The organism is Corallococcus sp. CA041A (assembly GCF_003612075.1).
GTDB lineage: Bacteria > Myxococcota > Myxococcia > Myxococcales > Myxococcaceae > Corallococcus > Corallococcus exiguus.
Genome location: NZ_RAWF01000002.1, coordinates 57,280 through 106,890 on the forward strand (window position 1 = coordinate 57,280; position 49,611 = coordinate 106,890).

Annotated in this window: 45 protein-coding genes (1 of these 45 only partly in view); 13 read left to right on the forward strand and 32 right to left on the reverse strand. The window is 70.0% G+C overall.

Going from position 1 to position 49,611, the window contains the following annotated elements:
* The 5 genes from D7V77_RS00685 to D7V77_RS00705 form a co-directional block, all read right to left on the reverse strand.
* Window positions 1-583 carry the 5' portion of a nucleotide exchange factor GrpE gene (locus D7V77_RS00685; protein WP_120574328.1) on the reverse strand. It extends 8 nt beyond the left edge of the window, so only the first 583 of its 591 coding nucleotides appear in the window; it begins with the start codon at window positions 581-583; the stop codon falls past the left edge of the window.
* Window positions 584-667: 84 nt separating this feature from the next.
* Complete coding sequence (locus D7V77_RS00690; RefSeq protein ID WP_120574329.1) at window positions 668-916, reverse strand: RNA polymerase sigma factor region1.1 domain-containing protein; 249 nt, start codon at window positions 914-916, stop codon at window positions 668-670.
* A 105-nt stretch (window positions 917-1,021) separates the two neighbouring features.
* Window positions 1,022-3,040 carry an ATP-dependent zinc metalloprotease FtsH gene (gene ftsH, locus D7V77_RS00695; protein ID WP_120574330.1) on the reverse strand — a complete coding sequence of 673 codons (2,019 nt, stop codon included), beginning with the start codon at window positions 3,038-3,040 and terminating at the stop codon, window positions 1,022-1,024.
* Between the two features lie 176 nt (window positions 3,041-3,216).
* Window positions 3,217-4,050 carry a hypothetical protein gene (locus D7V77_RS00700; RefSeq protein WP_233596552.1) on the reverse strand — a complete coding sequence of 278 codons (834 nt, stop codon included), beginning with the start codon at window positions 4,048-4,050 and terminating at the stop codon, window positions 3,217-3,219.
* A 110-nt stretch (window positions 4,051-4,160) separates the two neighbouring features.
* Window positions 4,161-4,568, reverse strand: a complete 408-nt coding sequence (locus tag D7V77_RS00705) for a (deoxy)nucleoside triphosphate pyrophosphohydrolase (protein ID WP_120574332.1) — start codon at window positions 4,566-4,568, stop codon at window positions 4,161-4,163.
* Window positions 4,569-4,911: 343 nt separating this feature from the next.
* Here D7V77_RS00705 and D7V77_RS00710 point away from each other — a divergent pair, with 343 nt between their 5' ends.
* Window positions 4,912-5,148: a helix-turn-helix domain-containing protein gene (locus D7V77_RS00710; protein ID WP_043321491.1), complete on the forward strand. Its 237-nt coding sequence runs from the start codon at window positions 4,912-4,914 to the stop codon at window positions 5,146-5,148.
* A gap of 48 nt (window positions 5,149-5,196) precedes the next feature.
* Here D7V77_RS00710 and D7V77_RS00715 read toward each other — a convergent pair whose 3' ends face one another.
* From D7V77_RS00715 to D7V77_RS00735, 5 genes are all read right to left on the reverse strand, one after another.
* Window positions 5,197-6,069, reverse strand: a complete 873-nt coding sequence (locus D7V77_RS00715; protein ID WP_120574333.1) for a MaoC family dehydratase — start codon at window positions 6,067-6,069, stop codon at window positions 5,197-5,199.
* A 59-nt stretch (window positions 6,070-6,128) separates the two neighbouring features.
* Window positions 6,129-7,412: a sigma-54-dependent Fis family transcriptional regulator gene (locus tag D7V77_RS00720; RefSeq protein WP_120574334.1), complete on the reverse strand. Its 1,284-nt coding sequence runs from the start codon at window positions 7,410-7,412 to the stop codon at window positions 6,129-6,131.
* Between the two features lie 47 nt (window positions 7,413-7,459).
* Window positions 7,460-9,214: a hypothetical protein gene (locus D7V77_RS00725; protein WP_147451940.1), complete on the reverse strand. Its 1,755-nt coding sequence runs from the start codon at window positions 9,212-9,214 to the stop codon at window positions 7,460-7,462.
* Window positions 9,215-9,401: 187 nt separating this feature from the next.
* A complete protein-coding gene (locus D7V77_RS00730) occupies window positions 9,402-11,627 on the reverse strand; it encodes a hypothetical protein (protein ID WP_120574367.1) in 2,226 nt (741 codons plus the stop codon).
* 5 nt (window positions 11,628-11,632) lie between these two features.
* The gene (locus D7V77_RS00735) at window positions 11,633-13,993 is read right to left on the reverse strand and encodes an FdhF/YdeP family oxidoreductase (protein WP_120574336.1); all 2,361 of its coding nucleotides are present in this window, start codon (window positions 13,991-13,993) and stop codon (window positions 11,633-11,635) included.
* Between the two features lie 190 nt (window positions 13,994-14,183).
* On the opposite strand from D7V77_RS00735, the gene D7V77_RS00740 reads away from it, so the two are divergent.
* From D7V77_RS00740 to D7V77_RS00760, 5 genes are all read left to right on the forward strand, one after another.
* Entirely contained in the window at window positions 14,184-14,606 is a 423-nt protein-coding gene (locus D7V77_RS00740) for a hypothetical protein (protein ID WP_120574337.1), read from the forward strand.
* Window positions 14,607-14,714: 108 nt separating this feature from the next.
* Window positions 14,715-16,370: a urocanate hydratase gene (gene hutU / locus D7V77_RS00745; protein ID WP_120574338.1), complete on the forward strand. Its 1,656-nt coding sequence runs from the start codon at window positions 14,715-14,717 to the stop codon at window positions 16,368-16,370.
* Between the two features lie 10 nt (window positions 16,371-16,380).
* A complete protein-coding gene (locus D7V77_RS00750; protein ID WP_120574339.1) occupies window positions 16,381-17,100 on the forward strand; it encodes a hypothetical protein in 720 nt (239 codons plus the stop codon).
* Window positions 17,101-17,102: 2 nt separating this feature from the next.
* Window positions 17,103-18,368, forward strand: coding sequence for an imidazolonepropionase (gene hutI / locus D7V77_RS00755; protein ID WP_120574340.1), 1,266 nt, complete (start codon window positions 17,103-17,105; stop codon window positions 18,366-18,368).
* Window positions 18,369-18,455: 87 nt separating this feature from the next.
* Window positions 18,456-19,325 carry a class II glutamine amidotransferase gene (locus tag D7V77_RS00760; protein ID WP_120574341.1) on the forward strand — a complete coding sequence of 290 codons (870 nt, stop codon included), beginning with the start codon at window positions 18,456-18,458 and terminating at the stop codon, window positions 19,323-19,325.
* A 1-nt stretch (window position 19,326) separates the two neighbouring features.
* On the opposite strand, the gene tsaE is transcribed toward D7V77_RS00760, so the two are convergent.
* The 8 genes from tsaE to tilS all read right to left on the reverse strand — a co-directional run bounded on the left by tsaE (window position 19,327) and on the right by tilS (window position 28,988).
* Window positions 19,327-19,812 carry a tRNA (adenosine(37)-N6)-threonylcarbamoyltransferase complex ATPase subunit type 1 TsaE gene (gene tsaE / locus D7V77_RS00765; protein ID WP_120574342.1) on the reverse strand — a complete coding sequence of 162 codons (486 nt, stop codon included), beginning with the start codon at window positions 19,810-19,812 and terminating at the stop codon, window positions 19,327-19,329.
* Entirely contained in the window at window positions 19,809-21,341 is a 1,533-nt protein-coding gene (locus D7V77_RS00770; RefSeq protein WP_120574343.1) for an NAD(P)H-hydrate dehydratase, read from the reverse strand. The genes tsaE and D7V77_RS00770 overlap by 4 nt, the downstream gene beginning before the upstream one ends.
* Before the next feature lie 14 nt (window positions 21,342-21,355).
* Window positions 21,356-21,730 (reverse strand): holo-ACP synthase, encoded by a 375-nt coding sequence (locus tag D7V77_RS00775; protein WP_120574344.1) that lies wholly within the window; start codon window positions 21,728-21,730, stop codon window positions 21,356-21,358.
* Between the two features lie 6 nt (window positions 21,731-21,736).
* The gene (locus D7V77_RS00780; protein ID WP_120550607.1) at window positions 21,737-22,462 is read right to left on the reverse strand and encodes a pyridoxine 5'-phosphate synthase; all 726 of its coding nucleotides are present in this window, start codon (window positions 22,460-22,462) and stop codon (window positions 21,737-21,739) included.
* 101 nt (window positions 22,463-22,563) lie between these two features.
* Entirely contained in the window at window positions 22,564-23,958 is a 1,395-nt protein-coding gene (glmM, locus tag D7V77_RS00785; protein WP_120574345.1) for a phosphoglucosamine mutase, read from the reverse strand.
* Window positions 23,959-24,122: 164 nt separating this feature from the next.
* A complete protein-coding gene (gene folP / locus D7V77_RS00790; RefSeq protein WP_120574346.1) occupies window positions 24,123-25,346 on the reverse strand; it encodes a dihydropteroate synthase in 1,224 nt (407 codons plus the stop codon).
* A gap of 172 nt (window positions 25,347-25,518) precedes the next feature.
* Window positions 25,519-27,435, reverse strand: a complete 1,917-nt coding sequence (ftsH, locus tag D7V77_RS00795) for an ATP-dependent zinc metalloprotease FtsH (RefSeq protein WP_120574347.1) — start codon at window positions 27,433-27,435, stop codon at window positions 25,519-25,521.
* Between the two features lie 182 nt (window positions 27,436-27,617).
* On the reverse strand, window positions 27,618-28,988 hold the full coding sequence (gene tilS / locus D7V77_RS00800; RefSeq protein WP_120574348.1) for a tRNA lysidine(34) synthetase TilS: 1,371 nt from the start codon (window positions 28,986-28,988) through the stop codon (window positions 27,618-27,620).
* A 435-nt stretch (window positions 28,989-29,423) separates the two neighbouring features.
* Here tilS and D7V77_RS00805 point away from each other — a divergent pair, with 435 nt between their 5' ends.
* Window positions 29,424-29,633, forward strand: coding sequence for a TIGR04563 family protein (locus D7V77_RS00805; RefSeq protein ID WP_014396356.1), 210 nt, complete (start codon window positions 29,424-29,426; stop codon window positions 29,631-29,633).
* 9 nt (window positions 29,634-29,642) lie between these two features.
* Window positions 29,643-29,924: a TIGR04563 family protein gene (locus D7V77_RS00810; protein WP_014396355.1), complete on the forward strand. Its 282-nt coding sequence runs from the start codon at window positions 29,643-29,645 to the stop codon at window positions 29,922-29,924.
* Between the two features lie 46 nt (window positions 29,925-29,970).
* Here the strand turns inward: D7V77_RS00810 and D7V77_RS00815 are convergent, their stop codons facing one another.
* Both D7V77_RS00815 and D7V77_RS00820 read right to left on the reverse strand, forming a co-directional pair.
* Complete coding sequence (locus D7V77_RS00815) at window positions 29,971-30,801, reverse strand: 5'-nucleotidase C-terminal domain-containing protein (protein WP_120574349.1); 831 nt, start codon at window positions 30,799-30,801, stop codon at window positions 29,971-29,973.
* Window positions 30,801-33,911 (reverse strand): TonB-dependent siderophore receptor, encoded by a 3,111-nt coding sequence (locus tag D7V77_RS00820; protein ID WP_120574350.1) that lies wholly within the window; start codon window positions 33,909-33,911, stop codon window positions 30,801-30,803. The genes D7V77_RS00815 and D7V77_RS00820 overlap by 1 nt, the downstream gene beginning before the upstream one ends.
* Before the next feature lie 112 nt (window positions 33,912-34,023).
* On the opposite strand from D7V77_RS00820, the gene D7V77_RS00825 reads away from it, so the two are divergent.
* Entirely contained in the window at window positions 34,024-35,583 is a 1,560-nt protein-coding gene (locus D7V77_RS00825; protein WP_120574351.1) for a ChaN family lipoprotein, read from the forward strand.
* Between the two features lie 60 nt (window positions 35,584-35,643).
* Entirely contained in the window at window positions 35,644-36,324 is a 681-nt protein-coding gene (locus tag D7V77_RS00830) for a hypothetical protein (protein ID WP_126933596.1), read from the forward strand.
* 58 nt (window positions 36,325-36,382) lie between these two features.
* Here the strand turns inward: D7V77_RS00830 and D7V77_RS00835 are convergent, their stop codons facing one another.
* The 7 genes from D7V77_RS00835 to D7V77_RS00865 all read right to left on the reverse strand — a co-directional run bounded on the left by D7V77_RS00835 (window position 36,383) and on the right by D7V77_RS00865 (window position 41,419).
* Window positions 36,383-36,778 carry a LysM peptidoglycan-binding domain-containing protein gene (locus D7V77_RS00835; RefSeq protein WP_120574353.1) on the reverse strand — a complete coding sequence of 132 codons (396 nt, stop codon included), beginning with the start codon at window positions 36,776-36,778 and terminating at the stop codon, window positions 36,383-36,385.
* 109 nt (window positions 36,779-36,887) lie between these two features.
* Window positions 36,888-37,832: a hypothetical protein gene (locus D7V77_RS00840; RefSeq protein ID WP_120574354.1), complete on the reverse strand. Its 945-nt coding sequence runs from the start codon at window positions 37,830-37,832 to the stop codon at window positions 36,888-36,890.
* 82 nt (window positions 37,833-37,914) lie between these two features.
* Window positions 37,915-38,295 carry a hypothetical protein gene (locus tag D7V77_RS00845; protein ID WP_120574355.1) on the reverse strand — a complete coding sequence of 127 codons (381 nt, stop codon included), beginning with the start codon at window positions 38,293-38,295 and terminating at the stop codon, window positions 37,915-37,917.
* A 127-nt stretch (window positions 38,296-38,422) separates the two neighbouring features.
* A complete protein-coding gene (locus D7V77_RS00850; RefSeq protein WP_120574356.1) occupies window positions 38,423-38,974 on the reverse strand; it encodes a hypothetical protein in 552 nt (183 codons plus the stop codon).
* Between the two features lie 91 nt (window positions 38,975-39,065).
* On the reverse strand, window positions 39,066-39,863 hold the full coding sequence (locus D7V77_RS00855; RefSeq protein ID WP_120574357.1) for a class I SAM-dependent methyltransferase: 798 nt from the start codon (window positions 39,861-39,863) through the stop codon (window positions 39,066-39,068).
* Complete coding sequence (locus D7V77_RS00860; RefSeq protein ID WP_120574358.1) at window positions 39,853-40,629, reverse strand: SDR family NAD(P)-dependent oxidoreductase; 777 nt, start codon at window positions 40,627-40,629, stop codon at window positions 39,853-39,855. Before D7V77_RS00860 ends, D7V77_RS00855 begins: the two co-directional genes overlap by 11 nt.
* Window positions 40,630-40,792: 163 nt before the next feature.
* The gene (locus tag D7V77_RS00865; RefSeq protein ID WP_120574359.1) at window positions 40,793-41,419 is read right to left on the reverse strand and encodes a TetR/AcrR family transcriptional regulator C-terminal domain-containing protein; all 627 of its coding nucleotides are present in this window, start codon (window positions 41,417-41,419) and stop codon (window positions 40,793-40,795) included.
* Between the two features lie 91 nt (window positions 41,420-41,510).
* Between D7V77_RS00865 and D7V77_RS00870 the strand changes: the two genes are divergently transcribed.
* A complete protein-coding gene (locus D7V77_RS00870; RefSeq protein ID WP_120574360.1) occupies window positions 41,511-42,959 on the forward strand; it encodes an FAD-dependent monooxygenase in 1,449 nt (482 codons plus the stop codon).
* Window positions 42,960-43,063: 104 nt separating this feature from the next.
* Here D7V77_RS00870 and D7V77_RS00875 read toward each other — a convergent pair whose 3' ends face one another.
* Genes D7V77_RS00875 through D7V77_RS00895 form a run of 5 tightly spaced genes read right to left on the reverse strand, consistent with a single transcriptional unit; the run spans window position 43,064 to window position 47,105 of the window.
* Window positions 43,064-43,891: a 3-keto-5-aminohexanoate cleavage protein gene (locus D7V77_RS00875; protein WP_120574361.1), complete on the reverse strand. Its 828-nt coding sequence runs from the start codon at window positions 43,889-43,891 to the stop codon at window positions 43,064-43,066.
* Window positions 43,888-44,286, reverse strand: a complete 399-nt coding sequence (locus tag D7V77_RS00880) for a hotdog fold domain-containing protein (RefSeq protein WP_199733715.1) — start codon at window positions 44,284-44,286, stop codon at window positions 43,888-43,890. Before D7V77_RS00880 ends, D7V77_RS00875 begins: the two co-directional genes overlap by 4 nt.
* Window positions 44,283-45,068: an OAM dimerization domain-containing protein gene (locus tag D7V77_RS00885; protein WP_120574362.1), complete on the reverse strand. Its 786-nt coding sequence runs from the start codon at window positions 45,066-45,068 to the stop codon at window positions 44,283-44,285. Before D7V77_RS00885 ends, D7V77_RS00880 begins: the two co-directional genes overlap by 4 nt.
* Window positions 45,069-45,072: 4 nt before the next feature.
* Window positions 45,073-45,558 carry a hypothetical protein gene (locus tag D7V77_RS00890; protein WP_120574363.1) on the reverse strand — a complete coding sequence of 162 codons (486 nt, stop codon included), beginning with the start codon at window positions 45,556-45,558 and terminating at the stop codon, window positions 45,073-45,075.
* Window positions 45,555-47,105, reverse strand: coding sequence for a lysine 5,6-aminomutase subunit alpha (locus tag D7V77_RS00895; RefSeq protein ID WP_120574364.1), 1,551 nt, complete (start codon window positions 47,103-47,105; stop codon window positions 45,555-45,557). Before D7V77_RS00895 ends, D7V77_RS00890 begins: the two co-directional genes overlap by 4 nt.
* Window positions 47,106-47,436: 331 nt before the next feature.
* On the opposite strand from D7V77_RS00895, the gene D7V77_RS00900 reads away from it, so the two are divergent.
* Entirely contained in the window at window positions 47,437-48,963 is a 1,527-nt protein-coding gene (locus D7V77_RS00900; RefSeq protein ID WP_120574365.1) for a catalase, read from the forward strand.
* Between the two features lie 77 nt (window positions 48,964-49,040).
* Window positions 49,041-49,611, forward strand: a 571-nt coding sequence (locus D7V77_RS00905) for an ankyrin repeat domain-containing protein (protein WP_147451941.1), incomplete at its 3' end; no start/stop codon positions are given.

The window sequence follows — 49,611 nt, forward strand, 5'->3', positions numbered from 1 at the left end:
GGGCTGGGGCCACGTACCGGGCCACCTTCACCCGGGCGGGGCGGATGATGCGGTCCTTCAGGCGGTAGCCCGCGCGGAACTCGGCGACCACCTTCTGGTCGTCCGCGGGGATGGGCGTCACTTCCATGTCCGCCGCCTCGGCGACGTTCGGATCATAGGGGCGCCCCACCACCTGGATGCGCTCGATGCCGGTGGCCTGGGCCTTGGACAGCAGGCTGTCGCGGATCATCCGCACGCCCTGCACCACGGGGGACGTGTCCTGCTGGCTGGAGTTGAGCACCAGGTCCAGCTCGTCAATGGCCTCCAGCAGCGTGTGGGCCACGTTGCCGCGCTCCACGTCCAGCATGCGCTCCCGCTCGCGGGTGATGCGCTGCTTGAACTCCTCGCGGTCCTTGGTGAGGTCCTGGAGCCCCCGGGCCAGCTCGTTCACCCGGCGGCGCGCCGCCTCCAGCTCCGCCTGGAGCCGCGCCACCTCGCCATCCTGGGCGGCCTCGGCCTGCGTGTCGGAGCCAGCCGCCTCCACCTGGGTGTCGGAGGGGGCCTGCGTCTCCGGGGTCTCGTCGCTGCGGGGATTGCCGTCCATTGTCGAACCTGCGCCAGGGGTTGGAAGAAACGAACCTCGATGAGCGGCGCGAACCTAACCGCGAGGACGGTCCTGTCAACGCGCCTAGTGGTTGGACGGGGCCGCTGGCGGCGCTTCCGCCATGAAGCCGTGATCCACCTGCCCGGTCACCTCGTCGATGATCTCCACCTGCGCGGCGCGAAGGGAGTAGTAGAGGAGCCACCGCTCGGCGGCCGTCAGAGTCCCCGCGGGCAGCGCCTCCTCTATCTCCTGCACCGTGAGCCGGCCGTCCTTCAGGCCCTTGGCGAACAACGCTTTCCGCGCGACGTAGCTCTTTCCGATCCGGTTCTCCACGGCGACGCCTCCTTGTCGTTGGAAAGTAATTTCGCCCACCGGTCACCGCAGGCTGGCGGTGGATCCGGTGGGCGAAGGGCTGCCCGGAGGGCAGGCAGGCACACGCTACGAGTCGAGCTTGCCCGCGGCGTGCTGCGTGGGCGGCACCGGCGGCTCGGACTCCGTGCCCCCCACGGGGTGGGCGGAGATGACCGAGCGCGCTTCCGGGTGGAGCAGGCCGCGCTGCGCCTGCACCTTGGGCCCCAGGATGAGGATCATCGCCTCCTCCTCGATGACCTCCGTCGCCAGGAGCCGCGCCGCCAGCGCCTCCACCTTCTCGCGGTTCGTGTTGAGCACGTCCCGGGCGCGGTCCAACGCCTCGGAGACCATCTTGCGGACCTCCTCGTCGATCATCCGCGCCGTCTGCTCGGAGTAGCTGCGCGACTCCGGCAGGCCCGCGGACCGCAAGAAGCCCGGCCCCTGCTCACCGCTCAGCGCCACCGGACCCAGCGTGCTCATGCCGTAGTCGCGGACCATCATCTTGGCGATCTCCGTCGCCTGCTTGATGTCGTTGGATGCGCCGGTGGACACCTCGCCGATGAAGATCTCCTCCGCCGCGCGGCCGCCCATCATGCCCGCCATCTTGTCGCGCAGTTCGTCCAGCGACATGAGGTAGCGGTCCTCCAGCGGCAGCGACATGGTGTAGCCCAGCGCCGCCAGGCCGCGCGGGATGATGGACACCTTGGTCACCCGCTCCGCGTACGGCAGCATCCAGCCCACCACCGCGTGGCCCGCCTCGTGGTGCGCGACAATTTCCTTCTCGCGCTCATTCATGCGGCGGTTCTTCTTCTCCAGACCCGCCACCACGCGCTCGATGGCCTCCTCGAAGTCCGCCCGCATCACCGCGTCGCGGTTCTTACGCGCGGCGAGCAGCGCCGCCTCGTTCACCACGTTGGCCAGGTCCGCGCCGGCGAAGCCCGGCGTGCGGGAGGCAATCACCTTGAGGTCCACGTCCGTGGCCAGCTTCACGCCCTTGGCGTGGATCTCCAACACCCGCTCACGGCCGCGCTTGTCCGGGCGATCCACCAGCACCTGCCGGTCGAAGCGGCCCGGGCGCATCAGCGCGCTGTCCAGGATCTCCGGACGGTTCGTCGCCGCCAGGATGATGAGGCCCGCGCGGCTGTCGAAGCCGTCCATCTCCGCGAGCAGCTGATTGAGCGTCTGCTCGCGCTCGTCATGGCCGCCGGCCACTCCCGAGTTGCGGCTCTTGCCGATGGCGTCCAGCTCGTCGATGAAGATGATGCACGGCGCCTTCGCGGTGGCCTGGGCGAAGAGGTCCCGGACGCGGGCCGCGCCCACGCCGACGAACATCTCCACGAACTCCGAACCGGAGAGGTTGAAGAAGGGCACGCCCGCCTCACCCGCCACGGCCCGTGCGAGCAGCGTCTTGCCCGTGCCAGGAGGGCCCACGAGCAGCACGCCCTTGGGGATGCGGCCACCCAGGCGGCGGAACTTCTCCGGCGTCTTGAGGAACTCGACGATTTCGCTGAGCTCCTCCACGGCCTCGTCCACGCCGGCCACGTCCTTGAAGCCCACGCCGGTGTCGGACTCCGCCTGCACCTTCGCGCGCGTCTTGCCAAAGGACATGACGCTCTGCGGGCCCTGGCCCATGCCGCCGGACATCCGGCGCATCATGAAGCTCCAGAAGAGGATGAGCAGGCCCATCGGGATGAGCCAGATCCACAGCACCTCGCTGAAGCTGGACTGCGGCACGGCCTCGAACTGGATGCCCTTCTGCTCAAGCAGGGGCACCAGGCCCTCGTCACCGGGGACGCGGTAGGCCATCCACGGCAGGGCGCTGGGCTCGCTGCGCAGCGTGCCGCGCTCACCCGGAGGAGGCTGGGCGTTGTCCTTGAGGAAGCCCTTCACCCACTCGTTTGAAATCTGCACGCGGCTGAACTGATTGTTCTCCACCGCGTCGCGAAGTTGGCTGTACGACACCCGGCGCACGCCCGCGTCCTGAAACACGTTCCGGAACAGCAGGAACCCCAGCACGAGCAGGAGGATGTAGCCCAGTGGTGAGCCGAACTTGAACCCACCTTTCGTGGGTGTTGGCTTGTCGCTCTTCTTTCCGCGCGGGCCCATCCCCGGCGGCAGGTCCTGTGGCTTCATCGTCGGCACGCTCGCCCTCCCCCTCCCCCGTACACACAGACACCATGTCGTGTGACGGTTCCCTTAGCCGGCCAAAGATGGTCACCCCCGCCAAGCCGTCAACCGCAGGGCGTGACAGGACGATGACGAACGCGGGCCCGACTGTCCGATCAGCGGCAGTCGACGCGGACCAGGGGCTCCCCTGCGAACTCACTGCCCAACAGGTAGCCGCGGCCGTCCTGGAGGAACGTCACGGCCTCTGACTGGGCCTGGCTGGCGCCCGGCACCTCCACCACCTGCGCCTGGACGAAGTCCTCCAGCCGCTTCGCGTCCGGGCGGCGCAGCTCCCACACGCGGGTGTACGTGCGCACCAGCAGGCGCTCGCCGGAGGGGTGCAAGGCGGCGGCGGTGGACAGGCGGTCCACGTCATCCGGCACGCGCAGGGTGCCCAGCTTGCGCGCCTTGCCCGTGGCGCCGGGCTTCAGGCCCTCCACTGCGTACAGGTCGCCCAGGGACGCGCGCGTCTTGGTGAGGATCCCCACCTGGCCGGAGCGGCTGTCGACAATCAGGGACTCGGCGTCATGGGCGCCGTCCTCGTAGGTGAAGGGCAGCGCCTCCACCGGGAGCGTGGCGTTGGCGACGGACGTGGGCTCGGGCAACCGGAACAGGCGCACCTCCTTGCGCCGCTCGAAGTTGTCGCCGGTGTCCGCCAGGAAGATGCAGGAGTCCTTGCCGCCGGGCGCGCACGGGCCCACGGCGACGTCCTCGATGTCGCGGGGGTCCGCGCCGGTGAGGCTCAGCGTGGCCTTCACCGCGCCCGTCTCGTCCAGGGCGAACAGCTCGAAGGCGTTGTTGGAGTCGTTGTGTCCCCAGAAGATGCCCGGGTGGCGCTGGCTGGCGGCCAGGCCGGACAGCTCCGGCACCTCGCGGGGCACCGCGCCCGTCTGGCGGCCATCCGTGTAGAGCAGACAGCCCTCGAGCCCCGTGGCGGGCACCTGCGGCATGCCTGCGTCCGGCGCGCTGGAGGCCGTGGGCGTGGGCCGGGAGCTGGAGCAGGCGGCGGACAGCAGGAGGCCCGCGGCGGCGCCGACAAGACGCGTGGTGGGGCGCACGGTCAGTGGTCCAGGTCCAGCAGCCGGGCCAGGGTCTTCGCGTCCGCGTCGGGGAAGCGGTACTGGCCCATCTCCTCCAGCGCCACCCAGCGGTGGTCATGCACGCGCAGGTGGTGGATCTCCGCGTCCGGGTAGCTCAGGCGGCAGCGGAACACGCGGAAGTCGATGTCGTAGGTCGGGTACTCGTGGCGGGTGTGCATGACCTGCTCGAGCACCTGGATCTGGACCCCCATCTCCTCGAGCAGCTCGCGGGCGAGCGCCACCGTGTCCTGCTCCCCCTCCTCCACCCTGCCGCCCGGGAACTCCCACAGGAGGGGCAGCGACGCGGTGGGAGGACGCTGGGTGATGAGGTAGCGACCCATCTCGTTCTGGAGCATCGCGCCGACGACTCGCACGTGACGACGGGTCATTCACTTCTCCTCGATTGGGGTCCCCAAGATGGAAGACAGGGTGCGGCGGCGTAACACAGCCCCTGTCCGGCGCCAATGCGCAAGGCCCCTCCTGGGCAGCAGCGTGCGCACGGCCGGGACGCGCGGCCACCCCACCCGGCCCCGTCCTCCGGGGCGGGCCAGGGTCGCGGAGACAGCGCTCCGGAAGGCCTGGCGGGGGGCATGGCGCCGCCTGGAGCCTGGGGGAAACGGGCTGTTGGGGACTTCACGTCCCGGGGAGGCGCCCCCCGGCCGGGCCACCGTCCACGAGGGGGGCGTGTGGGATTCAAGTGACGTGCGGGCCAGATGGCGCCATGCTCGGGGGATGACACAGAGTCGGAGAGAGCGGGCCGAAGCGCTTGGCGCCGCGCTGAAGGCAGCGCGGCAGCAGGCGGGGCTCTCCATGGAGGAAGTCGCGGAGCATCTGGAACTGGGCGTGGAAGTCCTGGCCCGCGTCGAGCGAGGGGTGATGGTCCCCACCATCCCCACGCTGAGCCGGCTGTGCGCCCTGATGAAGCTGGACCCGGACAGTCTGCCGGACCTCCCGGAGCTGAGTGATTGACGCGTCTGGCGGGCCCCTCTCCGGCCCGCCGGCGCGTCGCCCGTCTCGTCAGCCCAGCCGCCCCACGAGGTGCGGCTTCCCCTCCTCCGACAGCACCCGGAACGCCACGCCCGCGGACTCGCGAGCCGTCTGGAACGTCACCCGGGACGGAAGGAAGAGGGGCTTCTTGAAGTCGCAATCCAACTGGAGCGAGTCCGCGTGGGCCGCCTCGCCCGACTCCGCCACGCAGCGCGCGAGCGTCCACATGCCGTGCGCGATGGCGCGAGAGAAGCCGAAGGGCTTCGCGGTGACGGCGGTGAGGTGGATGGGATTGAAGTCGCCGGAGGCCCGCGCGTAGCGGCGTCCGGTGTCCGCGGGGATGCTCCAGGACGCGGGGCGGCTGGACGCGAAGCGCGTGTCTTCCGGCGGAGGTGCCTTGCGCGCGCTGTCCTTGTCCTTCCGCCCGGCGTGGCGGCGCAGCATGGTGCTGACGGCCTGCAAGAGCAGCTCGCCGCTCTCCTGGGCTTCGACGCGCGTCTCGATGTCGAACTCCTGGCCCGCGGGCACCTCGCGCTGACCGTCGAAGCGGCAGGCCACGGTGAGCGCGGCGGTGTCCGGCAGGCGGCGGTGCTGCTGGATGCGGTTGCGCACGTGCACGATGCCCATCGCGGAGTACGGGAAGTCGGGCAGGCTCAGCAGCTGGAGGTGCAGCGGCATGGCCATGACCTGCGGATACGTGAGCGGCAGGAAGCCATCGGCGTCGAAGCCACACGCGGTCCGGTAGCGCTCCAGCAGCACGGGAGACGCGCGGCAGCCATGCGCCCGCAGCGTCAGGGCCGGCAGCGTGGTGCTGCCCCGGGACTTCCCGAAGGGATTGGCCGCGCGCAGGAGCGTGGCGGGCATCGCCGGGAGCGAGTGCAGGTCGAGGATGGGAGCAGACATGCGGAGGATTCTCCGACACCCGCCCCCGCCGCGCGCGGGATTTGTGAGCCCGGCTCGCGTCAGCTCTTGAGCCCGTGCCGGCGCAGGAGCCGGTACAGGTAGACGCGGTCCATGTCCGCGGCGGCGGCGGCCTGGGACACCTTGCCTCCGTGCAGCTTGAGGAGCGCTTCGACGTAGTCGTGCTCGAAGGTCTCCAGCGCCCGGCGCCGGGACTCCGCGTACGTCAACGAGGCGTCCACCGCGCGAGGGACGGCGGGGGCCAGGGCATTCATGGCATCCGGCGTCGTAGGCGGCAGCGCGCTCTGGAAGACGAGGCAGCGCTCCAGGTGATTGCGCAATTCACGCACGTTTCCCGGCCAGGCGGCGCGCTGGAGCCGCGTGAGGAAGTCCGGCGTGGTGAACTGCGCGAGCTGTTCGGGCGTGGCGCCCAGCCCCGCGAGGATGCGCTCGACGATGAGAGGGATGTCCTCCGTGCGCTCGCGCAGCGACGGGAGCGGGATACCCACCACCGCGAGGCGGAAGAACAGGTCCGCGCGGAAGCGGCCCGCCTGGACCTCCGCGCGCAGGTCTCGGTGCGTGGCCGCGATGACCCGCACGTTGACCGCCTGGTGCGTGTTGGAGCCCAGCCGGCGGATCTCCCGGTTCTCCAGCACGCGCAGCAGCTTGGGCTGGAGCTCGGCGGGCAGCTCGCCAATCTCGTCCAGGAAGATGGTGCCTCCGTCGGCCTCCTCGAAGGCGCCCACGCGGCGCTGGATGGCGCCGGTGAAGGCCCCCTTCTCGTGGCCGAACAGCTCGCTCTCCAGGAGGTTGGCCGGGAGCGCACCGCAGTCCACGACGAGGAACGGCGCGTTCGCTCGAGCCCCGGCGCGGTGGATGGCGAGCGCCGCGCGGCTCTTGCCCGTGCCCGTCTCCCCCTCCAGCAGCACCGTGGCGTTGCACGCCGCCGCGCAAGCCATGCGCTCGAAGCTGGCCCTCGCCGCGGCGGACGTGGCCACCAGCTCGCCGAAGGTCGCCTGCTCTGGCGGGGGCGAAGGACGGGGCTCTTGCGCCGGTTCCGGGAACGCCGCCGCGGGCTCCGGAGCCACCTGCATCCGGAGCGCCCGCTGGGCCTCATCGCGGTTCAACGGCTCGGGCGCCACCGTCTCGTCCCGCGCTTCGTGACGCGCGGGCAGGTATCCCCCCGTGGATCCGCTCCGCACCCGGGCCCGCGACTGGCGCCACCGGACCCCGTCCACGTAGGTCCCTGGGCGTTCATCCGGGGCCCGCGCGCGCGCCCCCTTCTGCTCCGACTTCATCTCGCAGTGGAAACGCGGCACGGCGGACTCCTCGCTCGGCAGGTTCATTGAGGAAACGGTTCCCCCCGGGACCGGTGACGGATGGTGGACCGCGCTCAGTAGGCGCGGAGGATCTTCAGGCGCCAGCCCTGCGGCCAGAGCTCGTCGTAGGAGCCCCGGTAGCCGCTGTAGTCGGACGCATACAGCTGGAGCTCGCCCGCGGTGCCAGGCCGCCACACCGCCGTGTAGAGCGTCTGCCCGTTCACCACGTACGGCTCCAGCAGCTTCAGGCGCCAGCCCTGCGGCCACAGCGAGTCATACGTCGCGCGGTAGGACGCGTACGTGACGCCGTACACCTGCACCTCGCCCTCGGTGCTGGGGCGCCACACGGCCGTGTAGTACGTCTGGCCGTTCACCACGTACGGCTGCAGCAGCTTCAGACGCCAGCCCTGCGGCCAGAGCGAGTCGTACGTCGAGCGGTACGACGCGTACGTGGCGCCGTAGACCTGGATCTCCCCTTCCGTGCTCGGGCGCCAGACGGCCGTGTAATACGTCTGCCCGCTCACGACATACGGCTGGAGGATCTTCAGGCGCCAGCCCTGCGGCCACAGCTCGTCGTACTTCGCCCGGAAGGCGGTGTACGTGGCGCCGTAGAGCTGGAACTCCCCTTCCGTGCTCGGGCGCCAGACGGCGTTGTAGAGCACCTGCGTCCCCACCACGTACGGCTGCAGCGTGTGCAGGCGCCAGCCCTGCGACCAGAGCTGATCATACTTCTCGCGATAGTCCGCGTAGGTGCGGGCGTAGGCCTGGATCTCCGACTGCGTGCTCGGCTCCCACACCGCCGTGAAGGTGCCCGGGAGGTTGGGAACGCCCACGTCCGTGTACTGGGTGATGCGGCACGCGTTCGTGTTGGGCAGCGGCACCTCGTTGCGGCGCAGCGCGCAGGCGCGGATGGCGGCGGCGGCCGCCGCGTTGTCCGCGCTGTAGTAGGTGGATCCCGGCGTCATCCAGATGGGCGACGCGGGCGAATGCGGGTTCTTCGCCACCTCCGACGTCGCGGTGGCGCGGATGCCCAGGTCCAGCGCCACGCCGTCGTCGTAGCCCAGCTGGTTGTTCGTGCCCATGCGGTGGCAGCCCAGGCACACGTTGCCGGCGACCTCCACCTTGTAGGCCTTCCACGTCGCGAAGTCGGCGCCGATGAAGCGGTAGGGCTGGTCGCGGTTGAAGCCGTAGTCGCCCGCGCCCGGCAGCTTGTTCGCGCCCGTCACCTGCGTCAGGTACGGCGAGCGGACCAGCGCCCCGTTGTCATGGCAGCGCACGCAGCGGATGGACGCCGTGTCCGCGGGCGTCTTCCAGCTCCACGCGCCGGTGCCCTTGGAGGGCGCCTTCACGTCCGCGCCGTAGAGCGTGCCCAGCGCCTGGTAGAAGCAGGTGGCGCCGTTCTTCTTGTTCGTCTGGATGACGGCGATGTCGCCGTAGTAGTTCGCCGCGTTCCCCTGCTTGCGGCAGTGCGCGACGATGGACACGTCCGCCGTGTCCTTCAGCACCTGGAAGCGGCTGCCGGGATCGCACTGCTGGTTGAGCCGGTTGGGCCGGTCACACTTGCCGTTGACGTGGTTCGTCGTGGGCACGATCGTGCCCAGCTCGCAGTTGAAGTCCGGCACCGTGGCGCCGATGGCCGCGTCGCACTTGGCCGCGTATTGCTCCAGCGTGTCCGACAGTGCCGACGCCTGCTGCGCGAGGACTGGCTCGTCGGAGGACGACACGAGCCGGTGCTCGGCGTTCACTCCAGTGCCTTCACCACACGCACCCAGTCCGACCGTGGCGGCCAGACCCAACAGTGCCCACACCGCGCGCAACGAAGTCTTCATGACGAATGCCTCTCGTTCCCCTGGAGACACGGCGACGACGCGCGCGTGGAGGCATGCCATCCCGTCAGCCGACGGACGGACTTGTTTGCCCGGGACCCCTCCCAGGCATGTTCCAGCACCCCTCATGGGCCATTACGCCGGGGCTTCTGGATATTCCCGGACAATTCCCCGGGGCTTTTCCGGGGGTTCAGCGCACGGTGAGGTCGACCACGAAGCCAGCGGCGGCATCTCCCTCGCGGGAGGCGTCGATGACGTCGGGGCGCTCGTCGCCCACCCACAGGCCCAGCACGTCGTACACCAGCCACTGCGCCAGGGACCGCGAGGCCCCCTGCGCGGCCTCGCGCGGAACGCCGGACAAGGCGCCCTGCGCCTCCATCGAGGCCCGGGCCAGCCGGGCCGGCATCACCCACAGCTCCGGGCGCACGAAGGCGGGCACCAGGAAGAGGCAGAACGCGGCCTCCGTGCGCGCGAGCAGCGCATCCAGACGATCACGGCCCAGGCGGAACGTGGGCAGCCACTGCCCCTCTCCACGCTGCTCCAGCTTCGCCACCGGCACGCGGACGACCCGGCGCGTGCGCACGAAGCCCTCGCGCTCCACGGACACGATGAAGGCGATCTCGGACGCGGCCTCCGGTGGAGGCTCCGGGTGGCGGTGCACCGTCATGGACAGCGACAGCGGCGACGCCACCAGCGAACCCAGCGCGGCTTGCACATGCGCCAGCTCCGAGCGCAGCCCTTCGAGCAGGACTGTGATCAGCTCCGGCGTCTCTTCACGGAAGCGCTGGAGATGGCGCTGGGCGGCTTCGGCCTCCACGCGTCCCACCGCGCCCACGAGCAGGTCCTCCAGGTCGCGATCGCGCAGCCAGGTGCGTCCGCCCACGGGCACCGCGCGCGTCACGTGCAGGTGGCGCAGGGAGGCCGTCAGCGTCGAGGGCTCGGAGGGCTCGGAGGGAGGTGCGTGCTTGTCCTGCCCTGCTCCGGCCTGGAGGTAGGACTGGAGCGAACGGGCGCGGAAGCGGGCCCGGGGAGACGGATGCTCCAACATCTTGCGCACCAGCCGCCGATCCGTGGCGTTGCGGACGAGCGACAACGTGGCCAGCTCCGCCTCCGAAGAAGCCTCATCCGGTGCGCACCACAGGAGGAACTCGATGGCCGCCTTGCGCAGCACGGGCTTCCTGCCCATGCGCCAGGTCACCTCCTTGCGCCAGGCGACCAACCCATCCAGGCCGGGCCTCGCGGGCGTGCGGAAGCGTGGCCACATCTCCGCGCACTCCTCCGCCAGCCACACCAGGTGCGTGAAGCCGGGCAGCGACTCCAGCTTGGCGCGAGCGCGGGTGCGCCGCTCGAACGCCTCCGGCACGCCGCGCCGCACGGAGGCGCGGAACAGGCGCTCCTCCAGCCACAGGAGCGTGAGCGCCAGCGCGGGCTCGGCCTTGCGCATCGTGCCCTGGCAATGGTCGAGCACGAAGCGCGCGTGGCCCAGGTCCGCGGCGGTCTCGAAGTCGCTCTGCACGAGCGCGCCCAATGCACCGCGCAGCCCGTCCACCGGAGGCGCGTCGAAGAGCGTGAGCAGGTCGCAGAGGTTCTCCACCACCGCGGGTGGTCCGCCCACCTCCACGGTGCGCGCCAGCAGAAGCCCCGCGCGCGAACACCAGTCCGGCTCCTTGCGCCCGTTGGGGTAGCACGCGAGGAAGCCGCGCATGCCGCTGCGGCCGTCCGGGGACGTGGCCAGCGCGAAGAGGCGCTCGCCCAGCACCTCACTCGCTTCGCGCCACGGAATGCGCGCGGCGCGCGTGCGGATGAAGTCGGTGAGCTTGTCGCGGCCACCGTCGCGGGTGTCGGGGAGAAGCGAACGCAGCTGCTCCAGCAGGTCCACGGACTTCGCGCCCGTGCCCATGACGTACTTGAGGTCCACCTCCACCGCGTCCTGGAAGCGCAGCGCGCGGCCGTCGTAGGTGCAGGGCACGTCGCGCACCAGCTTCGACAGCGCTTCCGGGTGGCGCTTGAGGTAGCGCGTGAGCACCGTGGAGACCGTGACGGCGCTCTCCTTCTGGATGCGCTCGGCGCTCTCCGTGTCGCCCGCCTCGCGAAGCGCCGTCACCGCGGCGTCCCGCCTCGCGAGCACCTGCTTCAACAGCCCCAGGCGCGGCTCTTCGTAGGGCCAGAGCAGCTCACTGAGGGTGGACAGGAGGAAGAGGAGCTCGGCCGGGGTGCGCTCGCCCGGGGACAGCCGCTCCCATGCGGCGGCCTGGGCGCGCGTGCGCTCCTCCAGCGAAGCACCACGCACCCAGCGGGCGAAGTCCTCGCGCCACTCCGCGCTCGACGCCACGGCCTCTTGCGGCGCCGTCGCGGCGACTCGCGCATGGAGGGCCTGGAGCGGCTCCGGCCAGAGGGAGGCTTCCACCAACGGCATGAGGCTCACCCGGACCTCTGGGTGCTGGCGGGGACCAGGGCCGAGGGCTCAAGACTGGGGGCCACGGTGATGATCACGGACTTCGACGTGGGCGTGCGGCTCTTGTCCGCGAAGCTTGCCACCGGCACCAGCACGTTCGCTTCCGGGAAGTAGGTGGCCGCGCACTGACGCGGGATGTTGTACGGCACCACCAGGAACTCGCGCGCCACCCGCGTCTCTCCCTGGAAGTGGCTGGTGAGGTCCACCTTCTGCCCCGCCGTCAGCCCGCGCGCCTTCACGTCCTCCGGGTGCAGGAACACCACGCGCCGCCCCTGGTGGATGCCCCGGTAGCGGTCATCCAATCCGTACACGGTGGTGTTGTACTGATCATGCGAGCGCAGCGTCATCATCATGAGCTGCCCGGGCTCCAGCCGGTGACGCGGCATCGGGTGCACCGTGAAGTGCGCCTTGCCGTCCTTCGTCGTGAAGCGTCCCTCGCGAGGCCCGTTGGGCAGCGCGAACCCGCCGGGCTGGTGCACGCGGCGGTTGAAGTCGTCGAACCCCGGGATGCACCGCTGGATCAGCTCGCGCACCCGGTCGTAGTCCTCCACCAGGGACATCCACGACACCTTCGAGCGCGCCCCCAGCACCGCTTGAGCCAGCCGGGCCACGATGACGGGCTCGCTGAGCAGGTGCTCGGACGCGGGGGCCACGGCGCCGCGCGACGCGTGCACCATCCCCATCGAGTCCTCCACCGTCACGAACTGCCGCCCCGAGGCCTGCACGTCGTGCTCGGTCCTTCCCAGGCACGGGAGGATGAGCGCGCGCTGCCCATGCACCAGGTGCGCGCGATTGAGCTTCGTGGACACGTGCACCGTGAGCCGCGCACGACGGAGCGCCCGCGCGGTGAACTCCGTGTCCGGCGTGGCCGACAGGAAGTTGCCGCCCATGGCGAAGAACACCTTCACGCGCCCGTCGTGCAGCGCCTGGATCGTCCCCACCGTGTCCAGGCCGGTGTGTCGCGGCGGCGCGAAGCCGAACTCCTTCGACAGGGCGTCCATGAACTCCGGCTTGGCGTGCTCCCAGATGCCCATGGTGCGGTCGCCCTGCACGTTGCTGTGACCGCGCACCGGGCACACGCCCGCGCCCTGCTTGCCGATGCTGCCGCGCAGGAGCGTGAGGTTCACGATCTCCTGCACGTTGCCCACCGCGTTCTTGTGCTGGGTGAGCCCCATGGCCCAGCAGAAGATGGTGCGCTCCGAGCGCGCCAGGATGTCCGCCGCCTCTTCAATCTGCTCGCGCGGCACCCCGCTCTGCTCCACCACGTCGTCCCAGGACACCGTGGCCAGGTGGGCCACGTACGCGTCGAAGCCCGTCGTCTTGCCCTCGACGAAGGCCCGGTCCACCACCGTGCCCGGCGCCTTCGCCTCCCGGTCCAGCAGCGCCTTGCCCAGCCCCTGCAAGAGCGCCACGTCGCCGTTGATGCGCACCTGGAGGAACAGCTTGTTCAGCGCCGTGCCCGGGCCGAACAGGTGCAGCACCTCCTGCGGGTGCTTGAAGCGGTTGAGCCCCGTCTCCGGCAGCGGGTTGACGCTGACGATTTCACAGCCCCGGCGCGCGGCGGCCTGCAGCGCCGTCAGCATGCGCGGGTGGTTGGTGCCCGGGTTCTGCCCGATGACGAAGATGGCCTGCGCGTGGTCGAAGTCCTCCAGCGTCACCGACCCCTTGCCAATGCCAATCGTCTCCGACAGCCCCGTGCCACTGGACTCGTGGCACATGTTCGAGCAGTCCGGCAGGTTGTTGGTGCCGAACTGCCGCACGAACAACTGGTAGAGGAACGCGGCCTCGTTGCTCGTGCGACCGGACGTGTAGAAGGCCGCCTCGTCCGGCGAGCCCAGCGCGTTCAGTTCCTCCGCGACCAGCGCGAAGGCTTCATTCCAGGAGAGGGGCTCGTAGTGCGCCGCGCCCTCGCGCAACACCATGGGGTGCGTGAGCCGGCCCGCCTTGCCCAGCCACAGGTCGGACTGCTCCGCGAGCCGCGCCACGCTCCACTCGCGGAAGAACTCCGGCGCCACGCGCTCCTGCGTGCCCTCCTCCGCCAGCGCCTTCGCGCCGTTCTCGCAGTACTCCTGCACGGACCGATGGGAGGGATCCGGCCACGCGCACCCGGGACAGTCGAAGCCGTCCTTCTGGTTCACCTTCCAGATGAGCTTGCCGCCGCGCCACGGGCCCGCCTCGCCCAGCACGTGCTTCAACGCGCTCAGCACCGCCGGCACGCCGCCCGCCACCGTCTTCACCGGACCCACGTCCGGAGCCCGGTTCTCCAATGGAGGCTGGGCCGCCGGCACCGCCAACGCGTTCCCCTTCCCGTCCTGTCCCTGATCCATGTCCCACCTCTGCGCGGCGCGACTCTACCGCGCCCGCGCCTTCCCGGCAGGCCCGGGGTCTGACACACCTCTCCCGGTATCAGTCACAAACTTGTTTTCCAAGCTTCACGGGGCTCACGCAGGATGGAGCGCACGCGGAGTGCCCCTTCAGGAGCACCCGCGTCCCCCCGCAGTCCTGGAGTGCCTTCCCATGAACGCCATCCGTCCCTTCGCCGCCGCCGCGCTGCTTGTGTCCGCTCCTGCCCTGGCCGGGCACAGCATCTGGTCCACCCACGGCCTGTACATTGGCGACAACGGGGCCACCTATCCGGCCACGAGCTCCAACCTGACCATCAGCTGGAACGAGAGCACGTTCGCCGCCTATGCGAGCTTCCACGGCACGGCCAACGGCAACACCTACGACTTCGACCTGGTGGGCTCGTCCGTCACGTCCGTGACCGCGTCCAACATCACCGGCCTGTGGAACATCCAGCGCAACGGCGTGCTCATCTGCACCGGTTGCACTGGCAGCGCCTACGGCCTGAACGCGGCGGTGGGCACCGGCATCAAGTTCTACGACAGCACCTACCGGTACCACTTCAGCGCCACCGTCGACGCGCGCCAGGACTACTGACGCACGGCGTCCAGCGTGTCCTGGAGCAACGCTGGCCCTGCACGCAAGCCCCCCGCGGCCCCGGGGGTTCGGTTAGGGTGCGGCGCCCCCTTTCCAGGAGTCTTCCGCATGTCCCGCATCATCCGCGCCTCTCGCGGCACCACCCTCTCCTGCAAGGGCTGGGTGCAGGAGGCCGCGCTCCGGATGCTGATGAACAACCTCGACCCGGACGTGGCCGAGCAGCCCGGGGACCTGGTCGTCTACGGCGGCACCGGCAAGGCCGCGCGGGACTGGCCCTCCTTCGACCGCATCGTCGCGAGCCTCCAGAGCCTCACCGACGACGAGACGCTGCTCGTGCAGTCCGGCAAGCCCGTGGGCATCCTGCGCACGCACCCGGACGCGCCGCGCGTGCTCATCGCCAACTCCAACCTCGTGGGCCACTGGGCCAACTGGGAGCACTTCCACGAGCTGGAGAAGAAGGGCCTGATGATGTACGGCCAGATGACGGCCGGCTCGTGGATCTACATCGGCACGCAGGGCATCCTGCAGGGCACCTACGAGACCTTCGCCGCCGCGGGCCGCTTCCACTTCGGCAGCGAGGACCTGGCCGGCCGCCTCATCCTCTCCGGTGGCCTGGGCGGCATGGGCGGCGCGCAGCCCCTGGCCGCGACCATGAACAACGCCGTGTTCCTGGGCGTGGAAATCGATCCGCACCGCGCCCAGCGCCGCGTGGAGACGCGCTACCTGGACGTCGTGGCCAAGGACCTGGATGAGGCGCTGGCCCTGGCGAAGGACGCGCAGCAGAAGCGCGTGGGCCGCTCCATCGGCATCATCGGCAACGCGGCGTCGGTGTTCCGGGAGCTGTACAAGCGCGGCATCAAGCCGGACCTCGTGACGGATCAGACGAGCGCGCATGATCCGCTCAACGGCTACATCCCCACGGACCTGTCGCTGGAGGCCGCCGCGGAGCTGCGCAAGCGCGACCCGGAGGGCTACGTGAAGCGCTCCCGCGAGTCGATGATCATGCACGTGCAGGCCATGAACGACTTCCAGGCCGCCGGCAGCCACGTCTTCGACTACGGCAACAACCTGCGCGGCCAGGCGAAGGTGGGCGGCATGCAGAACGCCTTCGAGTTCCCCGGCTTCGTCCCCGCGTACATCCGCCCGCTGTTCTGCGAGGGCCTGGGGCCCTTCCGCTGGGTGGCGCTGTCCGGAGACCCGGAGGACATCCGCCGCACGGACCGCGCGGTGCGCGAGCTCTTCCCCCAGAAGGCGTCGCTCAACCGCTGGCTGGACATGGCCCAGGAGCGCGTGGCGTTCCAGGGCCTGCCCGCGCGCATCTGCTGGCTGGGCTACGGCGAGCGCGCCAAGGCGGGCCTCGCGTTCAACGAGCTGGTCCGCAAGGGCGAGGTGAAGGCCCCCATCGTGATTGGGCGCGACCACCTGGACTGCGGCAGCGTGGCGTCCCCCAACCGCGAGACGGAGGCCATGAAGGACGGCTCGGACGCGGTGGCGGACTGGCCCATCCTCAACGCGCTGGTGAACGCGGTGAACGGCGCCTCGTGGGTGTCGTTCCACCACGGCGGCGGCGTGGGCATGGGCTACTCGCTGCACGCGGGACAGGTCATCGTCGCGGACGGCACGCCGGAGGCCGCGCGCCGCATCGAGCGCGTCCTCACGTCCGACCCCGGCATGGGCGTGCTGCGCCACGCGGACGCGGGCTACCCGGAGGCCATCGACGTGGCGAAGGAGCGGGGCGTGCGCATCCCCGGCCTCACCGCCTAGAGTGCGTCGGATGCCACGACGCGTCCGACCCTTCGTGATGACCGCGGTGATGGGTGTGCTCGCGGGATGCACGCCCACCACCGCCGGGCCCATGGTGATGCGCCTGGGCCCGGGCGTCCCCCAGCAGAACTTCTTCCAGCTGGGCCTGCGCGCCGGCCCCCGCCTCAACGCCCCGCAGCTGTCGGAGCGCGGGGAGAACGGCACCTTCCAGGGCGACGCGAAGCCCTTCCACAATGATCAGTGGGGCATCGACATCGACGGCTCGGTGACGGTGCCCGTGAGCGACCGGCTGTCGTGGCACGTGGGCCTGCAAGGCGAATTCGTCGGCCTGCCGGCGCCCGGCTACGGCGTCTACTCCGGCGTGTCGTATTACATCGGCTCGGAGAAGGTGGGCATGGCCCCGGCCCTCTCCCTGCGAGGCGCGTCCGACTTCGGGCTGGGTGACACGGACAGCACCAGCAGCCTGTTCGGCGTGGAGGCCACCTGTGCGTTCACCGTGCAGCCGGAGCCCGGCATGTCGCTGGGCCTGGTGCCGTTCTTCAGCGTGCAGCAGTCGCTGGTGAACCCCGGCTCGCAGGTGACGACGCACTTCTACGGCGCGGTGGTGGCGGCGCAGCTCAAGTTCGGCGAGTCGCGCACGAAGCTGGAGCTGTCCGGCGGCTTCGGCCGGGCGCACTCGGGTGACACCAGTTGGAACGCGCCCGTGGCGGGCGTACGCGGAGGACGCTGAGCATGGAAGCCCTGGACCTGTGGGTGCGCAACACCTCCGAGGTGCTCACCGTGGAGGGCACCCACCGCGAGCCCGCGGAAGCAGCCCTCACCCCGCGCCCGGGAGCGGGCATTGGCGTGAAGGACGGACGCGTGGCCTACGTGGGCCCGGAGTCCGGCCTGCCCAGGGGCGCGCTCACGGACGCGACGGAGATCATCGACGCCGAGGGCGGCTTCGTGGGTCCGGGCTTCGTGGATCCGCACACGCACCTGGTGTTCGCGGGCGAGCGCTCCGCCGAGTTCGACCTGCGCAACCAGGGCGCCACGTACCTCGAAATCGCCAAGGCCGGCGGCGGCATCGCCAACACGGTGAGCGCCACGCGCGCCGCGAGCGAGGAGGAGCTGGCCACGCTCGCCCTGCCCCGCCTGGAGCGGCTGCTCGCGCAGGGCGTGACGACCGCCGAGGTGAAGAGCGGCTACGGACTGAACCTGGCGGATGAGCTGAAGATGCTGCGCGCGGTGCGCCGCCTGGGCACGCTGTCCCCGCTGGAGCTGGTGCCCACGCTGCTGTGCGCGCACTCGGTGCCGCCTGAGTACAAGGACCGCCGCGCCGAGTACCTGGACCTCTGCATCAACGAGATATTGCCCGCCGTCGCACGCGAGGGCCTGGCGCGCTTCTGCGACGTCTTCACCGAGGACAGCGCCTTCACCGTGGAGGAGTCCCGCCGGCTGCTCAACGCGGGCAAGGCGCTGGGCCTCACGCCACGCCTGCACGCGGATCAGCTCACCGCGTGTGGCGCTTCAGCGCTCGCCGCGGAGGTGGGCGCCGCCAGCGCGGACCACCTGGAGCAGGTGACGGACGAGGGCATCCGCGCGCTCGCCGCCGCGAACGTCACCGCCGTACTCGTGCCTACCTCCACCCTCTTCCTGCGCATGCGCCCCTACGCGCCCGGCCGGAAGCTGCGCGACGCTGGCGTCAACATTGCTTTGGGTTCCAACGTGAATCCCGGCTCGTCCATGACGGAGAACCTGGCCTTGGTGCTGGGGCTCGCCTGCCTGGAGAACGGCCTGTCAGCCGCGGAGGCCTACTGGGCCGCCACCCGAGGGGCCGCGCAATGCTTGGGGTTGCAACGGCAGGGGCGGCTGGCCGTGGGTGATGCGGGCGACCTGGTGTTGTTCGCCTGTCGCAGTTACCGGCATCTGCCTTATCATCTGGGTATCAGTCACGCGCGCGTGGTGGTGAAGGGCGGACGTGTGGTGTTTCGCGCGCGTATGAATCACTGTCCCTGAGTGGATGCCGCTGAACAACTGGCATCGGCCGAGGGGGCAGGTGGAACTTCCCTCGTGGGCCGGCCGTTGTAGAGATCAGCTGCCACCATGTGCCGATTATTTGGATTCAGGAGTGCTGTTCCCGCCGCTGTCCATACCGCCCTGGTGACGGAGAGGAATTCCCTCCTCATCCAGTCGCGTGAACACAAGGACGGTTGGGGTATCGCCACGTACGGGCAGGAGTCCTCGCCGCTCGTCGCGCATGGCGTGGGCCCCGCGCACTGCGACCCCGACTTCGAGCGCGTGTCGAGCCAGGTCTCGGCGCGCACCGTGGTGGCGCACATCCGGCTGGCGAGCGTGGGGGCGGTGGAGCTGCGCAACTCGCACCCGTTCCACTTCGGCCGCTGGTCCTTCGTGCACAACGGCACGCTGCGCGAGTTCGCGAAGCACAAGGCCACCGTGGAAGGGCTCATCCACCCGGAGCTGCGCGTCAACATCAAGGGCACCACGGACAGCGAGCGCTGCTTCTACCTGTTCCTGTCGCGGCTGTCGGCGCGCGGGCCGCTCGACGGCACGGTGAGCGTGGAGGCGATGGCGCAGGCGCTCGCGGAGACGATGACGCTGGTGTCCACGCTGACGGACGTGCCGGGAAGCCGCGAGCCGAAGGAACGCTCCGCGATGAACTTCCTCGTCACGGACGGCGAGGCGATGGTGGCCACGCGCCGCAACCGCACCCTCTTCATCTCCTCCGGCATCAGCGGCTGCCCGGAAGCCCTGCGCACGCCGAACACGGGGGTGCCGCTCCAGCAGTTCCTCGTCTCCAGCGAGTCGCTGTGCGGCGGGCCGCACTGGGTGCCGGTGGATGAAGAGGACGTGGTGGGCGTGGATTCGCGGCTCACGTTCCACCGCTGGAAGGTGCAGACGCTGGCGGACGGGGTGCTGAACCCGCGGCCGCCAGAGCAGCCCGCCCTGGTCTGATTCAGCCCAGCCACGCCTCGAGCAACGCGGCAGGACGCGCGCCGAAGGCCTCCACGTCGAGGCTCCGCGCGTCCTCTCCCTCATGGCGGAGCGTGACGCGCAGGAAGTCGCGCGGCGCGGCCTGGGGGATGCGGTCCAACCACTCCACCAGCATCGCGTGGTCACCGCCCACCAGGTCCAGGAACCCGGTGGCGTACAGCTCGTCGTAGTCCGTCAGGCGGTACAGGTCCGCGTGGTACAGCGGGATGCGGCCGGCATACGGATACACGATGGCGAAGGTAGGGCTGGCCACCTCCGACTGCGCCACACCCGCCCCTTCCGCCACGCCGCGCACCAGGTGCGTCTTGCCCGCGCCCAGGTCGCCAATCAGCCCCACGAAGTCCCCGGGCTGGAGCAGCAATCCCAGCTTCACGCCCAGCCGGTGCGTCTCCTCCGGTGACGGAGACACCAGCCGCCGCGAGCGCGTGGGCTGCTCCGCGCCGCTCATCGCTCCCACCGCGTCCAGACGTGGCCCAGGCCCACCAGCAGGTCCGTGGCGATGAGGCCCAGCAACCCGCGCTGCTGGGCCATCAGGTCGCCCGCGAGCCCGTGCGCGTACACCGCCGTCCACGCGGCCTTGGGCAGCGGAATCCCCTGCGCGAGCAACGCGCCGCACACGCCCGACAGCACGTCGCCCGTGCCGCCAGTGGCCATGCCCGCATTGCCCGTGGGGTTGATGAACACGCGCCCGCCCGCCTCCGCGATGAGCGTGCGCGAGCCCTTGAGCACCACCGTGCAGTTGAGCGACGTGGCCAGGTTGAGCGCCACGCCCACGCGGTGCGCCTGCACGTCCTTCGTCGTCCGGCCCCACAGCCGCGCCATCTCCCCGGGATGCGGCGTGAGCACCACGGGCCCCTTCGCCTCCCGCAGCACCTTGAGATCCTCCGCGACGGCATTGAGCGCGTCCGCGTCCAACACCGCGGGCACCTCCACGGACGCCAGCAGGTCGCCAATCAGCGCGCCCGTCTCCGGCCCCCGAGGGATGCCCGGCCCCATCACCAGCGCGTCCTTGCCCTCCAGCGCGGACTTGAGGGCCTCCAGGTCACCCTTCCCCAGCGGGCCCTCACCGGGCAGTGGAATGCCCATGATCTCCGGCGAGTGCGCCATCACCCACGGCAGCGCCTCCGGGCGCGTGGCCACGGTGACGAGCCCCGCCCCGCTGCGCAGCGCGGACAGGGCCACCATCGCCGCGGCGCCCGTCTTGCCCGGGCTGCCCGCCACCACCAGCACGTGGCCGTAGGTGCCCTTGTGCGAATCCGCGCGGCGCTTGGGCAGCGCCTCACGCGCGTCCTTCTCCTCCACGCGGAACAGCTCCGCGCCGGACACCGCGCGAGTGGACTCACCACCCAGGCCGATGTCCACGCGCCGCACGTCGCCGCACAGCGACGCGCCGGGCTCCAGCTCATGCGCGGGCTTCACGAAGCCGAAGGCCACCGTGACGTCCGCCTCCACGCACGGCGAGAAGGGCTCCGCCGTGTCGCTCTGGAGGCCAGAGGGCACGTCCGCGGCCACCACCTTCGCCCCCGCGCGCCGCCACCGCGCGACCGTGCCGATGGCGTCCGCGAAGACGCCCTCCGGCGCGCGCTTCAGGCCGGTGCCGAAGAGGGCGTCCACCACCACGTCGCCCGGGCCCGCCTCCGGCAGCGCCTCGAAGGCGCGCGGCGACTCACCGAAGCCCTCCAGCGCCTGGAGGTTGCGCTTCGCCTCCGACGTGAGCTTGCCGGTGTCCCCCACCAGCGACACCACCACCCGGGCGCCTCCCTCCAAGAGGAAGCGTGCGGCGACCAGGCCGTCCCCGCCGTTGTTGCCGGGGCCGCAGAGCACCGTGAAGCGCCCGCCCGCGCCCGCGATGCTCCGGGCGGCTTCCGCGAGCGCACGGCCCGCGTTCTCCATCAACAGCCCGGACGGCATCCCGTGCTGATCCTGGGCGGCCTTCTCGGCCTCTCGCATCTGGTTCGCGGTGAGCACGCGCTGCATGGCTTCCAACCTCCCTACTTCGTCTGGAGCACCACCGTGGCCGCGGCCACGCCGGCATCATGGGTGAGCGCGAGCATCGCGTCCCACCCCCGCGCTTCCATCACTTCACGGGCCACGCCGGAGAGCACGAAGCGCGGCGGACCGCCCTCGCGCACCACCTCCATGTCCCGCCACTTCACGCCCGGAGGCACGCCCATCGCCTTCACCAGCGCCTCCTTCGCCGCGAACCTCGCCGCGTACGCGCTGGCCGCGTCGTGCCGGGGCGCGCAGTACGCGCGCTCACCGTCGGTGTACACGCGCGTGAGGAATGCCTCCGCGCGCGGACCTTCGAGGATGCGCTGGATGCGCTCGATGGAGCAGAGGTCCAACCCCAGTCCGACGATGGGCATGCGGGCCTACCCCGGGTCGCGCATCAGTTCGAGCATCTCACGCACCGCGCGCTCGAAGCCCACCAGCACCGCGCGCGCCACGATGGCGTGCCCGATGTTCAGCTCGTCGATCTCCTGGATGCGAGCGATGGCCTGCACGTTGTCGTAGTTGAGCCCGTGCCCGGCGGCCACGCCCATGCCCAGCTTGGCGCTCGCCTTGGCCGCGTCCACGATGCGCGCCAGCTCCCGCGCGCGCTCCTTCTCGTTGCGCGCCTCGCAGTAGCGGCCCGTGTGCAGCTCGATCCGGTCCGCGTTCACCTTGTGCGACGCGCGCACCTGGTCCAGGTCCGGATCGATGAACAGCGAGACGGCGATCTCCCCGTCCTTGAGGTTCTTGATGATCTTCGCGATGGACTCGCGCTGGCCGGCCACTTCCAGGCCGCCCTCGGTGGTGAGCTCCTCGCGCCGCTCGGGGACGAGCGTCACCACGTCCGGCTTGTACTCGTAGGCGATCTTCACCATCTCCGCGGTGGCGGCCATCTCCAGGTTCAGGAGCGTCTGCACCGTCTCACGGAGGATGCGCAGATCCCTGTCCTGGATGTGGCGCCGGTCCTCGCGCAGGTGGATGGTGATCTGCCGGGCGCCGGCCAGCTCCGCCATCGCCGCGGCCGTCACCGGATCCGGATACACGGTGCGCCGCGCCTGCCGCAGCGTCGCCACGTGATCCACGTTGACACCCAGTCGCTGTCCCATCGTCCCGCTCCTTGCGCTGGCGCGGTGCGGGATTGTCCAGGGACCCGGGCCCGCGCCGGCCCCTCTATTCGTGGCCGGCGTCCGGAAGTCAACCGCTGTCGCTAACCGTTGAGCGCCTTGGAGAGCGCCTCGACGATTTCGCGGGCGTACGCCTCGTTGCGCGCCGCGTCCTCGCCTTCAATCAGCACGCGGGCCTTGGGCTCCGTGCCGGAGAAGCGCACCAGCACGCGGCCGTTGTTGCCCAGCTTCTGCTCCACGTTCTTGATGGCCTTCATCACCGTGGGCAGCTCACCCAGCTCGCGCTTCTGCTTCACCACGACGTTGAGCAGCGTCTGCGGCACCGGCTGGAAGATGGAGGCCAGCTCCGACAGCGGCTTCTGCTGGCGGCACATCACGGCCAGCAGCTGCAGCGCCGCGAGCGTGCCATCGCCCGTGGTGGTGTGGTTCAGGAAGATGAGGTGGCCGCTCTGCTCGCCGCCCAGGCTGTAGCCATTGCGGCGCATCTCGTCCACGACGTGCCGGTCGCCCACGCGCGTGCGGACCACCTTCACGCCCCACTGGGACACCGCGCGCTCCAGGCCGATGTTGCTCATCACCGTGGAGACGAGCGTCTTCTTCTTCAGCTCCTTGCGCGCGACGAGCTCACCCGTGCAGATGGCCATGATGGCATCGCCGTCCACGACGTTGCCCTTCTCGTCCACGACGATGAGGCGGTCCGCGTCGCCGTCCAGCGCGACGCCCAGGTGGGCGCCGTGCTTCACCACCGCCTTGGCCAGGCCCTCCGGGTGGAGCGCGCCGCACTTGTGGTTGATGTTCTTGCCATCCGGGGACACGCCCAGCGCGATGACCTTCGCGCCCAGCTCCTCCAGCACCGCGGGCGCCGTGCGGTACGCCGCGCCGTTGGCGCAGTCCACCACGATGGTCATCCCCTCCAGCGTCAGCTCGCGGGGGAACGTGGCCTTCAGGTAGACGATGTAGCGGCCGCGCGCGTCGTCCAGGCGGATGGCCCGGCCAATCTTGGTCGCCGTGGGGCGGATGTTGTCGATTTCGCCGCTGGAGACCAGCTCTTCAATCTTGGCTTCCGTCTCGTCCGGCAGCTTGAAGCCGTCGCGCCAGAAGAACTTGATGCCGTTGTCCTGGTACGGGTTGTGGGACGCCGAGATGACGGCGCCCGCGTCCGCGCGCATGGACGTGGTGAGGTTGGAGATGCCAGGCGTGGGCAGCGGGCCCACCTGCTCCACGTCGACGCCCATGGAGATGAGGCCGGCGGACAGGGCCTGCTCCAGCATGTAGCCGGAGAGGCGCGTGTCCTTGCCCACGATGACCCGGTGGCGGTGCGGACCGCTGCGGATGAGGTACGCCAGGGCGCGGCCGAGCTTCATCGCGACCTCGGCCGTCATTGGATAGACGTTGGCCACGCCACGAACGCCGTCCGTGCCGAACAGCCGCTCCGTCTTCTGAGCTTCCTTGGGGGGCATGTCCATCCTGTACGCCATGTGTGCCGCTCCACCTTTCCCATTGCCGGAAGGGCTCCGGCCACTCGCGTCCGGGGCTTATACCCCGTCCGGCACGTGGGCCCGAAGCTAGGGATGCGGTGTCACCCAGGCAAGCGCCCAGGCGTGCGGACCTGGCCTGTTTACGACGTTGGGGCTTGCCCCCGTCAGCCGCCGTACAGGTCGCCGCCACCCCGAGCCCGCCGGATGGCGTCCGCCACCGCCAGCGCGTCCCGCGCCTCGCCCACGTCGTGCACCCGCACCACGTCCGCGCCGCCCAGGACGGCCATGGCCGCCACGGAGCCCAGGGTGGCCGCCAGGCGCTCCTGGGGGCCCTTGCCGCCCGTCAGCTTCCCGAGGAAGGACTTGCGGCTGGTGCCCACCAGCAGGGGCTGCCCCAGCCCCCGCAGCTCCTCCAGACGGCGCAGGAGGAAGAGGTTGTGCTCCAGCGTCTTGCCGAACCCGATGCCTGGGTCCAGGAGGATGCGCTCGCGAGGGATGCCCGCCTCGGTGGCCTGGAACATCCCCTCCTCCAGGTAGTCCATCACCTCGCCCACGACGTCCTGGTAACGAGGGTCCTGCTGCATCGTCTTCGGCATGCCCTGGGTGTGCATGAGGCAACACGCCGCGCCCGCGGCGGCCACCACGCCGGCCAACGCCGGCTCCGAGTGGAAGCCGGTGACGTCGTTGATGAGGTGGGCGCCGGCCTTGAGCGCCTCCTTCGCCACCGCCGCCTTCGTGGTGTCCACGGAGATGGGCACGGTGGAGCGGCGCTTGATGCCCTCCACCACCTGGAGGATGCGCGAGAGCTCCTCGTCCGCGGACACCGGGAGCGAGCCCGGCCGGGTGGACTCGCCGCCCACGTCCAGGATGTCCGCGCCCGCGTCCACCAGCTTCATGGCGTGCTCCACGGCGCTGGCCGCGTCCGGGAAACTGCCGCCGTCGGAGAAGCTGTCCGGCGTCACGTTCACCACGCCCATGAGGTACGTGCGCGTGCCCCACTCGAACCGCCGCCCGCTCAAGGTCAGCGCCGGCATGGGCGCGGGGGACAGCGCCTCCTCCAGGGCCCGCGCCAGGCCGTCCGTGCGAGGGGACTTGCGGGCGAGCGAGATCAGCCGGTCGAACTGCTGGCGGCTGCCGGATAGGAGCACCTCGCCGGGGTGGTCCACGTGTCCGCCCGGCGTCCAGGTGGGCAGCTTCTCCCGCTCCTTGGAGCCGTACGGCGGCACCAGCTCCTCCTCGTAGGAGGGACGGCCCCCGGTGACGAGCACGTGCGCGTAGCCCAGCTCGCGCGCCAGGTGCTCGCGGTTGCGGGGCGACAGGTTCAGGCGGCGGAGGACCAGCGACAGGTCGTCGGGGCGGTCGCGGGAGATGAGGCGTGCGCGCAGCACGGTCAGGACCCCTTCAAAGCGTGAGGACGGCGGTGAATCAGTGTCGCCGCTTCGCCGGGTCCAGGGAAGTGAGGACGACTGGAACGCGCAGGGCGTCACGGCGAAAAGCAGAAGGCCCTCCCCGATACGCGGGAAGGGCCTTCGTCACTTCAGGAGGAAGCCTTGAGAGGCGTTACGCCTTCTTCGGCTCCATGTTGGGCAGGCCCTCGAGCGCGTCGAGGATCTTCCGCTTGTCCTTCTTCTCCGTCGGCTTCGGCGAGGAGCTCACGCGCGGCGCCGGGCGCTCACGGGTGAGCTGGCCACCCTGGAGGATGATGTTCACGTCCTCGGCGTCGAGCGTCTCGTACTCCACCAGGGCGTCGGACACGCGCTGGAGCACGTCCAGCTTGTCCGTGAGCAGCTGCTTGCCCGTCGTGTAGCAGCCCACGACGATGCTGCGGACCTCCATGTCGATCTGCCGGGCGGTGTCCTCGGAGTAGTCCTTGGACGAGTTGAAGTCGCGGCCCAGGAAGACCTCACCGTCGCTCTTGCCGAACGCCAGCGGGCCCATCTTCTCGCTCATGCCCCAGCGGCACACCATGGCGCGCGCCGTCTCCGTCGCCCGCTCGATGTCGTTCGCCGCGCCGCTGCTCATCTCGTTGAACATGAGCTCTTCGGCGATGCGGCCACCCATGGCCATGGTGATCTGGTCGAGGATCTGCTTGCGGTAGCCGTTCACCTTGTCCTCGGTGGGCAGGCTCCAGGTGACGCCCAGGGCCTGACCGCGCGGGATGATGGTGACCTTGTGCAGCGGGTCGCAGCCGGGCAGCAGCTTGGCGAGGAGCGCGTGACCGGCCTCGTGGACGGCCGTGTTCCGCTTCTCCTTGTCGGTCATGATCATGGACCGGCGCTCCGGGCCCATGAAGACCTTGTCCTTCGCCTGCTCGAAGTCCGCCAGGTCCACGCGCTCCTTGTTCTGGCGCGCGGCCATCAGGGCCGACTCGTTGACCAGGTTCTCCAGGTCCGCGCCCGTCATGCCGGGCGTTCCGCGGGCGATGACCTCCAGCTCCACCTCCGGGGCCAGCGGCACGCGGCGGGTGTGCACCTTCAGCACGCCCAGGCGGCCCTTGAGGTCCGGACGGGGAACGATGATGCGGCGGTCGAAGCGGCCCGGGCGCTGGAGCGCCGGGTCCAACACGTCCGGACGGTTGGTGGCGGCGATGAGGATGACGCCGTCGTTGGACTCGAAGCCGTCCATCTCCACCAGCAGCTGGTTGAGCGTCTGCTCACGCTCGTCGTGACCGCCGCCCAGGCCCGCGCCACGGTGGCGGCCCACGGCGTCGATTTCGTCGATGAAGATGATGCAGGGGGCGTTCTTCTTGCCCTGCTCGAAGAGGTCGCGCACGCGGCTGGCGCCGACGCCCACGAACATCTCCACGAAGTCCGAGCCGGAGATGGAGAAGAACGGGACGCCCGCTTCACCGGCCACCGCGCGGGCGAGCAGCGTCTTGCCCGTACCCGGAGGGCCCATCATCAGGACGCCCTTGGGGATGCGGCCGCCCAGCTTGGTGAACTTCTTGGGGTCCTTGAGGAAGGCGACGATCTCCTCCAGCTCCTCCTTGCACTCGTCCACGCCGGCCACGTCCGCGAACGTGACCTTGTTGTGGCTTTCGCTGAGGAGCTTCGCCTTCGACTTCCCGAACGTCATCGCCTTGCCGCTGCCGCCCTGGAGCTGGCGCATGAAGAAGATGAAGAACAGGAACAGGAAGACGACGGGCATCCACTGCCCGAGGATGGTCAGCCAGAGGCTGTTCTGCTCCTCGCGCTCGTACTTCACGTCCACGCCGGAGGCGCGGAGCTGGTTGAGCACGGCCACGTCCGGCGGGGGCCCCGTCGTCCGGAACTTGTCGTTCGAGTCGCTGAACGTACCGGAGTAGGTATTGCCCTTGACGGAGACGGCACGGACCTTCTTCTCCTCCACCTTGGTCAGAAGCTGGGTGAAGGTCGGTTCCTGCACCTGCTCGTTGCCTTGCGAGAAGAAATTGTAGAAGGCGACGAAGAGGACGATCAGGATGACCCAGAGCCCGATGGTCTTGTAGGTCGAACGCACGTTTCAGCTGCCCTTTCGGTACTCGGCGGGATGAGGGCCGTGCCAGGAGGAACCCTGGCGAAGTTCGTCATGTGCCCGGCGCCCGCCCGTGTGCAGGCCAGCGACGGACCGTATCAGCAACAGCAAAAAGCCCTCAACTATTTAGGGGACCGCGACCATCCCCCCGTTTCGAAGCTTCGACTCTATAACGGAGGGGTCTTCCGTTCGCTCGTGAGCGGAGGAAAGGCCCACAGCGAGTGTCGGGAAGCCACCTCGCGCGAAGCCGCACCCGGTTCGACGAAGCGCGGCAGGACGCCGGGAAGCCACAGCGGTTCCCCGCGCGCGTCCACCACCACCGGCTGCGCGTCGCGCGCCTCCGAAGGAACGCGGGCATCCACCATCACGTCCTGCACCTTGCGGTGGCCCGCACGCGTCCGGACGCGGTCGCCCTGCTTTCTCGAACGCACCGTGAGTGGCCACGCCGTCCCCTCCTCCAACATCAAGGCCAACACGCCTGGGGGCGGAAATCCTTCCGCGGCCACCTGGAAGCGCCACGCGCCGAAGTCCCCCTGGGCCCCCGGCCCCGCGAGCACCAACGGCGCGGGCGGTGATTCCCCTCCAGGTCCCACACACCGCACCCGCCCGCCGGTGGCCTTCAGGAGGAAGCCGTCGCTCAGAGGAATGACACCCCCGCGCGCCACCACCTCCCGCGCGCGCTCCAGCGTTGCGTGGTCCACCCGGGCGCCCGCCGTGCCCAGCAGCCGTGCGAGCACGCGGCGCCACAGCGGAGGCTCCAGCGCGCGAAGCCCCACGGCGTCCAGGCCGCCCCCGGGCAGCGCCAGCCGCTCCCACGCCGCGTCCGCCAGCCCATCGAGCAGGGCTTCGTCCTCGGAGGCGAGCCGCGCGAAGGTGGCCAGGTGCTCCACGGTGCTGAAACCCGCCGCGCGGTTCAGCGCGGGCAGCACGTCCTGGCGCACACGCGTGCGGAAGAAGGACGGGTCCGCGTTCATCGGATCCACCACGAACCCCACCTCCTCGGTGGTCAGGAAGGCGAGCACGTCCTCGCGCGAGCACGCGAGCAACGGGCGGAGGAGCGTGGCAGCACGGGCGTGGATGGAGCGTGCGCCCCGGAGCGCCGTTCCCCGGGACAGGCGCATCAGCAGCGTCTCCGCCTGGTCATTGAGCGTGTGGCCGGTGGCCACGAAGTCCAGGCCGCGCTCCTGTCGCAGGACCTCCAGGGTCGCGTACCTCCCCGCGCGCGCCCGCGCCTCCAGCCCCGCCCCGGGCGACAGCGCGAGCCGCCGGACGTGGCAGGTCAGCCCCAGGCGCTCGGCCAGACCTACGACGGAGGTCACCTCCTCAGCGGCCTCCGCCCGGAGACCGTGGTCCACTGTCGCCACCTCCACGTGCAGCGCCAGCGCCTCGCGCACGCGCGCCGTTCCGACGAGGAGCGCGGTGGAGTCCGCGCCTCCGGAGACGGCCAGCAGCACCGAGCGCGAACGGGCGCCGTGCTCGGCATACGAGCGGGCGAGCCTGCCGGGCAGCGAGGAGCTTTCAGGAGACGCGCGAGGCATGGCGCCAGCGTTCGGAATGGAGTGTCAGATGACCGGGTTACAGATTCGCGGTGACGGAAGGCGTGGGGATGCATTCCATGATTCCCACAACGGAAGGACGCGGGGCGGAAATAGAACGGCGCTTCGCGGTTGTTGGTCGGACGTTCTGGACTTCATGACGTTGGACCTAGGGGTCCCCCCCCTCCCCCTCTGGGTCCACGGGGCCGCTCGGAGATTCGCTCCCTGCGGTCCCTCTTTCCGAAGCGCCCCGGTCTCCCCTGTGGAGGCCGGGGCGTTTCACTTTTTTGACCGGGGCACTCTTTGTCGGAAGTGGAGCGTTCAGCCCTCGGGCGCACGCTTGAGTGCTCCGAAACCGTTGACCCTTCAGGGCGTCTGTCGGATAACCGCTCCGGTGTGTTCAGGTCGTCACCTCGAATCCGCCCCGGAGACCCAGGCATGGCAGGCACCGACAAGCGCAAGCAGTCGCTGTACTTCCCCGAGGAGATGCTGAAGGAGATCCAGGAGGAAGCGAACCGGCAGGACCGTTCTCTCTCTTGGGTGGTGCAGCAGGCCTGGAAGATCGCCCGCGACCGCATCAAGTCGTTCCCTGCCGTGAATGACGTCACGGGCGACGAGCGCACGGACCCGCGCGAAGAAAGGCCGTAAGGCAGGGCAATGGCCACCACGGATCACCGCAAGCAATCCCTCTACTTTCCCGAGGACATGCTGGAAGAGATCCAGCGTGAGGCAACGCGGCAGGATCGTTCCCTGTCGTGGATCGTCCAGCAGGCATGGAAGGTCGCCCGCGCTGACATCCGCCGCATGCCCTCGGTCAACGACGTGCTGGGCCCCCTGCCTCCACGGCCGGTGGCCGCCGCGGCGCAGACAGCCACCTCCGCTCCCGCGGTGGTGACGTCCAGCGCCCCGGCATCCTCGGACGAGCCCTCGAAGCCGTAGGGCTCCATCCACCCCGGCCCCCGTAAGTCCGACACCGCGCGAGACGTCAGCGCGGGGCGGGCCGGGAGGGCCGGGCACAGTTAGCGAAGACGATGCGCGGGGCTTCCTTCAGCGCCTGGACCGGGCTGGGGTACGTGCTCTTCATGTACGCCGCCGCGATGTTGGCGTCCGTGCCGCCCAGCTTGCGCGCGGTCACCGGGTTGCGGTCCGGGTCCTGACCCGCGTTGCCCAGGATGCCGCCGTAGCCGTCCCCTCCTGACAGCAGGAACGTGGACATCGCCACCCGGTAGCGGATGGACGCGTCGTCGCGCGCGGGGATGGACACGGCGCGGCCGCGCACGCGCAGCTCCGTCACGCGCTGGCCCGCCGCACGCGCGCAGTCCACGCGCATGCTGGTGCCGTCGGACACGTGGAGGAACGCGCCGGACGGAGACACGATGGCCTGCCCCTCCACGGCCAGCGTCTCCACGGAGTGCTCGAAGAGGTCCACGAGCTGCTTCTCCGTGAGGTCCACCGTCACGACGAGGTTTTCGAAGAGGATGACCTCGTGCAGGACGCCGTCGGTGAGCGGCCCCGTGCGCAGGGACGTGCGGGTGACGCACAGGCCCTCGTCGCGCAGCGAGCCGCCGTTGATGATGCCCAGCTCCGTGGCCTTCGAGGCGCCATCCTCCGCGTGGAGGAACGCGTCCGCGGCCAGCTGCCCCAGCGCGTTGTTGTCGTGGCGGGTGAAGGCGGAGCCCAGCTGGACCTCCTCGCCCAGGTAGCCCACGACGGCGTCGGGGTCGTCCACCAGCGGGGTGCAGGAGTCGTTGTACGCGAGGCACCCGGGCAAGAGCGTGAGTGCCGCGAGCGCGGCGGTGAGGTGGCGGCGGTCCATCAGTAGAAGGCCCTCAGGGTGAGGTAGCCGGACACGCCCTCGCGCGGCAGCAGGCCGGTGACGCGGTCCGGCCGGGGCACGTCGTCGCGCAGGTCGTGGTCGAAGAGGTTCTGTGCGTAGAGCGTCACCTCGAAGTGCTCCCAGATGGGCTCGGTGCGCAGCTGCGCGGTGATGAGGCTGTACGCGGGAATCTCATAGCGGCGGATGAGCTCCAGCGTGGAGCGGTTGTTGTTGCGCCGCTCGGCGCCGGAGCGCACCACCACGTCCAGGTTCACCCAGTCCCCCAGGGGCATGGACACGCCCGCGTTGAAGCGCGCCTGGGGCACGTCCGTGAGCAGCCGGGCCTGCTCCGGCACCTCCAGGTCCTGCGCGCGGGACAGGCTGGCGTTGACCCACGCGGCGGCGCGCTTGGACGCCTCCAGGCGGGCCTCCGCCTCCACGCCGTACACGCGCACGCCCAGCTCGCGGTTGCGCAGGGGGACGATGTTGCCGCTGGTGTCCACCGGGGTGATGGGCGAGGCGAAGTTCTGCAGGAAGGCGTTGGCGCGCACGCGCACGCGGGTGTCGCCCGCGGCCTGGACCAGGTCCATGCCCAGCTCGAAGGTGTCCACGGTGGTGGGCTTCAGGAGCGGGTTTCCCTCGAAGCGGCCCTGGTTGTAGTCGGTGTCGGGGATGCGCTCGACCAGCTCCTGGGGCGTGGGGGCGCGGAAGGCTCGGCCGTACAGCGCCTTGAGCACCAGCGCGTCCGACGCGGCGATGACCAGGCCCACGCGCGGGTTGACCCGCACCACCATCTTGCTGGCGTCGAGCGTTCCTGACGCCTCCGCGTCGGGAAGCTGGATGGCGTCCAGGCGCAGACCGAAGGTGAGCGTGAGCGCGGAGAGCACGGTCCACTGGTCCTGCGCGGAGAGGCCCAGGTTGAGGCGGCGGGAGGCCGCGCCCTTCGTGAGGTCCACCAGCCCTTCAGGGGCGGCGGGGCTGGGGCGCAGGCGGCCGTCGAGCGTGTAGTTCGTGGTGTAGTCGTACTGGGACAGCGACTGCTGTTCGGCGACGAAGCCCAGGGTGAGGTGGTTCTCCTTCGTCAGCGCGAGGTCCGCGTCCACGGAGGCCGTCACGGTGCGCACGGTGACCTGCGTCTGCTCCTGGAGTCCCTCGGGGAAGAGGCGGTCCGCGCCGTCACCGGTGCGGAACTCCAAGGGCGTGAGCTGGAACATGCGGTCGGTGGACTGCTGATCGAAGCCCAGCCGGGCGCGCACCTGGCCGCCGTCGGAGAGGGGCCGCTCCCAGGTGAGGTCCGCGAGGAGCACGTCCCAGGACAGCTGGGAGTCGTTGCCCACGGTGTCGAACAGGCCGACGAGCGCATCGCGCTTCTCGGAGAGGTAGCGCGCGGTGATGCCCACGCGGCCGGCGCTGTCCAGACCGTAGGACACGCCTCCGCCCGCGTTGAGGAGGAAGCGGCCGTCACGGGTGCGGCCCGCGGGCTGGTCCACGTCGCGAAGGCCCTGAGCCACGGACTCGTCATCGAGCGCGTCGTGGTCGATGACCAGCGAGTCGCCTTCCTGCGTCCAGAGGTCCAGGTCCGCGAACAGGCGCAGGTCACCGGTGGTGTGCGCGGCGGACAGATGGCCGTCGGTGGCGAGCGCCAGGCGGCCGTCGTCGCGAGGAACACCGCCGGTGGTGATGGCGCCGCGGACGCCGTCGGCGTGGTTGGTGACGAGGTTGACGACGCCCTGGAACGCGCCCGCGCCGTAGACGGCGGAGCCGGGGCCGCGGATGACCTCGATGCGCTCCAGGTTCTCCACCGGCAGGTTCATGAGCGCCTTGCCGTCGAAGAAGTTGTTGAGGCGGTGGCCGTCGAGGAGGAAGAGCACCTCCGCGTCGTTGCGCAGGCCCCGGATGGCGGTGCGGTGGAAGCCCTGCACGTCGCGGCTGACGGACACGCCGGGCACCACGTCCAGCACGTCCGCCACCGTGCGGGCACCCAGGGCAATCATCTGCGCGCGGTTGAAGGAGGCACCGATGGCCGGCACGGTGCGGACAGACGCCTCCTGGAGGGTCGTCACCGCGAGCACGTCCTCCGCGCTGTAGAGCGCCAGGTCGTCGTCCATGGCGCTGGGGGAGGAGGAAGCGCGAGGCTCCGGAGGAAGGTCCGCGTTGAGCGCGGCCATGGCGTCGTCGGAGCTGGAAGCGCGCGCGTTGCTTCCGTCAGCACGGCCGGGAGCCCGCGAGTCCGTACCGCTCGCGCGAGCCGAAGCGCGAGGGTCGGCCGTGTCCGTTCGGGTCGGCGCGCGCGAACCGTCCGTTCGGGCCGTGCGCGAATCCGTGCCGTCCGTGCGGCTTGGGGCTCGCGAATCCGTGCCGTCCGTGCGGCTCGAAGCGCGTGGATCGGACGCGTCCGTGCGGTTCGAAGCACGCGGGTCCGCACCGCCCGTGCGGCTTGAGGCACGTGGATCCGTACCGCTGGGAGTGCTCGATGCTCGCGGGTCGGAAGCTCCCGGACGGGAGTCCACGCTGTCCGTTCGATTCGAAGTCCGCGAATCGGTGGTCCCCGTGCGTGCGCCCGTTCCATCCGGACGACCCGCGGGAGGAGGCGGAGTCGGAGCGCTCCCCGAGTCATCGTCCTCCCCTGCCCCCGACGGCGGCGCGAAGGCATCGATGTCGGGCGTGGACCTCGGTGCGTCACGGGTCCCCTTGCGGACCGGCGGCGCGCGGACCGGCGGGGGCTCAGCGGTCTGCGTCCCCACCATCACCCTCGCGGGCCGGAGCGCGGACATGAAGAGCGGCGCGCGCTCCCCATTCACCATCGCCGCTTCGACGAAGTACTCCACTCCGGGTGGCACCATGTGCTCGGCGGGAATCACCGCGCGGTACAGGTCTCCGTACTGCCGCTCCATGGAGACCTGGACGTACGGCTCGCCCGGGCCGCGATAGCGGACGAAGAGCTCCAGCACCTTGGCGCCATCCACCAGCGTCGCATCCAGCTGGAGGGGCTGTCGGGCCTCGGAGCGCGGCGGCGATGCGTGCAGCAGCGCGGCCTCTTGCGCGTGGACGGGGGCCGCGGCGAACACCACGGCACAGAGGATGAGCGTGCGAGGAAGAACGGTCTGCAAGATTGACGGCGATGGTCCGTTGCAGGGCCATGCGAGTCAAGCAAGCCACCTTCCCGCGTCCCGCCGATTTTTTGCCGCCCCCGCGAGCGCATGCGACGGTGCCTGTCGCTCCATGCGCGCGTCGCTTGCCCTTCACCTCGCCCTCTTCCGCCGCCAACGCGCCCAGATCGCCCGGGTGGTCGAAGGCCGCACCGAAGCCTTCCGCGCCTACGAGGCCCGGTACCGCCGGCGCACGAGCACCTACCAGAGCGTGGTCTCCCTGACCCACGTGCACCAGCGCATCGCGGCGTCGGACCTCGTCTACGTCGGCGACTACCACACGCTGCCGCTCGCCCAGCAGACCTACCTGGACCTCGCCGAACGCGCCCTCGCCTCCGGCCGCCGCGTCGTGCTGGCGCTCGAGTGCGTGGAGGGCCGTCATCAGGCCGCGCTCGACGCGTACCTCGCGGGACGCCTGCCCGAGCGCACCCTGATGTCCCGGCTGGGCCATGGTCCCACCCCGGGCTTCGGTCCCGGCGCCGGCATCCGCGCCGTGCTGGCCTTCGCGAAGCGCCTCAAGCTCCAGGTGGCCGCCATCGACCGGCGGGCCCAGGGAGAGCGTTCGCTCGCGCTGCGCGACGCCTTCGCCGCGGAGCGCATCGCCCGCGTGGCCCGCGCGGAGGACGTCCCGCTGGTGATGGTGCTGGTGGGCCAGTTCCATGCAGCGCCCTGCCACCTGCCCGCGCAGGTGGAGCGCGCGTTGGGAGACACCCATCCGCGCCGCGGCCTCGTCGTGTACCAGAACGCCGAAGGCCTCTGGTGGCGCCTCGCGCGCGAAGGCCGGCTGGGCAGCGCGGAGGCCGTGGAGCTGGCGGACGGCGCGCTGTGCCTGATGAACGCTTCGCCCGTCCTCTGCCAGCAGAGCTTCCTGGACTACCTGGAGGCCGAAGGCGACGACGCGCCCCTGTTGGACCGCAGCGCCGCGGAGCGCTTCCGGGACATGGCGGAGCTCATCGGTGGGCTCGCGGGCGTGTCCGTCGGGCGCGAACTGGACTCGGTGGAGGTGACGACGGCGGCGGATGGCGACGTGCTCGCCCGCATCCGTCGGCGCGGCCGCTTCACGCAGGCGGAGCTGTCCCAGCTGCGCAAGCACATCCTGTCGCGCGAGAGCGGCTACATCCCGCGCGCGCGCACGGCCTACCTCGCGTCATTGTCCCTGAACCACGCCGCGGAGGAGGCCGCCCACTTCGTGCGCCACTGCGCCGTGGGCGACGCCATGGACGCCCCGCGCGGCGCGTCCGAGGCCTTCTACGCACGCTGTCTGGAAGAGGCCCTGGGCTTCTTCGGCTCCAAGCTGATCAACCCGCGCCGCACCTGCCCCAACGTCACGGAGTGGGCGAAGCGCTTCGGCGAGGCCCGGGGCCTGGAGCGGCAGATCGCCGCCTTCGTCCTCGCCCACAAGGCCACGGAGTCCGAGGCCCCCGACGAGGCCGTGAAGCTCCTCCCCCTGCGCCGCGACCGCCTGTTCCACGGCGTCAGCCACGCGCTCGGCTACCTCCTGGGGGACAGCCTCTACCGGGCCTTCGACGCCGGTCAGGTGGACATCGCCGACATCCGCGCCCTCTTCCGGGATCCGCTCGTGGATCCGCGCGGCGCGTACCTGGCATGGGCCGCGCGCCTGCGGGGCATCTAGTCCTCCGGTGGCATCGCGGCTGCTGAATCCCGCATCCAATTGACGCTACATTCCGGCGGCATGACCCCATCTCCTCGTCCGCTCACGGGCGTTGTGTCCGCTGTCCTCCTGTTCCTCGCCGTGGGCCTCGTGATGCCCGGGTGCTTCCCCACTCAGGGCGCCTGCGTCCATGGCTCGTCCATCTATTTCTGCAATGAGGACACCGAAGACGAGTGCCGCGACTTCTGGTGCGACGGCTGGGACTACTGCGGCTACTTCGACGGCGACTCGTGCGAGGACGTGGGCTTCTCTGACGGCGAGGTGTCGCTGAACAGCTTCTCCGAGCCGAGGACGCCCGACTGGAGCTGGGGAACGCCTTCCGGCGGTGGTGGCGGCGGCGGCGGTGGCGGCAGCGGCAACGGCGCGTGCGCCTACTACGATTCGAACCTGAACCGTGTGCTCTGTGATCAGCGCACCTCGGCCTCCAGCTGTTCGGGCAAGTGGATGGGCAGCGGCACCAACTGCTCCAGCCTCAAGTGCACGAGCAACACCGACCCCAACAGCTGCACCGTGTCGGGTGGAAGCTCGGGCGGCACCTGCACGTCCACCTACCAGGGCCCCACCGGCGACGCGCAGGTCTACACGCAGTGCGCTTCCGTGTGGAACTACCGCTGCCAGCAGAAGAACGACAGCGCCGCGGACCAGAACTGCCTCGTCTACGACTCGCTCGAAGCGACGGTGGAGTGCCCGTACTGCCCTTGAGCCACCAGGCCGGCGGGCCGCGAAGCAGCGGTCCACCGGCAAGCGGGAGCGCTGAGACTCAGGCGCGGTTGGCGATGGTCTTCGGCGGCAGCTTGAGGACCTGGCCCACCTTGATGTGGTCCGGGTCCTTGAGCTGATCCTTGTTGGCCTCGAAGATCTTCGTGTACAGCTTCATGTCCCCGTAGATGTCCTTGGCCAGCTTGCTGAGCGTGTCGCCGGACTTCACGGTGTGCACGCCGTAGGGCTCCTCGTGGGTCACGGTGAGCATGACCATGATTTCATCGTTCCACTTCGGGTGCTTCGCCTTGATCTGATCCCACATGCGATCGCGGTCGAAGGCGTGGTCGACGGTGCCCTTGATGATGAGCTTGCCGTTCTCCTCGCGCGCTTCGACCTTCGCGCCCACGTTCTTCGCCACGTCCAGCACGTCCTGGTAGTCGTTCTGCAAGGCCATCCGTGTTCTCCTGTCGTGAGGGCGCGAACTCAAGCACTCCGCCCCCTGGCCATGACGGACCGCCGGGAAGGACGTGAACGAAGCTCAACACTGCGGAGCCAGGAGCTGTTCAGAGCACCACGTCCGCGCCGGGCTCCGGTGCGACGTTCAGCTCCTCGGGCGGTGCGAAGGTGCCGTCCGGCCGCAGCTCACGCAGGACCTCCTCGCGGCTCAGGCGCACCTCGCGGATGGTGCCATCCGGCGACAGTGCGTAGACGCGGTCCTGGTCCTCCACGCCCACGAAGAGGCCGCCCAGCGCGGGATGGAGCATCACCAGCGCGAGCTCCGTCTCCAGCGGCCCCGGGAAGAGCACGTGCGCGTGCGCGGAGAACTGGGGCCGCTCGCCGTCCGCGTCCGGCGCGACCGACACGGGGATGAGCCCCTGGTGCAGGGGCAGCTCCTGGAGCTTCTGACGGCCGTCCTTGCTGAACTTGAAGCGGAAGTCGCCGCCCAGCAGGTACAGGTTCGAGTCGTCGAAGCCCTGGAGCACGTAGACGGTGATGCCGTCGTCCTCCTCCAGCACGACGGGCTTGAGCTGCTTGCGGCCGTGCACCTGGTAGACGCGCTCGCAGGCGGCGCTCGCTGCGCGGGCCAGGGCGTCCATGCCTTCGGGCAGGGACTCGACGGGGAAGTCCTCCATCTCGCCGGAGAACTCGATGGGCGCGCGGTACGCGTACGCGGGAACGAACGCGTCCTGCGGATTGAAGCGGCCGAAGACGGAGTACCAGGCGTTGCCGCGCGGCACGGTGAAGACCCCGTTCACCCGCGAGCGGTCCACGTCCGGACGCGCCTGCAGCAGGTCCGTGGCGCTGGTGGTGCCCTTCTCCGATTCGACGATGTACTGCGCGCGCTTCTGCACGCGCTGGAGCTCCTTGTCCGCCACCAGCTCCACCGGTGACTCCGCCGCGTCCGGCGCGCCCACCGGGGCCTGCGCCGCTTCCGCCTGGGGCGCGCTGGAGTGCGCGCGACAGCCGGCGGTCAGTGCGACGAGGGCGACGAGGAGACTGCGAAGCATGGGGACTCCCGCGGACGTAAGGGCCCGGTCAGTCTGTGCCGGCCGGGGCCCTCGCGTCACGTTCCCCAATCACGGTGGGACCTCAGGCGCCCTGCTGCGTGGGCGCCAGCGCCGCCTTGATCTTCTCCTTCAGCGCCTTGCGGCGCTCCTTGAACTGCGAGCGCGTGGTCTCGTCGACCTGGCCGTTGCTGGAGGCGCGCGCGGCCTTCATCTCCTCGTGGAGCTGCTTGGCCTCCGCCTTGAAGCCGTCCGCCTGGGCCTGCGTCAGGCGCCCTTCGGCGACCTGCTTGTCCAGCCGGTGATCCATGCGGCCGAACTTGTGGCCCCCGCCGCCGTGCTTGCCCCGGCGGCCCTCGCACTGGCCGGCGTTGGAGTCGGACGGCGCGGCCGTCTGGGCGAGCACGGGCACGGCGAGGAGCAGCGTGGCGACGGCGGTACCGCGAAGCATGGACTTGAGCGACATGGTGTGTGGACTCCGGGTTCAGGTCAAAACGCTCCGGGAGCAGCCGTGCAGCCTGCTTCCCGTCGCGCTCTGACACTCAAAACCCCGGAGCCCGCCGAAGGTTAAATCGCCTCCGGAAAACCGCCGGCTACTGGCAGTCCGCCAGGCCGTAGGTGAAGTCCTGGCGAGGCGTGTGGCCCGGGTCCTGGTTGATGGCCGCGATGCTCAGGTCCGTGTACGACACGGTCTGCGTGCTGCCGATGACCATCTGCGTGCGCTGCACGCGCGTGGTGGACAGCACCACCTTGCCAATCGAGCCACCGGGCTCGACGCGGTAGCAGTTCATGATGCGCGGGTCCACCGTGGAGCGGCGGCACTGCGTGTACTGACCCAGCACCGTGCGCTGCTCATACGTGCAACGGCAGTCCCAGGGGTCATAGGCCTCCACCACCGTGGCCGCCTCGTAGCCCGTGGCGGTCTGGACCACCTCCAGGTAGCTGCCATCCTGCGGCTGCGTGCAGCGCATCAGCGTGTCACCCACGGCACCCTGCTTCACCTCCGCCAGCGCGGGCTCCACCTTCACCTGCGCGCCCGCCTCGATGGCCTGCAGCGGGTCCCTCGCGTCCGCACCCTCACAGCCCAGGCCCAGCAGCGAAACACCCAGCATCACGACCGCGGAAAAACGCAGCGACACCTTCATGGACGACTCCTACGAATGGGGGGATGCCCGGGAGGACCCGGACATCTCACCTGTAGGCTTTCGCGGCGGCCAGGTGCAACGCCCTTCTGTGTCACGAACGCGATTCAGGCTTCAGGGCACGCGTGGCCATGAAGGTGGGCAGGAACGTGGAGAGCAGGTCCTTTCCCCCTTCGTACTTGTCCTCGAACAGGTTCGTGAGCACGAAGCCCGCCTCCATCTGTCCGCCCAGCTGCTCCTCCAGCGAATGGCCCACGACCATGGGCTCATCCTTGTCGGTGTAGCGGCGGCGCTCCTCGACGGTGAGGCTGGTGAAGTCCGAGTACGGCATCGTGTACTTGAGCCGCATCACGCCCTTCTCCTCGTCCACCGGGTCGAAGAGGTAGCGCACCGGGTTGCAGATGCCCGACAGGAGCACGCCGCCCGGCCGCAGCACGCGGAAGGCCTCGCGCCACACCGACAGAATCTCCTCCGCGAAGCAGTTGGAGCACGGGTGGAAGATGAGGTCGAAGCTCCCGTCGGCGAACGCGGACAGGTCGCGCATGTCACCCTCCACGTACTGGAGCGACAGCCCCTCGCGCTCGGCCACCTTGCGGTCCTGCGCCAGCTGCGCGGGCGAGTTGTCGAACACGGTGACGTTCGCGCCCGCCGCCGCGAGCACCGGACACTGCTGGCCGCCCGCGCTCGCCAGGCCCAGCACGTCCTTGCCCTTCAGGTCCCCGAACCACGCGCGAGGCACGGGCTTCGTCGGGGTGAGCACCACGCTCCAGTCGCCCCGTCGCGCGGCGGCGATGACCTCCGGATCCACCGGCAGCGTCCATCGGTTTCCGCGTCCCACCTCGCCGTTCCACGCCTCGCGGTTGTACGTCCGCACGTCCAGGTCAGTCTTCATGCAGCACCCGTCCTTCCATGCCCCCGGCCACGGTGACGACCTCGCCCGTCACGTGTCCGGAGATGCGATCCGACGCAAGCGTCACCACGACGCGCGCCACGTCCTCCGGCTGCCCCACCTTGCGCAGCGGCATCGTCCGCGTGACGCGGCCGACGAATTTGGGGTCACCCAGCTTGTCGCGGTTGCGATCCACTTCCGTCCAGCCCGGGCACACCACGTTGACGCGGCCCATGGGCGCGATGCGGTGCAGTTCGTTCTTCAGGCTCTTCACGAAGCCCGCCGCCAGCGCGCCCTTCGCCGCCGCGTAGTCCGTGTGGCCCGCCTCACCGAAGAGGCCCGCCGTGGAGCTGATGATGACGATGGTGCCCGTGCCCGTGGTCTCCACGTGGCGCAGGAACGCGCGGCAGCTCAAGAACACGCTGTCCAGGTTCTGCGCCAGCGTGCGCCGCCAGCGCTCCAGCGACATCTGCCACAGCGGCTCATCGGGTGCGGGATAGACGCCGGTGTTGCACACCAGCACGTCCAGCCGGCCCAGGTCCTTCACCGCCTGGGGCACCAGCGCGTCCACGTCCGCCTCCACCGTGAGGTCCGCGCGCACGGCCGCGCCGCCCACCTCTCGCGCCAGTGCCGCCGCCTTCTCCTGGCTGCGGTGGTAGTGCACCGCGACCTTCGAGCCCTCGCCCGCGAACGCCCGCACCAGCGCGGAGCCGATGCCGCCCGCGCCGCCCGTCACCAGCACGCCCTTGCCCTGCAGTCCCGTGTCCATCGCTGCGCGACTCCTCGTGGGCTCCCGTCAGAGCGGGAGGAATGCGCGGCATGATGCCCGAGCCATCCGGCGCGGACAGCCGGGACGTAGGGGCGGTGTCGGCGGGTGCGCTGCGTGCCGGGCAGCGGGACGAAAGGCGCGGCGGGAACCTGACAGCGACGCGCTACGGCGTGGACAGCCGCGCGCGGATACCCGCCACGAGCAGGTCCAGCCCGAAGGCGAACCGGCGGTCGAAGTCGCGGTCCAGGATGGCGTCCACCGCGCCGGCCGCGTGCGGATAGCGCGCCGAGGCGAGCTGACGCAGCGCCCCTTCCCGCTCCTTCGCTTCGGCGTCCTGCGCGGTGAAGCCCTGCTCCTCGATGGTGAAGCCGAGCACGTAGTCGAGCACGGTGAAGGCCGCCCAGCCCGCCGCTCGCGAGTCGAACCCCGCCCGTGTCAGCGCGCCGATGACCGTGTCGGAGACGCGCAGCGTGTGCTCGGACACCACGATGGTGCCTGCGTAGACCCGGGCGCCGTCCCGGTGGGCCAGGAACGCGCGCCGCAGCTCCTCCGCCACGGTGCGCACCACCGGCTCCCACGGTGACTCCGGCGTCAGCGTGCGCGCCACGTCCCGCACCAGCGTGTCCGCCATCGCGTCCAGCAGGGCCTGCTTGCCCGGGAAGTGCCAGTACAGCGACGGGGCCTGGATGGAGAGCGCCTTCGCCAGGACGCGCATCGTGAGGCCCTCCAGGCCGTGATCGTCCAGCAGCGTCCACGCCGCCGCCACCACCTGCTCCCGCTGGATTCGCATGCCCGCGCTGCCCCTCGCTGGCTTGACAATCTAACGCCGTTAGTCGATCCCTAACAACGTTAGTTTGACGCCTTCGGGCGGGAGGTCGGTCATGGCGGAGGTCCTTGATGTGGCGGTGGTGGGGGGAGGTCCCACCGGGCTGTGGCTCGCGTGCGAGCTGGCGCTGGGGGGCGTTCGGGTGGAGCTGTTCGAGCGGCGCGTGGAGGCCGTGCGCGAGTCCCGGGCGCTGACGCTGCATCCGCGTTCGCTGGAGGTGCTGGCCCTGCGAGGGCTGGAGGGCCGGTTCCTGGAGCGGGGACGGCCGCTGCCCACCGGCCACTTCGCGATGCTCGACACGCGCCTGGACTTCAGCGTCCTGGACACGCGCTTCCCCTACACGCTGTTCCTTCCGCAGGCTGTGACGGAGGCCCTGCTGGAGGAACGGGCGCGGGAGCTCGGCGTGGCCGTGCGGCGCGGCCACACGGTGGAGTCCCTGCGACAGGACGACGAGGGCGTGGACCTGGAGGGATCCACGGACGCGGGCACGTTCCGCATCCGGGCGCGCTTCGTGGTGGGCGCGGACGGAGCCCGGAGCGCGGTACGGAGGCTTTCGGGCATCCCGTTCCCGGGGACGGACGTGACGCGCACATCGGTGTTGGGCGACGTGACGTTGGGCGCGCCGCCGGCCCAGCCCGCCCTCGGCATCTCGAACGAGCGCGGCGGCGTGATGGTGGTGCCCATGTCGCCGGGCATCCACCGAATCGTCGTGAATGATCCGCTCCGGGAGAAGGCGCCGGTGCGCGAACCCGTCACGCTGGAGGAGCTGCGGGAGAGCACGCTGCGCATCGCGGGTTCTGACTTCGGCATGCGCGATCCCCGGTGGCTGTCCCGCTTCGGCAACGAGACACGGCTCGCGGAGCGCTACCGCGAGGGACGCGTGCTGCTCGCGGGCGACGCCGCGCACATCCACTTTCCGGCGGGAGGCCAGGGGCTCAACGTCGGCCTGCAGGACGCGATGAACCTGGGATGGAAGCTCGCGGCGGTGGTGAAGGACGGTGCGCCGGAGGCATTGCTCGACAGCTACTCGCGCGAGCGTCGTCCCGTGGGTGAAGCGCTGATCCACAACACGCTGGCGCAGACCGCCCTCATGGGCGCCACGCGGGAGACGCTGGCGCTGCGCGAGTTGCTGAGCGGATTGCTCCGTGAGCCCCGGCTGAACCGCCAGCTCGCGGACAACATCGGCGCGCTCGACGTGGGCTACGCGCCGCTGGATGTGCCCGCGCCCCAGACACCCTCACCGCTGCTGTCCGAGTGGTGCGGCCGACGCCTGAGCGACGTGGAGCTCGGCACGGACGCGCGGCTCTACGCGGCGCTGCATCCGGGCCGGTGGTTGCTGCTGGGTCTGGGCGAGGACGACGCACGCCCCCTGCCCCGCTGGGAACCCGGCTGGCCCTCCCAGGTGACGACACTGCGCGGTCGCCTGGGACGCGCGGACTTCGAAGGCGTGGGCGGCCTGCTGGTGCGCCCGGACGGACATGTCGGCTGGGCCTGGGCCGCGTAAGCAGCCCGGAGGCCGCACCGCGTTCGAGCATCACGGGGACGAAACAAGAAGGCCCGGGGCGGGTCCGCTCCCGGGCCTCACGTGATGGCTCCGCGCGTGAATCCTCAGCCCAGGCGCAACAGCTGCCGGGCCTGCTCGGGGGAGGCAATCTCACGGCCGGCGGCACGGGCCCGCTTCGCGGCCTCCGCCACCAGTTCGAAGTTGCCCTTCGCGAGCACGCCCTTGGACAGGTAGATGTTGTCCTCCAGGCCCACGCGCGCGTTGCCGCCGCGCTTCGCGGCCTCTTCCACGAACGGGAGCTGCTGGCGCCCCACGCCCGCCACCGTCCAGGAGCTCCCCTCCGGCAGCGAGGCGATCATGAAGTCCAGCACCTCCGGCCGCGCCTGCAGCGTGCCCGGCACGCCCAGCACGAAGTCGAAGTGCGCCGGCAACTCCACCAGCCCCTCCTTCGCCAGGTAGCGCGCCTCGTCGATCATCCCGACGTCGAAGCACTCCAGCTCCGGCTTGAGGCCAATGCTCTTGATGCGCTTCGCGATGTCGCGCACCAGCGGCCGGGGATTCCAGAACACCTCTTCCCCGAAGTTCACCGTGCCCGTGGTGAGCGTGGCCATGTCCGGCTTGTCCGCGCCCGTGAGCGTGAGCCCGCCGCACCGCTCGTCCACGCCCATGCCCACCGCGCCGCCCGTGGACACCTGGACGAGCACGTCCGTGCGCTTGCGGATGGCTCGGATGGCCGCGCGGAACAGCTCCGCGTCCTGTGACGGCTTGCCCTCCGCCGTGCGCACGTGGATGTGCACCATCGCCGCGCCGGCCTCGCGGCACTTCGCCGCGTCCTCCGCGATCTCCTCCGCGGTGATGGGCAGGTACGGCGTCTGCTCGCGCGTCGTCTCCGCGCCCACCAGGGCGGCGGTGAGGACCATGGGCCTGCTCATCGCTTCACCCGCTGCTTGTCCTTCGGAACGACGCAGGTCCCGGAAGCGCGGCACACCACCACCGCCTCCGGCAGCACGTCCGCCGCCGAGTCATTCACGTCCGTCCGGGGCTTGATGACCTTGCGAGCCTCGAAGCGCATCTTCCGCGACGTGTTGCCCTCGCTGATGATCTCGCCCTCCGCCTCGATGAAGTCGCCCGCGTACACCGGGGCCAGGAACTCCACGGAGTCGTAGGCGCGGAACAGGCCCTCGTCCCCGTCCGAGCGGATGCACAGCTCCGTGGCCACGTCCCCGAACAGACCGAGCATCCGCGCCCCGTCCACCAGGTTGCCGCCGTAGTGCGCGTCGTGGCTGCCCATGCGCAGCCGCAGTACCGCCTTGGTGCCAGTGCTCACGTGGGTTCCCCCTGGTAGTGGGAGTCCGCGGACTCCGTGCCCTCTTTCTTCATCACCGCGTGCACGATGTAGTTCGCCACGTCGGACGGCTTGGTGCCCGCCCCGAAGCCCGCGTCGAAGCCCAGCTCCAGCGCCAGCTTGTGGTCCACGCGCGGCCCGCCCAGCAGCAGGAGCGTCTTGCCGTGGATGCCCGCCGCCTTCGCCGCGTCGATGAACTGGCGCGAGTTGTCCTTGTGCACGTCGCGCTGCGTGACGACCTGGGACACCAGGATGGCGTCCGCGTGCTTCGCGGTGGCCTTCTTGATCAGGTCCTCGTTGGGCACCTGGCTGCCCAGGTTGAACGCCTCGAAGCCGGGGTAGCGCTCCAGGCCGTAGTCGCCCGCGTAGCCCTTCATGTTCAGGATGGCGTCGATGCCCACCGTGTGCGTGTCCGTGCCCGTGCACGCACCGAAGACGACGATGCGCCGGCGCACCTTCTCCTTGATGAGCGCGTTGAGGTCGTTGAACCCCATCTTGCGCACCACCACCTCCGGCACGTCGATCTCCGCGTAGTCCAGCGTCACGTTGGAGCGGGCGTAGACGACGAAGAACGTGTACTGGTCCGCCGCGCGCTCGGCGGCGGCCACCTTCACGTCCGTGAAGCCCATCTTCTTCGTGAACTGGGCGGCGGCCTCCTTGGCCTTCTCCGACAGCGGCACCGGCAGCGTGAACGACAGCTGCACCATGCCGTCGTCGCGACGGTCGCCGTAGGGGCGGATGATCTGCTTGCTCGGCTTCACCATCGAACTAGCCCTTCTTGCCCTTGGGCGGCGTGAACGACACGCTGGTGCCCACCTTCTCGGCCACCGCGGCGAAACGGTCCTTCTTGCCCTGCTCCATGTAGAAGACCACCGACCAGGTCGTCTTCCCGTTGCAGCCCACGTACGTCACGGTGTCCACGTTGCCGCTGCCGTCCGGCGCCGCGTCCGTGTCCATCTTCGTGGCCGCCGGCTGACCGCCGACCTTCAACATCGTCCAGCTGTCGCCGCCCATGTTCGCGAGGATCTTCGTGCGGCACAGCTCCGCCTTCATGCCCGCGGTCTGCACCGTGCCCACGTCCACCATGAAGTACGCGTCGCCAGAGGGCGCCAGGAACTTCTCCGAGCCGTCCACGCTGGAGCGCGTCCACGCCGCCGGGGCCTTCAGCGCGATGTTCTTCACCGTGACGCTGCTCAACGCATCCGCGCTGCCGCCCGCGGCCACCATCACGGCAACAAAGGTACTCAGGATCATGACGCCTCCAGCATTTCCAGGAACGGATTGAAGTAATCCGGCGCCTTCTCCAGCACGCCGTCCAGGCCCTTGCCACCGGTCTCCTCGCGCTTCACGTCGCCGAAGCGCCCCTTGCCGATGGCCGCCACCATGCCCTCGGTGTGGCACTCGCGCAGCAGCTCCTCCGCCTTGGCGAAGACCTCCCGCGCGCGGTTGGCGATCTTCCCGTCCTCGCGAACGGTGAACTCCTCGTCGATGCCCCGCGCCGCGCGGTGGATGTACGACGCGGACTTGAGCGCCACGTACCGGTCCGCGAGCAGCGGCGTGTGCATGGCCTCCGTCATCATGCCCAACAGCTGGATGCCCTGCCGCGTCCAGATGGCCACCAGGTCCGCCATCACGTCGTACGCGTGGCTGAAGAAGATGTCCGTCTCCTTGTGCTTCGTGGGCGGCATGTACTTGAGCGGCGCGTCCGGGAAGCAGCGGCGCACCAGCATCGCCTGCGACAGCTCCAGCAGCAGCGTGTCGTCCCGGTACGGGTCGATTTCGTACGAGTGCCCGATGCCCAGCTGCCAGTCCTTGAGGCCCGCGCGCTTGGCGAAGCACTCGTTGATGAACTGGCTGGCGATGACGGTGTGGGCCGCGTCGTACGCGTCCGCGGTGGTGATGTAGTTGTCCTCGCCGGTGTTGATGATGATGCCGGCCAGGGCGCAGATGCGGCGGCTGAAGTACTGGTCGATGAACGTCCGCCGCATGTTGATGTCGCGGAAGAGGATGCCGTACATCGCGTCGTTGAGGAGCATGTCCAGCCGCTCGTACGCCGCGCAGAAGGCGATCTCCGACATGCACAGGCCGGACGAGTAGTTGGTCAGCTGGATGTAGCGCTTGAGCTTGCGGCTCTCGTCATCCAGGGCCTCGCGCATCACGCGGAAGTTCTCCTGGGTGGCGTAGGTGCCGCCGTAGCCCTCCGTCGTCGCGCCGTGCGGCACGTAGTCCAGCAGCGACTGCGCCGTGGAGCGGATGACCGCGATGACGTCCGCGCCCGCCTGCGCCGCCGCGCGCGCCTGGTCCACGTCGTCGTAGATGTTGCCGGTGGCGACGATGACGTACTTGTGCGGCGCGGGCGACATGGGGAACTGCTCGCGCAGGGCGTTGCGCTGGGCGATGCGGGACTTCAGCTCCGCCATCGCCGCGCGGGCCTCCTCGCGCACGGCGTCCCGCAGGTTGGCTTCCATCTCTGGAGACAGCGCGCCCAGCTTGTCCGTGGGCAGCGCGGTGATGCGCTCCACGGCGTCCAGTGGACTGCTGGCGCCCAGCTGAAGCGCGCGGCCGTACCAATACGCGGCGCCCCGGTTGAGCACTCCGGCGGACTGCAGCTTGTCCACCATGAGGTTGGCCAGGGGTACGCCACGCGTACCCGCGCCGGAAATGCCAAAGAAGCGCAAGACGGTGCGCTCATTGGAAACAGTGGTGTTGCGTTGGATGAGGTCGAAGATCGGATTGACGATCTCGTCCGCCAGCTTGCGCGCCTCGGCAATCCGCGCGTCGTCGATGAACGGGCCTGACATGCGCGCACCCTACCCGAGCCCCGCGTCCTTCGGCTCAAGAACGCGGCACCCGCACCGCCAGCAAACGATGCCGCACCGCGCCTCTTGAATGGCGAGACGCATCACACAAAGCCTTCTCACCGAAATGTCACTGCACGCTTGAACACCGATAAAGCGGTGATCAATGCCACCGCCATTTCGGTTCAAACACCGAAAGGCCGGTGATCAGGCTGAGACCCCCACACTCAAACCATTGAAATTACAGGAAGTGAACGTTCGGCACGAGGCGTGCTCTAGGGGTGGCCCGGTTCCCCCGTAACCCAAGGAGTTCCCCTTGAACCGACGCTCGTTGATGTTCGCCGTCCTGCTGTCTGGCGCCCCCGTCCTCGCCGCCGGCAATCCCCCGCCCATCACCACCGACTCGGGCGCGCCGCTGGGCACGAACCAGAGCTCCAAGACGGCCGGCCCGCGGGGCGGCATCCTCCTGGAGGACTTCGCCCTCATCGAGAAGCTCGCGCGCTTCGACCGTGAGCGCATCCCGGAGCGCGTGGTGCACGCGCGCGGCGTGGGCGCGTACGGCTCCTTCGAGAGCTACGGCGACTTCTCCAACCTCACGCGCGCGTCCGTCTTCTCCCAGAAGGGCAAGAAGACGCCGATGTTCGTGCGCTTCTCCACGGTCATCCACCCGAGCGGTTCACCGGAGACGCTGCGGGACCCGCGCGGCTTCGCGCTGAAGTTCTTCACGGACGAGGGCAACTGGGACCTGGTCGGCAACAACCTGCCCATCTTCTTCATCCGTGACGCCATCAAGTTCCCGGACATGGTGCACTCGCTGAAGCCTTCCCCAATCACCAACCGGCAGGACCCGAACCGCTTCTTCGACTTCTTCAGTCACCAGCCGGAATCCACGCACATGCTCACCCAGCTCTATACGGAGCTGGGCATCCCGGCGAGCTACCGGCAGATGGACGGCAACGGCGTGCACGCGTTCAAGTTCGTCAACGCCAAGGGCCAGGTGAAGTACGTCAAGTTCAACTGGAAGTCGCAGCAGGGCGTGAAGGGCCTCACCGTGGAGGAGGCCACGAAGCTGGGCGGCGAGGACTTCCAGCACGCCACGCACGACCTCTACACGAACATCCAGGCCGGCAAGTTCCCCTCGTGGGAGCTGAGCGTGCAGGTGCTGGATCCCAAGGACCTGGACGGCTTCACGTTCGATCCGCTGGACGCCACCAAGGAGTGGCCCAAGGACAAGCTGCCTCCGGTGAAGCTGGGCAGGTTCACCCTCAACAAGATGCCGGACAACTTCTTCGAGGAGACGGAGCAGTCCGCCTTCTCCCCGGGAGTGATGCCGCCGGGCATCGAGCCGTCCGAGGACCGGCTGCTGCAGGGCCGCCTCTTCTCCTACGCGGACACGCAGCGCTACCGCCTGGGCGCCAACTACCTGTCGCTGCCGGTGAACCGCGCGCGCGCCGCGGTGGAGAACAACAGCCAGGCCGGCGCGATGAACAGCGGCAACACGAAGTCGGACGTGAACTACGAGCCCAGCATCACGCGTGAGACGCAGGACACGCCCTCCGCCCTCTTCTCCAACGCGCCGCTCACCGGCACCACGCAGCAGCGCCCCATCGCGAAGACGGACAACTTCGCGCAGGCGGGCGCCTTCTGGACGGCGCTCGACGCGGTCGGCAAGGAGCGGCTCATCCAGAACCTGGCCGGCGACCTGGGGCAGGTGCGCGACGCGAAGGTCAAGGCGCGCATGGTGGGCCACTTCTACGCGGCCAACGCGGACTACGGCACGCGCCTGGCCAAGGCCGTGAACGTGAAGCTGGACGACGCGAAGGCCACCATCGCCCCGCTCGCCACCACCGGCCAGCCGTGACCTGACGCACCGGGGCCGCCGGTGACGCCACGGCGGCCCCCTCTCTCCTTCACGCTTCCTTCGCCGGAGACGCCCTCATGGTTCGCAAGCTGCTGCTCGGTTCGTTGGGTCTGGTGATGCTGGTGTGCACGGTGCTGACCGCCGCGTGGATGTCCCTGCGCGCTCCAGCGACGCCCGCCGGACGGCTGCTCGCCACCAGCGACGCGGAGCGCTACCTGCTCGCCGCCGCGCGCGAAGGCGAGACGGACATCGTCCAGGGGCTGGTCAAGGCCGGCACGCCCGTGGAGGCCCGCGACACGCGAGGCTTCTCCCCCCTCATCCTCGCCGCCTATCACGGCCACACCCGGACGGTGCAGGCGCTGCTCGACGCCGGGGCGGACGCGTGCGCGGGTGACAACCGGGGCAACACGGCCCTCATGGGCGCCGCCTTCAAGGGCTACGCGGACGTGGTGAAGCTGCTCTCCGCCCAGCCCTGCGCGGTGGACCAGACCAACCGGCTGGGCCAGACGGCCCTGATGTTCGCCGTCCTCTTCGGCCGCACGGAGGTGGCCGACCAGCTGCGCCACCAGGGAGCCTCCCCCGCGGTGCGCGACGCCAGCGGCCGCTCCGCCAATGATTGGGCCCAGACCCAGGTCCCCGCCGCCCCCG

Coding starts and splice junctions, on each gene's coding strand:
- D7V77_RS00720 (WP_120574334.1), bottom strand. CDS start 7,412: ATGAACCTGCCGAGCGAGGAGTCCGCCGTGCCGCGTTTCCACTGCGAG.
- D7V77_RS00870 (WP_120574360.1), top strand. CDS start 41,511: ATGGCGGAGGTCCTTGATGTGGCGGTGGTGGGGGGAGGTCCCACCGGG.
- D7V77_RS00770 (WP_120574343.1), bottom strand. CDS start 21,341: ATGCAGCGCGTGCTCACCGCGAACCAGATGCGAGAGGCCGAGAAGGCC.
- D7V77_RS00750 (WP_120574339.1), top strand. CDS start 16,381: ATGCCACGACGCGTCCGACCCTTCGTGATGACCGCGGTGATGGGTGTG.
- D7V77_RS00815 (WP_120574349.1), bottom strand. CDS start 30,801: ATGGACCGCCGCCACCTCACCGCCGCGCTCGCGGCACTCACGCTCTTG.
- tilS (WP_120574348.1), bottom strand. CDS start 28,988: ATGCCTCGCGCGTCTCCTGAAAGCTCCTCGCTGCCCGGCAGGCTCGCC.
- D7V77_RS00725 (WP_147451940.1), bottom strand. CDS start 9,214: ATGAAGACTTCGTTGCGCGCGGTGTGGGCACTGTTGGGTCTGGCCGCC.
- D7V77_RS00705 (WP_120574332.1), bottom strand. CDS start 4,568: ATGACCCGTCGTCACGTGCGAGTCGTCGGCGCGATGCTCCAGAACGAG.
- D7V77_RS00730 (WP_120574367.1), bottom strand. CDS start 11,627: ATGCCGTTGGTGGAAGCCTCCCTCTGGCCGGAGCCGCTCCAGGCCCTC.
- tsaE (WP_120574342.1), bottom strand. CDS start 19,812: ATGAGCGGCGCGGAGCAGCCCACGCGCTCGCGGCGGCTGGTGTCTCCG.
- D7V77_RS00875 (WP_120574361.1), bottom strand. CDS start 43,891: ATGAGCAGGCCCATGGTCCTCACCGCCGCCCTGGTGGGCGCGGAGACG.
- D7V77_RS00900 (WP_120574365.1), top strand. CDS start 47,437: ATGTTCGCCGTCCTGCTGTCTGGCGCCCCCGTCCTCGCCGCCGGCAAT.
- D7V77_RS00775 (WP_120574344.1), bottom strand. CDS start 21,730: ATGCCCATCGTCGGACTGGGGTTGGACCTCTGCTCCATCGAGCGCATC.
- D7V77_RS00715 (WP_120574333.1), bottom strand. CDS start 6,069: ATGTCTGCTCCCATCCTCGACCTGCACTCGCTCCCGGCGATGCCCGCC.
- D7V77_RS00840 (WP_120574354.1), bottom strand. CDS start 37,832: ATGCTTCGCAGTCTCCTCGTCGCCCTCGTCGCACTGACCGCCGGCTGT.
- D7V77_RS00855 (WP_120574357.1), bottom strand. CDS start 39,863: ATGAAGACTGACCTGGACGTGCGGACGTACAACCGCGAGGCGTGGAAC.
- D7V77_RS00760 (WP_120574341.1), top strand. CDS start 18,456: ATGTGCCGATTATTTGGATTCAGGAGTGCTGTTCCCGCCGCTGTCCAT.
- hutU (WP_120574338.1), top strand. CDS start 14,715: ATGTCCCGCATCATCCGCGCCTCTCGCGGCACCACCCTCTCCTGCAAG.
- D7V77_RS00825 (WP_120574351.1), top strand. CDS start 34,024: ATGCGCGCGTCGCTTGCCCTTCACCTCGCCCTCTTCCGCCGCCAACGC.
- D7V77_RS00740 (WP_120574337.1), top strand. CDS start 14,184: ATGAACGCCATCCGTCCCTTCGCCGCCGCCGCGCTGCTTGTGTCCGCT.
- glmM (WP_120574345.1), bottom strand. CDS start 23,958: ATGGCGTACAGGATGGACATGCCCCCCAAGGAAGCTCAGAAGACGGAG.
- D7V77_RS00865 (WP_120574359.1), bottom strand. CDS start 41,419: ATGCGAATCCAGCGGGAGCAGGTGGTGGCGGCGGCGTGGACGCTGCTG.
- D7V77_RS00860 (WP_120574358.1), bottom strand. CDS start 40,629: ATGGACACGGGACTGCAGGGCAAGGGCGTGCTGGTGACGGGCGGCGCG.
- D7V77_RS00890 (WP_120574363.1), bottom strand. CDS start 45,558: ATGATCCTGAGTACCTTTGTTGCCGTGATGGTGGCCGCGGGCGGCAGC.
- D7V77_RS00845 (WP_120574355.1), bottom strand. CDS start 38,295: ATGTCGCTCAAGTCCATGCTTCGCGGTACCGCCGTCGCCACGCTGCTC.
- D7V77_RS00830 (WP_126933596.1), top strand. CDS start 35,644: ATGACCCCATCTCCTCGTCCGCTCACGGGCGTTGTGTCCGCTGTCCTC.
- hutI (WP_120574340.1), top strand. CDS start 17,103: ATGGAAGCCCTGGACCTGTGGGTGCGCAACACCTCCGAGGTGCTCACC.
- ftsH (WP_120574330.1), bottom strand. CDS start 3,040: ATGGGCCCGCGCGGAAAGAAGAGCGACAAGCCAACACCCACGAAAGGT.
- D7V77_RS00735 (WP_120574336.1), bottom strand. CDS start 13,993: ATGGATCAGGGACAGGACGGGAAGGGGAACGCGTTGGCGGTGCCGGCG.
- D7V77_RS00835 (WP_120574353.1), bottom strand. CDS start 36,778: ATGGCCTTGCAGAACGACTACCAGGACGTGCTGGACGTGGCGAAGAAC.
- D7V77_RS00895 (WP_120574364.1), bottom strand. CDS start 47,105: ATGTCAGGCCCGTTCATCGACGACGCGCGGATTGCCGAGGCGCGCAAG.
- D7V77_RS00810 (WP_014396355.1), top strand. CDS start 29,643: ATGGCCACCACGGATCACCGCAAGCAATCCCTCTACTTTCCCGAGGAC.
- D7V77_RS00710 (WP_043321491.1), top strand. CDS start 4,912: ATGACACAGAGTCGGAGAGAGCGGGCCGAAGCGCTTGGCGCCGCGCTG.
- D7V77_RS00805 (WP_014396356.1), top strand. CDS start 29,424: ATGGCAGGCACCGACAAGCGCAAGCAGTCGCTGTACTTCCCCGAGGAG.
- D7V77_RS00780 (WP_120550607.1), bottom strand. CDS start 22,462: ATGGGACAGCGACTGGGTGTCAACGTGGATCACGTGGCGACGCTGCGG.
- D7V77_RS00700 (WP_233596552.1), bottom strand. CDS start 4,050: ATGCCGCAGGTGCCCGCCACGGGGCTCGAGGGCTGTCTGCTCTACACG.
- D7V77_RS00885 (WP_120574362.1), bottom strand. CDS start 45,068: ATGGTGAAGCCGAGCAAGCAGATCATCCGCCCCTACGGCGACCGTCGC.
- D7V77_RS00850 (WP_120574356.1), bottom strand. CDS start 38,974: ATGAAGGTGTCGCTGCGTTTTTCCGCGGTCGTGATGCTGGGTGTTTCG.